Annotated in this window: 50 protein-coding genes (1 of these 50 running past the window's edge); 31 read left to right on the forward strand and 19 right to left on the reverse strand. The window is 66.7% G+C overall.

Features of this window, described 5'->3' with window-relative positions; translation table 11 throughout:
* The first annotated feature begins 273 nt into the window (after positions 1 to 273).
* The 3 genes from V3B41_RS06025 (at position 274) to V3B41_RS06035 (ending at position 2,632) form a co-directional block, all read left to right on the forward strand.
* Positions 274 to 1,137 (forward strand): pirin family protein, encoded by an 864-nt coding sequence (locus V3B41_RS06025; RefSeq protein WP_049427674.1) that lies wholly within the window; start codon positions 274 to 276, stop codon positions 1,135 to 1,137.
* A 120-nt stretch (positions 1,138 to 1,257) separates the two neighbouring features.
* Complete coding sequence (aqpZ, locus tag V3B41_RS06030) at positions 1,258 to 1,977, forward strand: aquaporin Z (protein WP_006462519.1); 720 nt, start codon at positions 1,258 to 1,260, stop codon at positions 1,975 to 1,977.
* A 196-nt stretch (positions 1,978 to 2,173) separates the two neighbouring features.
* Positions 2,174 to 2,632 carry a hypothetical protein gene (locus tag V3B41_RS06035; protein WP_049427671.1) on the forward strand — a complete coding sequence of 153 codons (459 nt, stop codon included), beginning with the start codon at positions 2,174 to 2,176 and terminating at the stop codon, positions 2,630 to 2,632.
* 119 nt (positions 2,633 to 2,751) lie between these two features.
* Here V3B41_RS06035 and V3B41_RS06040 read toward each other — a convergent pair whose 3' ends face one another.
* Complete coding sequence (locus V3B41_RS06040) at positions 2,752 to 3,603, reverse strand: pirin family protein (protein ID WP_329860453.1); 852 nt, start codon at positions 3,601 to 3,603, stop codon at positions 2,752 to 2,754.
* Positions 3,604 to 3,818: 215 nt separating this feature from the next.
* On the opposite strand from V3B41_RS06040, the gene V3B41_RS06045 reads away from it, so the two are divergent.
* Together V3B41_RS06045 and V3B41_RS06050 are read left to right on the forward strand one after the other, a co-directional pair.
* On the forward strand, positions 3,819 to 5,900 hold the full coding sequence (locus V3B41_RS06045; protein ID WP_197632960.1) for a carbon starvation CstA family protein: 2,082 nt from the start codon (positions 3,819 to 3,821) through the stop codon (positions 5,898 to 5,900).
* A complete protein-coding gene (locus V3B41_RS06050) occupies positions 5,900 to 6,124 on the forward strand; it encodes a CstA-like transporter-associated (seleno)protein (RefSeq protein ID WP_005410613.1) in 225 nt (74 codons plus the stop codon). Before V3B41_RS06045 ends, V3B41_RS06050 begins: the two co-directional genes overlap by 1 nt.
* A gap of 636 nt (positions 6,125 to 6,760) precedes the next feature.
* Here the strand turns inward: V3B41_RS06050 and V3B41_RS06055 are convergent.
* Both V3B41_RS06055 and V3B41_RS06060 read right to left on the reverse strand, forming a co-directional pair.
* The gene (locus V3B41_RS06055) at positions 6,761 to 7,891 is read right to left on the reverse strand and encodes a DUF3103 family protein (protein ID WP_197632962.1); all 1,131 of its coding nucleotides are present in this window, start codon (positions 7,889 to 7,891) and stop codon (positions 6,761 to 6,763) included.
* Positions 7,892 to 8,075: 184 nt separating this feature from the next.
* Positions 8,076 to 9,326: a DUF819 family protein gene (locus tag V3B41_RS06060; protein ID WP_049429970.1), complete on the reverse strand. Its 1,251-nt coding sequence runs from the start codon at positions 9,324 to 9,326 to the stop codon at positions 8,076 to 8,078.
* Positions 9,327 to 9,453: 127 nt separating this feature from the next.
* Between V3B41_RS06060 and V3B41_RS06065 the strand changes: the two genes are divergently transcribed.
* A complete protein-coding gene (locus V3B41_RS06065) occupies positions 9,454 to 9,843 on the forward strand; it encodes a VOC family protein (protein WP_197632989.1) in 390 nt (129 codons plus the stop codon).
* Positions 9,844 to 9,929: 86 nt separating this feature from the next.
* Here the strand turns inward: V3B41_RS06065 and V3B41_RS06070 are convergent, their stop codons facing one another.
* On the reverse strand, positions 9,930 to 11,216 hold the full coding sequence (locus tag V3B41_RS06070) for a HAMP domain-containing sensor histidine kinase (RefSeq protein ID WP_049429972.1): 1,287 nt from the start codon (positions 11,214 to 11,216) through the stop codon (positions 9,930 to 9,932).
* Positions 11,203 to 11,916: a response regulator transcription factor gene (locus V3B41_RS06075; RefSeq protein WP_329860458.1), complete on the reverse strand. Its 714-nt coding sequence runs from the start codon at positions 11,914 to 11,916 to the stop codon at positions 11,203 to 11,205. Before V3B41_RS06075 ends, V3B41_RS06070 begins: the two co-directional genes overlap by 14 nt.
* A gap of 131 nt (positions 11,917 to 12,047) precedes the next feature.
* Here V3B41_RS06075 and V3B41_RS06080 point away from each other — a divergent pair, with 131 nt between their 5' ends.
* From V3B41_RS06080 to V3B41_RS06090, 3 genes are all read left to right on the forward strand, one after another.
* On the forward strand, positions 12,048 to 13,751 hold the full coding sequence (locus tag V3B41_RS06080; protein WP_329860460.1) for a glycosyltransferase family 39 protein: 1,704 nt from the start codon (positions 12,048 to 12,050) through the stop codon (positions 13,749 to 13,751).
* A 111-nt stretch (positions 13,752 to 13,862) separates the two neighbouring features.
* Complete coding sequence (locus tag V3B41_RS06085) at positions 13,863 to 14,615, forward strand: phosphatase PAP2 family protein (protein WP_049429975.1); 753 nt, start codon at positions 13,863 to 13,865, stop codon at positions 14,613 to 14,615.
* Positions 14,612 to 16,261: a phosphoethanolamine--lipid A transferase gene (locus V3B41_RS06090; RefSeq protein ID WP_197632966.1), complete on the forward strand. Its 1,650-nt coding sequence runs from the start codon at positions 14,612 to 14,614 to the stop codon at positions 16,259 to 16,261. Before V3B41_RS06085 ends, V3B41_RS06090 begins: the two co-directional genes overlap by 4 nt.
* 559 nt (positions 16,262 to 16,820) lie before the next feature.
* Here the strand turns inward: V3B41_RS06090 and V3B41_RS06095 are convergent.
* The 4 genes from V3B41_RS06095 to V3B41_RS06110 form a co-directional block, all read right to left on the reverse strand.
* Positions 16,821 to 17,192, reverse strand: coding sequence for a DUF423 domain-containing protein (locus tag V3B41_RS06095; protein WP_019659313.1), 372 nt, complete (start codon positions 17,190 to 17,192; stop codon positions 16,821 to 16,823).
* Between the two features lie 104 nt (positions 17,193 to 17,296).
* Positions 17,297 to 18,370, reverse strand: a complete 1,074-nt coding sequence (locus V3B41_RS06100; protein WP_049429977.1) for an SRPBCC family protein — start codon at positions 18,368 to 18,370, stop codon at positions 17,297 to 17,299.
* 234 nt (positions 18,371 to 18,604) lie between these two features.
* Positions 18,605 to 19,246, reverse strand: a complete 642-nt coding sequence (locus tag V3B41_RS06105; RefSeq protein ID WP_005408537.1) for a response regulator transcription factor — start codon at positions 19,244 to 19,246, stop codon at positions 18,605 to 18,607.
* Positions 19,246 to 20,442 (reverse strand): sensor histidine kinase, encoded by a 1,197-nt coding sequence (locus V3B41_RS06110; protein WP_197619893.1) that lies wholly within the window; start codon positions 20,440 to 20,442, stop codon positions 19,246 to 19,248. Before V3B41_RS06110 ends, V3B41_RS06105 begins: the two co-directional genes overlap by 1 nt.
* A 151-nt stretch (positions 20,443 to 20,593) precedes the next feature.
* Here V3B41_RS06110 and V3B41_RS06115 point away from each other — a divergent pair, with 151 nt between their 5' ends.
* From V3B41_RS06115 to V3B41_RS06135, 5 genes are read left to right on the forward strand one after another with little or no spacing between them, the layout of a single operon-like run.
* The gene (locus V3B41_RS06115) at positions 20,594 to 21,190 is read left to right on the forward strand and encodes a GNAT family N-acetyltransferase (protein WP_049429979.1); all 597 of its coding nucleotides are present in this window, start codon (positions 20,594 to 20,596) and stop codon (positions 21,188 to 21,190) included.
* A complete protein-coding gene (gene minC, locus V3B41_RS06120) occupies positions 21,136 to 21,978 on the forward strand; it encodes a septum site-determining protein MinC (RefSeq protein WP_106549416.1) in 843 nt (280 codons plus the stop codon). Before V3B41_RS06115 ends, minC begins: the two co-directional genes overlap by 55 nt.
* Before the next feature lie 37 nt (positions 21,979 to 22,015).
* Positions 22,016 to 22,825 carry a septum site-determining protein MinD gene (gene minD, locus V3B41_RS06125; RefSeq protein ID WP_057496225.1) on the forward strand — a complete coding sequence of 270 codons (810 nt, stop codon included), beginning with the start codon at positions 22,016 to 22,018 and terminating at the stop codon, positions 22,823 to 22,825.
* 2 nt (positions 22,826 to 22,827) lie between these two features.
* The gene (gene minE / locus V3B41_RS06130) at positions 22,828 to 23,088 is read left to right on the forward strand and encodes a cell division topological specificity factor MinE (RefSeq protein WP_005408532.1); all 261 of its coding nucleotides are present in this window, start codon (positions 22,828 to 22,830) and stop codon (positions 23,086 to 23,088) included.
* Positions 23,089 to 23,134: 46 nt separating this feature from the next.
* Positions 23,135 to 23,617, forward strand: coding sequence for a hypothetical protein (locus V3B41_RS06135; RefSeq protein ID WP_197632968.1), 483 nt, complete (start codon positions 23,135 to 23,137; stop codon positions 23,615 to 23,617).
* Between the two features lie 143 nt (positions 23,618 to 23,760).
* On the opposite strand, the gene V3B41_RS06140 is transcribed toward V3B41_RS06135, so the two are convergent.
* The 3 genes from V3B41_RS06140 to V3B41_RS06150 form a co-directional block, all read right to left on the reverse strand.
* Entirely contained in the window at positions 23,761 to 25,005 is a 1,245-nt protein-coding gene (locus V3B41_RS06140; RefSeq protein WP_197632970.1) for a DUF819 family protein, read from the reverse strand.
* 127 nt (positions 25,006 to 25,132) lie between these two features.
* Positions 25,133 to 27,211 (reverse strand): S9 family peptidase, encoded by a 2,079-nt coding sequence (locus V3B41_RS06145; protein WP_329860468.1) that lies wholly within the window; start codon positions 27,209 to 27,211, stop codon positions 25,133 to 25,135.
* Between the two features lie 232 nt (positions 27,212 to 27,443).
* Positions 27,444 to 29,408 (reverse strand): oligopeptide transporter, OPT family, encoded by a 1,965-nt coding sequence (locus tag V3B41_RS06150; RefSeq protein WP_100443783.1) that lies wholly within the window; start codon positions 29,406 to 29,408, stop codon positions 27,444 to 27,446.
* Positions 29,409 to 29,736: 328 nt separating this feature from the next.
* Here V3B41_RS06150 and V3B41_RS06155 point away from each other — a divergent pair, with 328 nt between their 5' ends.
* The 3 genes from V3B41_RS06155 (at position 29,737) to V3B41_RS06165 (ending at position 33,324) form a co-directional block, all read left to right on the forward strand.
* Positions 29,737 to 30,252 (forward strand): hypothetical protein, encoded by a 516-nt coding sequence (locus tag V3B41_RS06155; RefSeq protein WP_329860471.1) that lies wholly within the window; start codon positions 29,737 to 29,739, stop codon positions 30,250 to 30,252.
* A gap of 56 nt (positions 30,253 to 30,308) precedes the next feature.
* Complete coding sequence (locus tag V3B41_RS06160) at positions 30,309 to 31,460, forward strand: heparan-alpha-glucosaminide N-acetyltransferase domain-containing protein (RefSeq protein WP_329860473.1); 1,152 nt, start codon at positions 30,309 to 30,311, stop codon at positions 31,458 to 31,460.
* A gap of 109 nt (positions 31,461 to 31,569) precedes the next feature.
* Positions 31,570 to 33,324: an oligopeptide:H+ symporter gene (locus tag V3B41_RS06165; RefSeq protein WP_197619890.1), complete on the forward strand. Its 1,755-nt coding sequence runs from the start codon at positions 31,570 to 31,572 to the stop codon at positions 33,322 to 33,324.
* Positions 33,325 to 33,375: 51 nt separating this feature from the next.
* Here the strand turns inward: V3B41_RS06165 and V3B41_RS06170 are convergent, their stop codons facing one another.
* Entirely contained in the window at positions 33,376 to 35,343 is a 1,968-nt protein-coding gene (locus V3B41_RS06170; protein WP_295548931.1) for a S9 family peptidase, read from the reverse strand.
* A 166-nt stretch (positions 35,344 to 35,509) separates the two neighbouring features.
* Positions 35,510 to 36,145, reverse strand: coding sequence for a LysE family transporter (locus V3B41_RS06175; RefSeq protein ID WP_005408523.1), 636 nt, complete (start codon positions 36,143 to 36,145; stop codon positions 35,510 to 35,512).
* Between the two features lie 137 nt (positions 36,146 to 36,282).
* On the opposite strand from V3B41_RS06175, the gene V3B41_RS06180 reads away from it, so the two are divergent.
* From V3B41_RS06180 to V3B41_RS06240, 13 genes are all read left to right on the forward strand, one after another.
* Positions 36,283 to 37,188, forward strand: a complete 906-nt coding sequence (locus V3B41_RS06180; RefSeq protein WP_005412604.1) for a LysR family transcriptional regulator ArgP — start codon at positions 36,283 to 36,285, stop codon at positions 37,186 to 37,188.
* Positions 37,189 to 37,359: 171 nt separating this feature from the next.
* On the forward strand, positions 37,360 to 37,806 hold the full coding sequence (locus V3B41_RS06185; protein WP_049429988.1) for a GNAT family N-acetyltransferase: 447 nt from the start codon (positions 37,360 to 37,362) through the stop codon (positions 37,804 to 37,806).
* A gap of 194 nt (positions 37,807 to 38,000) precedes the next feature.
* Entirely contained in the window at positions 38,001 to 39,701 is a 1,701-nt protein-coding gene (mqo, locus tag V3B41_RS06190) for a malate dehydrogenase (quinone) (protein WP_197619888.1), read from the forward strand.
* A 325-nt stretch (positions 39,702 to 40,026) separates the two neighbouring features.
* Positions 40,027 to 42,219 carry a TonB-dependent siderophore receptor gene (locus V3B41_RS06195; RefSeq protein WP_329860479.1) on the forward strand — a complete coding sequence of 731 codons (2,193 nt, stop codon included), beginning with the start codon at positions 40,027 to 40,029 and terminating at the stop codon, positions 42,217 to 42,219.
* Positions 42,220 to 42,460: 241 nt separating this feature from the next.
* Positions 42,461 to 44,104, forward strand: coding sequence for a malonate decarboxylase subunit alpha (gene mdcA, locus V3B41_RS06200; protein WP_197632979.1), 1,644 nt, complete (start codon positions 42,461 to 42,463; stop codon positions 44,102 to 44,104).
* Between the two features lie 10 nt (positions 44,105 to 44,114).
* Positions 44,115 to 44,435 (forward strand): malonate decarboxylase acyl carrier protein, encoded by a 321-nt coding sequence (gene mdcC, locus V3B41_RS06205; RefSeq protein WP_049429992.1) that lies wholly within the window; start codon positions 44,115 to 44,117, stop codon positions 44,433 to 44,435.
* Positions 44,432 to 45,340 carry a biotin-independent malonate decarboxylase subunit beta gene (locus V3B41_RS06210; RefSeq protein WP_197619885.1) on the forward strand — a complete coding sequence of 303 codons (909 nt, stop codon included), beginning with the start codon at positions 44,432 to 44,434 and terminating at the stop codon, positions 45,338 to 45,340. Before mdcC ends, V3B41_RS06210 begins: the two co-directional genes overlap by 4 nt.
* On the forward strand, positions 45,337 to 46,047 hold the full coding sequence (gene mdcE, locus V3B41_RS06215; RefSeq protein ID WP_329860483.1) for a biotin-independent malonate decarboxylase subunit gamma: 711 nt from the start codon (positions 45,337 to 45,339) through the stop codon (positions 46,045 to 46,047). Before V3B41_RS06210 ends, mdcE begins: the two co-directional genes overlap by 4 nt.
* Complete coding sequence (gene mdcG / locus V3B41_RS06220; protein ID WP_049430052.1) at positions 46,040 to 46,681, forward strand: malonate decarboxylase holo-[acyl-carrier-protein] synthase; 642 nt, start codon at positions 46,040 to 46,042, stop codon at positions 46,679 to 46,681. Before mdcE ends, mdcG begins: the two co-directional genes overlap by 8 nt.
* The gene (mdcB, locus tag V3B41_RS06225; protein WP_197619884.1) at positions 46,678 to 47,535 is read left to right on the forward strand and encodes a triphosphoribosyl-dephospho-CoA synthase MdcB; all 858 of its coding nucleotides are present in this window, start codon (positions 46,678 to 46,680) and stop codon (positions 47,533 to 47,535) included. The genes mdcG and mdcB overlap by 4 nt, the downstream gene beginning before the upstream one ends.
* Entirely contained in the window at positions 47,532 to 48,452 is a 921-nt protein-coding gene (gene mdcH / locus V3B41_RS06230) for a malonate decarboxylase subunit epsilon (RefSeq protein ID WP_049429996.1), read from the forward strand. The genes mdcB and mdcH overlap by 4 nt, the downstream gene beginning before the upstream one ends.
* A 104-nt stretch (positions 48,453 to 48,556) precedes the next feature.
* Complete coding sequence (locus V3B41_RS06235) at positions 48,557 to 49,924, forward strand: SLC13 family permease (protein ID WP_329860488.1); 1,368 nt, start codon at positions 48,557 to 48,559, stop codon at positions 49,922 to 49,924.
* A gap of 56 nt (positions 49,925 to 49,980) precedes the next feature.
* Positions 49,981 to 50,700 (forward strand): GntR family transcriptional regulator, encoded by a 720-nt coding sequence (locus V3B41_RS06240; protein WP_049429998.1) that lies wholly within the window; start codon positions 49,981 to 49,983, stop codon positions 50,698 to 50,700.
* Between the two features lie 97 nt (positions 50,701 to 50,797).
* On the opposite strand, the gene V3B41_RS06245 is transcribed toward V3B41_RS06240, so the two are convergent.
* The gene (locus V3B41_RS06245) at positions 50,798 to 51,118 is read right to left on the reverse strand and encodes a hypothetical protein (RefSeq protein ID WP_049429999.1); all 321 of its coding nucleotides are present in this window, start codon (positions 51,116 to 51,118) and stop codon (positions 50,798 to 50,800) included.
* 152 nt (positions 51,119 to 51,270) lie between these two features.
* Between V3B41_RS06245 and V3B41_RS06250 the strand changes: the two genes are divergently transcribed.
* Positions 51,271 to 52,218, forward strand: coding sequence for a nucleoside hydrolase (locus V3B41_RS06250; protein ID WP_049430000.1), 948 nt, complete (start codon positions 51,271 to 51,273; stop codon positions 52,216 to 52,218).
* 4 nt (positions 52,219 to 52,222) lie between these two features.
* Here V3B41_RS06250 and V3B41_RS06255 read toward each other — a convergent pair whose 3' ends face one another.
* The 4 genes from V3B41_RS06255 to V3B41_RS06270 all read right to left on the reverse strand — a co-directional run.
* Positions 52,223 to 53,482: an MFS transporter gene (locus V3B41_RS06255; RefSeq protein WP_049430001.1), complete on the reverse strand. Its 1,260-nt coding sequence runs from the start codon at positions 53,480 to 53,482 to the stop codon at positions 52,223 to 52,225.
* Positions 53,483 to 53,560: 78 nt separating this feature from the next.
* Positions 53,561 to 54,574: a hypothetical protein gene (locus tag V3B41_RS06260; RefSeq protein WP_329860492.1), complete on the reverse strand. Its 1,014-nt coding sequence runs from the start codon at positions 54,572 to 54,574 to the stop codon at positions 53,561 to 53,563.
* A gap of 105 nt (positions 54,575 to 54,679) precedes the next feature.
* On the reverse strand, positions 54,680 to 55,993 hold the full coding sequence (locus V3B41_RS06265) for a HAMP domain-containing sensor histidine kinase (RefSeq protein ID WP_049430003.1): 1,314 nt from the start codon (positions 55,991 to 55,993) through the stop codon (positions 54,680 to 54,682).
* Positions 55,990 to 56,165, reverse strand: the final stretch of a protein-coding gene (locus V3B41_RS06270; RefSeq protein WP_049430004.1) for a response regulator transcription factor. 565 nt of this gene lie beyond the right edge of the window; 176 of the gene's 741 nt are visible here — the last part of the coding sequence; the start codon falls outside the window, past its right edge — the gene reads right to left on this strand; its stop codon occupies positions 55,990 to 55,992. Before V3B41_RS06270 ends, V3B41_RS06265 begins: the two co-directional genes overlap by 4 nt.

The following is a 56,165-nucleotide window of genomic DNA, read 5'->3' on the forward strand; positions in this document are numbered from 1 at the left end:
GGTGGGTGGCGCAGGGGCGTGAGCCGCATGGATGCGGCGATCGAGCTTACATGGACGTACTTGCAGCGTCCCCTGCGCCACCCACCCGCCCGGCCAAGCGCGGCTTCTGCTTCTGCTTCTGCTTCTGCTTTTGCTTCTGCCTTCAGCGACCAAGCAGCCAGCCACGAGGGGCTGCGCCGTTGGCTGGAACAACCTGTTACCCATACGGGGAATGCCCCCGTCACAGCTCCATGCGATGCTGATCGCCTGATCCCTGCCAGCGAGAACGCCCGCATGACCACCATCATCGCCCCGCGCGTGCACGACATCGGCGGCCTCGAAGTCCGTCGCGCCGTTCCCACCCTGCAGGCCCGCAGCATCGGCTCGTTCGTGTTCGTCGACCAGATGGGCCCGGCACTCATGCACCCCGGCACCGCCATCGACGTGCGCCCCCATCCGCATATCGGCCTGGCCACCGTGACCTACCTGTGGTCGGGTGCGATCGGACACCGCGATACGCTCGGCTCGGACCAGGTGATCCGTCCCGGTGACGTCAACTGGATGACCGCCGGCCGCGGCATCGCTCATTCCGAGCGCACGCCGCAACCGGACCGCGACCATGACAACCCGATCCACGGCATGCAGACCTGGGTGGCGCTGCCGAAGTCGCACGAGGAAATCGAACCGGCGTTCTACCACCACGCGGCGGCCACCCTGCCCGAGCAGCGCCGCAACGGTGCCTGGCTGCGCGTGATCGCCGGCCGCGCCTATGGCGAGGAATCGCCGGTGAAGGTGTTCGCCGACACCCTCAACGTGGCGATCGATCTCGACCCGGATGCGGAGATCGACATCGACGACGGCCATCGCGAACGCGCGTTGTACATCCTCGAGGGCGAGGCGCAGCTGGATGGCGTGGACATCCCCGCACAGCACCTGGTGATTCCGGAAGCCGGCGCACGTGGCCGCCTGCGCGCGAAGACGCCGGTGAAGGCCATGCTGTTCGGCGGCGAGCCGCTGGATGGCCCGCGTCATCTGTGGTGGAACTTCGTATCCAGCTCGAAGGAGCGTATCGAGCAGGCCAAGCACGATTGGGAGGCCGGCCGCTTCGGCACCATTCCGGGCGACGACAAGGAATTCATCCCGCTGCCGCAGTACTGAACATCGCGTGTTGCACACATCCGAGGGTGTATCCCTGCACCCGGCGTTGACGCTACAGTCACCCGCTGATCACTGAAATGTGACATAAATCACACTTTCACCGTCAAAGGAGTGCAACACATGAGCATGGGTAAACGCTTGTCCGCCGAATTCCTCGGCACGTTCTGGCTGGTTCTGGGTGGCTGCGGCAGTGCGGTGCTGGCCGCCAAGTTCGGCGGTGATGGCAATCCGCTGGGTATCGGGTTCCTCGGCGTCGCCCTGGCCTTCGGCCTGACCGTGGTGACCGGCGCCTATGCGTTCGGCCATATCTCCGGCGCGCACTTCAATCCGGCGGTCAGCGTCGGCCTGTGGGCCGGCGGCCGCTTCCCGACCAAGGACCTCGTGCCGTACATCATCGCCCAGGTGGCTGGCGGCCTGCTGGCCGGCTTCATCCTGCTGCAGATCGCCTCCGGGGCCAGCGGCTTCGCCATCGATGGCAGCCAGGCCGGTGCGTTCGCCAGCAATGGTTATGGCGCGCTGTCGCCCGGCGGTTACAGCGTGGCCGCGGCCTTCCTGTGCGAAGTGGTGCTGACCGCCGTGTTCCTGATCGTGATCATGGGCTCCACCCATGGCAAGGCACCGGCTGGCTTCGCGCCGCTGGCGATCGGCCTGTCGCTGACCCTGATCCACCTGATCAGCATCCCGGTCACCAACACCTCGGTGAACCCGGCCCGCTCCACCGCCGTGGCCTTCTTCGCCGGCAGCGGTGCGGTCAGCCAGCTGTGGCTGTTCTGGGTCGCTCCGCTGCTGGGCGGCGCGATCGGCGGCATCATCTACAAGTGGATCGGCAACGACCGCTGAGGCCTGTGCGGACCATTGCGGCCGATCTTCGGCCGCAATGGTTACGCTTGTAACCGCAATTTGTGCGATCGCTCACGTTCCGTTAAGGTTGAGTTGACCGTCCGTGCACATGCCGGCCGGGGTGGCATCCGGGGATGGGATGCCAAGGCTGCCGGTCCATCCGGCGGAGCCAACGACACACCACCTTGGGGGATGCATGAAGTTCGCGCCTGTAGTGTTGTCGAGCCTGCTGTTCGCTGCGGCCCAGGCCGCCGCGCAGGCTCCTACCGAATGTCCTTCATTGCCGGCCAGCAGCGGCCTGCAGTGGCAACAGCAGGCACAGGCCGATTTCCTGGTCTGCCGCGCCAGCACCGGCGATGGCCGCGAGGTATTGAGCCTGATGCTCAGTACGCGCGATCCCAACCTTCCATTGAACCGCTCGCTGCGCCAGGAAAAGGGCAGTTTCGGCGGTGAATCGCTGTACTGGTACCAGCCCGACCTGGGAGGCCAGCAGCCGCCCGGCTATGCCGAGCGCCGCATCAGCGTGGTCAAGCTCGACAAAGGACGTTACGCGCAGATTTCGCTGTATCCGGACAGCGCGCAGGAACTGGGCTCGCTGCAGCAGCTGGCGCAGGGCATGAGCCTGACCCCGTCGGCCGTGGCTGCCGGGAACTGACGATGGCGGGGATGACTGCCTGGCAGCATCCCCGCAGGATCCGACGCGCGGGACGTCCGCCGGGCATGGCCCGGCGGCGTTACCGGCTTCTTTCGCCGGGCCATGCCCGGCGCAATCCCTCAGAACTTGCCTTCCTGGAAATCGACGAAGGCCTGCATCAGTTCCTGCCGCGTGTTCATCACGAACGGGCCATGGCGCATCACCGGTTCGCGCAGCGGACGACCGGCCACGAGGATCAGCCGCGCACCCTCGCTGCCTGCCGACAGATGCAGCTGCTCGCCACCGCCCAGCACCGCCAGTTCCTGTCGGGCGACGTCGCGCGCCGCATCCTGCTCACCCACCGTCACCGCACCTTCGAACACATACGCAAACGCGTTGTGCCCTTCCGGCAAGGCATAGGTCCAGGCGCGATCCGGCGCCAGCGTGATGTCCAGGTACAGCGGATCGGTGGCCGGCTGCACGATCGGGCCCTGCGTGCCATCCACGGTGCCGGCAATGACCTTTACGTCCACGCCCGCTTCCGGATGCACCACCGGAATCCGCTCAGGGGCGAATTCCTGGTACTTCGGATCCGTCATCTTCTCCTTCGCCGGCAGGTTCACCCACAGCTGGAAGCCGCGCATCTGCCCGCTTTCCTGCTCGGGCATTTCCGAATGCACCAGGCCGCGGCCTGCGGTCATCCACTGCACGCTGCCCGGGGTCAGCAGGCCCTCGTTGCCGTGGTTGTCGCGATGCCGCATGCGCCCGTCGAGCATGTAGGTGACGGTCTCGAAACCACGATGCGGATGCTCCGGGAAGCCGGCGATGTAGTCCTCGGCACGGTCCGTGCCGAATTCGTCGAGCAGCAGGAACGGATCCAGGTCCGGCAGCGTGGGGCCACCGATGACGCGGGTCAGGCGCACGCCGGCACCGTCGGAGGTGGGCATGCCACGGATGGTCCGCAGCACGCGGACCGGTTCGGGAAAGCTCATGGCGACTCCTGTTGGATGGATGCCACTGAAGATGGACGCCACACGGCTGCGCGCCAATGGACGGCGCCGCAACCGATTGTTCCATCCCTGATGTTCGCTGCACGTCAGCACAACAAGCGTACGACCAAAGTACTACCGCCGATTCGTCCTGTGCCAATTGACCCTGCCGAGGGCACGCGGGACTCTTTGACTGTCTTTCCGGGAGAGAGCACCTCATGAAAGGGTTTTCCAAAATAGGCTGGGCGGCCCTCGCCCTGCTCGGCGCCTTCTGTCTGGGCACCGTGGCCCTGCGCCGCGGCGAACACATCAATGCGTTGTGGATCGTCGTCGCCGCGGTTTCGCTGTACCTGGTGGCCTACCGCTTCTACAGCCTGTTCATCGCCAACAAGGTGATGCAGCTGGACCCGACCCGGGCCACCCCGGCGGTGATCAACAACGATGGCCTGGACTACGTGCCGACCAACAAGCACGTGCTGTTCGGCCACCATTTCGCCGCCATTGCCGGTGCCGGCCCGCTGGTCGGCCCGGTGCTGGCCGCGCAGATGGGCTACCTGCCCGGCCTGCTGTGGCTGGTGGTGGGCGTGGTGCTGGCCGGCGCGGTGCAGGACTTCATGGTCCTGTTCCTGTCCAGCCGCCGCAACGGTCGTTCGCTGGGTGATCTGGTGCGCGAGGAAATGGGCCAGGTGCCTGGAACGATCGCGTTGTTCGGCGCGTTCCTGATCATGATCATCATCCTGGCAGTGCTGGCGATGGTGGTGGTCAAGGCACTGGCCGAAAGCCCGTGGGGCATGTTCACGGTGATCGCGACGATGCCCATCGCGATCCTGATGGGCGTGTACATGCGCTACATCCGCCCCGGCAAGATCGGCGAGATCTCGGTGGTCGGCCTGATCCTGCTGCTGGCCGCGATCTGGTACGGCGGCAAGGTCGCCGCCGATCCTGTGTGGGGCCCTGCGTTCACCTTCACCGGCACCCAGATCACCTGGATGCTGATCGGCTACGGCTTCGTCGCCTCGGTGCTGCCGGTGTGGCTGCTGCTGGCACCGCGCGACTACCTGTCGACCTTCCTCAAGATCGGCACCATCATCGCGCTGGCCATCGGCATCCTGGTGGTGATGCCGGAACTGAAGATGCCGGCGCTGACCCAGTTCGCCGCCAGCGGTGATGGCCCGGTGTGGAAGGGCGGCATGTTCCCGTTCCTGTTCATCACCATTGCCTGCGGTGCGGTGTCCGGCTTCCACGCGCTGATCTCCTCGGGCACCACGCCGAAGCTGCTGGCCAATGAAGCACACATGCGCTACATCGGCTACGGCGGCATGCTGATGGAATCGTTCGTGGCGGTGATGGCACTGGTCGCGGCCTCGATCATCGATCCGGGCATCTACTTCGCGATGAACAGCCCGGCGGCAGTGATCGGTGCCGATGCTGCATCGGCGGCGCACTACATCACCAACACCTGGGGCTTCACCATCACCCCCGAACAGCTGACCGCGACTGCGGCGGCGATTGGTGAACCGACCATCCTGCATCGCGCAGGGGGCGCACCGACACTGGCGGTGGGCATCGCGCAGATCCTGCACGAAGCGATTCCCAGTGGCAGCGACGCGATGATGGCGTTCTGGTACCACTTCGCGATCCTGTTCGAAGCGTTGTTCATCCTCACTGCAGTCGACGCTGGCACCCGTGCCGGTCGCTTCATGCTGCAGGACCTGCTGGGCAACTTCGTGCCGGCGCTGAAGAAGACCGAGTCGTGGACCGCCAACATCATCGGTACCGCCGGCTGCGTGGCGCTGTGGGGCTACCTGCTCTACACCGGCGTGGTCGATCCGTTCGGTGGCATCCAGACGCTGTGGCCGCTGTTCGGCATCTCCAACCAGATGCTGGCCGGTATCGCGCTGATGCTGGGCACGGTGGTGCTGTTCAAGATGAAGCGTGACCGCTATGCGTGGGTGACGGCGGTGCCAGCGATCTGGCTGCTGATCTGCACCACCTACGCCGGCTTCATCAAGATCTTCGACAGCAACCCGGCACAGGGCTTCCTGGCGCAGGCACACAAGTTCCAGGCCGCCCTCGCCAGCGACACCATCACCGCACCGGCCAAGTCGGTGGCGCAGATGAAGCAGATCGTGGTCAACGCTTACGTCAACACCGGCCTGACCGCGCTGTTCCTGATGGTGGTGGGCGCAGTGCTGGTGTATTCAATCAAGACCATCCTGGCGGCACGCCGCAACCCGCAGCGCAGCGACCGCGAGACCCCGTACGTGGCGCTGAAGCCGCATGAAATGGTGGACCTGTGATGAGCACGCAACTGGTTCCCGCCGGCCAGTACCAGGCGCACCGCCGCATCTGGCGGCGCCTGGTGCAGACCGCACGGCTGTGCTGTGGCATTCCTGATTACGACAACTACGTCCGGCACATGCTGGAGAAGCATCCGGACCAGGAGCCGATGGACTACAAGACGTTCTTCCGCGAGCGCCAGGAAGCGCGCTACGGCGGACGCAACGGCGGTCGCTGCTGTTGAGGTTCTGGGTGGGTGCCGGGCTTGCAGCCCGGCGCCCGCAGAGGCCGGAGCAACTGCAACTGCGGGAGCGTCTGCTCTGGCTTTCTGTGGGTTTGGCGGGGCGGTGTGGGCTTGCAGGACACGCCGTAAACCCCCAGGCCGGCCCAGCCACTGGCGGCTGTGCGTTCGGGCGCTTGCGAAGCAGTGCTTCGCAAGCAAAGCGCCCTCACCCATGGGGGCTCGATGGCGCCATCCATGCCGCCAACGGTCCTGCAAGCCCACACCGCCCCACCTTCGACAGATTGCCGGTGACGGCGACACACATGCGGGGTCAGATCCATTTTCCGAAGGAAAACGGATCTGACCCCATTCTGTTTATCGATATCTGACAGAAAAATCGTGTCGACCAAGGTCGACACCTATCCAAAGCCACGCGTGCCAGCAGTCGCCGTTACCCACAGCCGCGTGAACCTGTCGAAGGCGGGGTGGGTCCGGTTGCGGGGGCGTGAGCGCCATGGATGGCGCGACCGAGCCTACATGGACGTATTTACGGCGTCCCCCGCAGCCGGACCCACCCCGCCATCCCACGGAATGCCCGCTGTAGCCGTTGCTGTTGCCGTTGCACTGAGCGGGTGCAGGGCTGCAAGCCCTGCTGGCCTACTCCACCAGTGTGATCGGCGTCAGCGTGACCCTGGCGTTGTTCGCCGCGCCCATGCGATCGGTGTACGCCTGGCCACGCTGTACCAGGTAGAAGCTGTCCACGTAATCGATGTCGTTGGAGAACCACGACGTTGGCATCGCCTTCAGAATCGCACCTGCGATATCGGCGATCACCGAATACTCCGGCGCAAACGCGCCCAGTGCCGCCTTCACACCGTTGCTCAGCGCCACCAACAGGTCCTGGTAGTTGGTGTCGCCGTCATCCTCGAACAGCTGGACATTGGCCGCGTTGAAGCGGTAGTTGCCCCACAGGATCAGCGCCTGCCGGGGGGTGTAGTCGGTCTTGTCATAGTCCAGGTAGGGCATGTCGACCGTAGCCATTTCCGGCTCGGCCTTGCCGACCTGCAGCCCGGACACCACTGCGAACACCTCGGCCGCGCCCAATGCCCACGGCTCCTGGTCATCGGCCAGGCGGATGCGGTCGAGACGGGTGATATCCAGCGACGCGCGCGCGCCATCGGCCGACAGCTGGATGCGCTCGGGTGACTGCAGGCCCCGTGCGCGCAACCCGGCGTTGACCAGCGCCATGCCCTCCTGCACCGAACGGCGGGTATCGATATCGACGATCAGCACCGGAAATGACGGCGCACGCTTCGCATCCAGCACATGCGCGCGGCCCTGCGCGTCGTAGGCGGTCAAGGTGGTCCAGTCCCGGTCATTGCCGCGCGGCAGGCTGGCCACCCACAGCTGTTGCGGAGCGGTGTCCGCCAGCGACTGGCCCTCAGGAACATAGGCGCGCAGCTGCAGCAGGCCCTCACCCTGCTCCGACAATCCCTTGGCCTGGCGCAACCGTTGATCGTTGCTGGCCAAGGCGGCACTGGCCCGGGTACGAACATCCGGGTCAAAGCGCTCCATCACCGCATCCAGGGCCACGGCATGCTCGGGCGATGCCACCAGCGTGCCGCGCACGATCTCGGCAAAGCCCGGTTGCGTGATCAGCGAAGCCACCTCGCGCGCGCTCGCCTCGGTCACGGCCTGAACCTGGGCGCCACGCGCAGTTGCAGCACCTTGTGCAGTTGCCCCCGCACTGGCCAGCAGCAGCGCCAGTACTGCAACCCCGCGAATCATCTGTCGTTGCGTCATTCCAGCCCCCGGCAACGTCGCTGCGGATGAGCGACAGGTGCTGCCTACGCTACGACGCTGACACCATGCGTGCCGGTATGTACTGCACAGTTCCACCTGCGGCCGGCAAAAAAAGAGCCGAGCATGGGCTCGGCTCCATACGGGAATGCGATCCCACGGAGGCCCGGACTCAGCCGTTGGCCATCCACTTCAGGATCAAGCCAGTGACATAGGCCAGCCCGGTGCCGGTGGCATAGCCCACCGTGCCGAGCAGCACGCCCACCGGCGCCAGCGTCGGGTGGAACGCCGCCGCCACCACCGGTGCCGACGCCGCCGCACCGATGTTGCCCTGCGAACCGATGGCAAAGAAGAACAACGGCGCGCGCAGCAGCTTGGCCACCACCCACAGCACCAGCACGTGCGTGGCCATCCAGATCGCGCCGAGCAGGAACAGCCACGGCCGATCCAGCAGCGACAGCAGGTTCATCTGCATGCCGATGCAGGCGATCAGGAAGTACAGGAACACTGTGCCCAGCCGCGACGCACCGGCCGCTTCCAGCCGCCGCGCGCGGGTGAAGCTCAGGCCCAGGCCCATCGCGGTGGACAGCAGGATCACCCACACGAACTGGCTGTCCAGGCTGAACTGACTGGCCCAGCTGACGTTGGCCTTGAACCAGCCGGACAGCGGCGCAGCGATGGCGTGGGCCAGGCCGACACCGCCCAGTGCCACGCCGACGATCACCATCAGGTCGGTCATGCTCGGAATGCGTGCGTTCTGCGCCTCGTAGGCACTGATGCGCGCCTTCATCTCGTCGATGGCACGGGTATCGGCACCGTTGCGGGTGTCGATCTGCTGTGCGCGGTTGGCCAGGAACAACAGGATGGCCATCCAGAGGCTGGCGCAGGCCACGTCGACCACCGCGAACTGGCCGAAGGTGGTGGCATCGGTGCCGAACACCTCGCGCATGGCGACCATGTTGGCGCCGCCACCGATCCAGCTGCCTGCCAATGCGGCCATGCCGGCCCAGGTATCACCGGCCACGGTTTCCGGGTGGATCAGCTTCATCAGCTGGAACGAGACGATGGCGCCGAGCATGATGCCGGCGGTACCGGCGCAGAACACGAGCAGCAGCTTCGGCCCGAGCTTGATGACCCCTTTCAGGTCGATCGACAGGGTCAGCAGCACCAGCGCGGCCGGCAGCAGCACGTCGCGTGCAACCGGGTTGTACAGCGAGGTGTTGTGGCCATCGATGACACCGGCGGTGTTGTAGATGGCGGGGATGAAGTAGCACAGCAGCAGCGCCGGCACCCAGGCGAAGATCTTCTTCAGCAGAGGGGTCGGGCCACTGGCAGCCCAGAAGATCAGGGCCAGGGTGGCGGCAATCAGGCCCAGGCCAACGATGTCGTTGCTGATCAGGGCAGTAGCGGGTTCGGTCGGCATGGGATCCTCTGTCGATCGAAAGAGCGGGAAAAAAAAGCGCCGCATAAAGCGGCGCATCCGCAGATTAACATTGTCTTCACGCCGGGTCATGCTGCAGTGCCGGCTGCCCTTTGCCGGAACCTCTCCCATGCAGCTCGGCGCCTTCTCCGTCAGCCTCTCGGTCCGGGACCTGTCGGCCTCCCGCACCTTCTACGAAGCACTGGGCTTCTCGGTGACCGGCGGCGAGCCGGCGCAGAACTGGCTGGTGATGCGCAACAACGGCATTGTCATCGGCCTGTTCCAGGGCATGTTCGAAGGCAACCTGCTCACCTTCAACCCGGGCTGGGACCAGCACAAGCAGGAACTGCCCCACTTCCAGGACGTGCGCGAGCTGCAGGCGGAGCTGGATGCGAAGGGCATCGAACTGGCGGTGCGCACCGACCCTGATGGGCAGGGCACCGGCTATCTGCAGCTGGCCGATCCTGATGGCAATGTGATCCTGATCGACCAGCACGTGGCGCGGCCAAACGGGCGTTGATGCGGACAGCCATTGCGTGGGTAGGCGTCGACCTTGGTCGATGGACGGCATGCCAACCGAGGTTGGCATCCCGCAGGACGGCCGGTTCAGGCCGGACGTGAGGCGCTGAAATCGAGCGTGGCGCGCGTTCCGCGCGGGTCACAGGGATGCAGCTGCAGGGTCCAGCCCAGGTGTTCACACAGTCGTGCGATCAGATCCAGGCCGATGCCGCCGCCACGGTCCGCGCGTTCACCACGGGCCATGCGCGCGTGGATCGCCGCAATCTCCTCCGGGCTCATGCCATGCCCCGGATCCTGCAGGGTCAACACCGCCGACGAACTCAGCCGCAGTTCGATATGGCCGCGCCCACTGTTCTCGATGGCATTGCGCAGCAGGTTGCCGATCGCCGCCTGCACAACGGCCAGCGGCGCGACGATGTCCACCGGCGCAGCCTGGATGCCGATGCTCAGGTCCTTGTCGCCGAGCAGGTGACGATGGTCGTCAACGATTTCCGGCAACAGCTGGTCCAGCGCGATGCGCTCGGCGCGCGCGGCCAGGCGCGCCGGATCACGGGCCAGCACCAGCAACAGTTCGATCAGCTGCTCCACGCTCTGCGCGGTGCGCAGCACGCGCTGCATCTGCTGACGTGCACGCTCGGGCAGCCCCGGCTGCTCCAGCGCCAGCTCGGCAGCGCCGGTCATCACCGCGATCGGCGTGCGCAGTTCATGGCTGGCGGTGCTGATGAAGACCCGCTCGCGTTCGACGAACTGCTCGTTGCGGTCCAGATAGTCGTTCAGCGCATCGGCGATGGTGTGCAGCTCCGAGCTGCCACGCGGATCGACCTCGATGCGCTGGCCCTGAACGCCCGGCCGCAGCGCGGCGATGTGCTGCGCCAGCAGGCTCAACGGACGCACCATGCGCTCCATACCGAACGACGCCATCAGCACGGTGACGAAGATCATGATCACCCCGGCCAGCATCACCCAGCGCGTGGCGAACTGTTCCAGGTCATGGAAGTCGGAGATGTCCAGAACCAGCGCGACCCGGCCCATCGACTCGGTTTCGCGCACCATCACCGCCGTCTCACGCCCCTTGACCATCACGCCGTCATGCAGCCCCGGATGCAATGTGCGCAGGCCCTGGGGCAGGTTGACCGCATCGAAGCGGTACAGGCTGAGCGTGTCCGAATCCTGCCAGCGGTAATGCGGCTCGTGCTCGACGTGCTCGACGATGCTGTCCAGTTCGGAATTGAGCAGTGCGCGCCAGGCGGCATGCTCGGCATGTTCATGCACATAGTTGCCGACGCTGAACACCGCGATCGACAGCAGCGCCAGATAGCCCAGCAACCACCACACCACGCGCCGGTACAGCGGCCCCGGCTTACGCGCCTTCATCGCCATCCTTGCTCGCATCGCTGGCGGTGGTCACCGCCAGCCGGTAGCCCACCCGCGGCAGGGTATGGATCAGTTTCTCGGCGAACGGACCATCGACGCTGCGGCGCAGTTCGTAGACATGGGAACGCAGCAGATCGCCATCCGGCGGTTCGTCGCCCCACAGGGCGAATTCCAGCTGCTGGCGGGTGACCGCGCCCGGACTGGCGCGCATCAACACCTCCAGCAGCTTGCGGCAGGCCGGGTACAGGTGCAGCACCTGGTTGCCGCGCTGGGCTTCCAAGGTGGCCAGATCCAGCACCAGGTCGCCCACCTGCAGGCGCTTGCGGGGGTTGCGGCCCTGCGCCCGCAGCAGCAGCGCTTCCAGCCGCACCTCCAGCTCCGGCAGCGCGAACGGCTTGGTCAGGTAGTCGTCGGCGCCGGCACGGAAGCCGGCAATCTTGTCCGGCAGCTCGTCACGCGCGGTCAGCATGATCACCGGCACTTCCGATGCATGTTCGGCGCGCAGCCGGCGCAGCACCTCCGGGCCCTCCATGCGCGGCAGCATCCAGTCCAGGATGACCGCGTCATACGGATGGCTTCCGGCCAGGTGCAGTCCGGTGATGCCATCGGGCGCCACGTCGAGCACATGCCCGCGCGACTCGAAATAGTCGAACAGGTTCGCCACCAGCTGGCGGTTGTCCTCGATCACCAACAGACGCATGCACGAAACATCCACGGAAGTTCGTACCATGGTAGCGCCGCACATGTCGGAATGCGGTCGCCCCGGCGCCGCTCTGACGCTTTTCCCACCCCCGCCACCTCAGAATGGCCGTTTTGCTCCCGGAGCCTGCCGTGCCCGTAGCCCTGCCCCGCCGTTGGCACCTGCCCCTGTTGTGGTTGCTGATCATTGCTGCGCTGGCAGCGGGGATCGGCCTTCGGCAACCGCAGCCGCCGGACGAGCCGCGCTTCGTGCTGGCGGCGAGGACCATGGTCGAGAGCGGGCAATGGCTGCTGCCGCACCGTGGCGTGGAGCTGTATGCGGAGAAGCCGCCGGTCTTCATGTGGCTGCAGGCCGCCGCCTACGAGATCGTCGGCAGCTGGCAGTGGTCGTTCCTGCTGCCGTCGTTGCTGGGCGCCCTGCTCAGCCTGTGGCTGGTGTCGGACCTGGCACGGCGGCTGTGGTCGCCACGGCATTCCATCTACGCCCTGGCGGCGCTGTTCTGCACCCTGCAGTTCGGGCTGATGGCCAAGCGCGCGCAGATCGACATGGTGCTGGTTGGCATGACCACCGTGGCCCTGTGGGGCCTGATGCGCCACCTGTGCGAACGCCGCAATCTGCCCGCCCTGTGGCTGGCCGGCTTTGCCGCCGGCGTGGGTACCGTGACCAAGGGCGTGGGCTTCCTGCCGCTGCTGATGGTGCTGCCCTGGTTTGGCTGGTGGCTGTACCAGCGTCGCCGGGGGTACACGGTGGAAGGCCCGCATCCGGCCACCCTGCTGTGGCTGATCCCGGCCTTCCTGCTGGGGGTAGGGGTGTGGCTGGCGCCGCTGGGCTGGGCCCTGCTGCACACGCCCACGGCCGAACTGCAGGCCTACGCGCATGAGCTGTTGTTCAAGCAGACCGGTACCCGTTACGCCAATGCCTGGCACCACCGGCAGCCCGCCTGGTACTACCTGCAGGTGATCCTGACCCTGTGGCTGCCGGGCAGCCTGCTGCTGCCGATGCTGTTCAAGCCCTGGTGGCGCCGTATCCGCCGAGGCGACCGCCGCCAGTGGCTGCTGCTGGGCTGGGCCGTGCTGGTGCTGGTGTTCTTCAGCGCCAGCCCAGGCAAGCGTGAGGTGTACCTGCTGCCGATGCTGCCGGCCATGGCGCTGGCCGTGGCACCGCTGCTGCCCGGCCTGTTGCGCCGCCTGTGCGTGCGCCGCTATCTGTTCGGCTACAGCGTGGTGCTGATGCTGGCCACCGGCACGCTGGGCGTGATGCTGATGACCGAACACCCGTGGGCGGTGGCCCAGCTGGAACGCCGGGCGATGCCCGACACCCTGCTGCCCGTGCTGGGGGATGGCCTGCTCACCTTTGCCATTGCCCTGGCCACGCTGATCGTGTGGCTGCGGGTACGCCGCGCGGCGACGCTGGTGCTGCTGACCCACGGCATGCTGTGGATGCTCTACGGCCTGGTGCTGATCCCGGCGCTGGACCCCTACGCCTCGGCGTCGGCGCTGATGCGCCGGGTCGGCGCGCGGATCGGACCAGACGCCGAACTGGCGCTGGTGGCCTGGCGCGAACAGAACCTGCTGCAGGCCGACCGCCCGGTACGCGAGTTCGGCTTCAAGCGCCCCTGGGCCGAGCAATGGCATGACGCCGGCCCGTGGCTGGCCGAGGCGCCAGACAAGCGCTGGCTGCTGGTGCTGGACGACGCGATGAGCCCCTGCGTGGATCCGGCCAAGGTGATCGACATCGGTGTTGCCAACAGGAACCGTTGGCAACTGCTTCCCGGTACCGCTTGGAACCCGGAATGCCACGCCGAGCGGACAGGATCGACCGCCGAAGAAGACTGAACGTTGACACGTGCAGGACGAACATTAACCCGGCACGAACGAGCGTCCGACCCTTCTCCGACATCCAGGTGACGAGCATGACCGCGGATTCCCGAACCGCCCCTTCCCAGCATGCCCGTCCGTCCACTTGATTCGGTAGCGCCGCTTGCGACATCGCCACTGGCGTCTCGATTTGCCGTAATTCACCTCTGGCTGCCTGTCGCAATCGGTCTGCCCTTGTTTACGCTGCTGATGGGCTTCGGCGGCGATCAATGGGTGGCCGATCATCTGTTCCGCCTTGAAGGCGGCCATTGGGCGTTGCAGGACGCCTGGATCACCCGCAGCGTCGTGCACAAGGCCGGCAAATGGCTGAGCACGGCAGCGGCGCTGGTCGTGATCCTGCTGTGCTTCCACCACTGGCGCAAAGGACGTGATCGCACCCTGCAATGGGCGCTGCTTTATGTCGTGATTGCCATGGCTCTGGGCACCGGCGTGATCTCCCTGCTGAAGTCGCTGGTACCGATGGAATGCCCGTGGGACCTGCTCCGCTACGGCGGCCACCAGCCTTTCATCGGGCTTTTCACGGCGCGCCCCGCAGGCATGGCCGCGCAGGCCTGCTTCCCGGCGGGGCATGCCAGCGCAGGCTACGCGTGGCTCTGCCTGTATTTCTTCGCGTTGCTGTGGCGCCCCTCCTGGCGCTGGGCCGGGCTGTGGATCGGCCTCGGCACCGGCCTGGTATTCGGCATCAGCCAGCAGCTGCGGGGCGCCCATTTCCTTTCGCATGACGTTGCCACTGCGTTGATATGTTGGCTGCTTTCGCTGGGCCTGTATGTTCTGATCCGCCGTCAGCTGGACCGTCCCAACCGCCAGGAGGCAAACGCATGAGTGCATCGGTCCAACGCCCCGCCCGCCTCCCCGCCCTTGCGGGTCTTCGCCACTGGCGGCCGCAGCTTTCCACCGAAGCACTGATCGCGCTGACCAGCCTGTTCTTCGCGGTGGCCGGCAACGGCCTGTTCTGGCACAGCGCAATGGCCAGCCATCCGGGCAGCCTGCGCTACGGGCTTTCGCTGCTGCTGTTGCTGCTGGGTGCACACGGCGTACTGCTGGGCATCCTGGTCTGGCGCTGGAATGCCAAGGTGGTGATCAGCCTGTTGCTGCTGGTGACAGCGTTCGCTGCGCACTACATGAGCCGCTACCACATCTACCTGGATGCGGACATGCTGCGCAACGTACTGGCGACCGACCCCAAGGAAAGCCGCGAGTTGATGACCGTGTCGCTGCTGTGGCCGGTGCTGTTGCTGGCAGTGCTGCCGATGGTGGTGCTGTGGCGTGTGCAGCTGCGCCGGCGCAGCTGGGGCCGCAGCCTGCTCTGGCGCGTCGGCTTCCTGGTGGTGGCGGCAGTGACCGCCGTGGGCGGTGCGTTGATCTCGTTCCAGGATGTCTCGGCACTGATGCGCAACCAGCGCGAAGTGCGTTACCTCGCCACCCCGGCCAACGTGCTGCTGGGCCTGCCGCGTGCACTGCGTGGCGACAACCCGGTGCAGCGCGCGCCGAAGCTGCCGATCGGCACCGATGCCAAGGCTACGCCGCGCGGTGCGGCCAGCAAGCCTCGCCTGCTGGTGATCGTCATGGGCGAGACCGTGCGCGCGCAGAACTGGGGCCTCAACGGTGGCCGCAACACCACCCCGGAACTTGCCCAGGCGCCGGTGATCAACTTCCCCGACATGCACTCCTGCGGCACCAGCACCGAAGTGTCGCTGCCGTGCCTGTTCTCGCCGTGGGGGCGCCACGACTACGACGAAAAGAAAATACGCGCGCACCAGTCGCTGCTGCACGTACTGAACCGTGCAGGCATCGCACCGCTGTGGCGTGACAACCAGTCCGGCTGCAAGGGTGTGTGCGAAGGCCTGGAGTTCCAGTCGCTGTCCGATGCGACCACACCGGGGCTGTGTGCCGATGGCCGCTGCATGGACGAGATCCTGCTGCAGGACCTGGCCACCCAGGTGCGGGCCAAACCCGGCGACCGGGTGGTGGTGCTGCATCAGCTTGGCAACCACGGCCCCGCGTATTTCGAGCGCTACCCGGCCGCCTTCGCCCGCTTCAAGCCAACCTGCGACACCCGTGACATCGGCCGCTGCTCGCGCGAAGAGATCACCAACAGCTACGACAATGCCGTGCTGTACACCGATCATTTCCTGAGCAAGACCATCGGCACGCTGCAGGGCATGGAGGATTACGACACGGCGATGATCTACCTGTCCGACCATGGCGAATCGCTGGGCGAGAAGGGCCTGTTCCTGCACGGCGTGCCGTATGCGATCGCCCCGGCCGAGCAGACCCGCGTTCCGATGACGATGTGGTTCTCGCCGGGCTTCGCCAGCAGCCGCGGGCTGGACCTGCAGTGCGTGCGCAAGCGGTCGGCGGCCTATACCGACCATGACAATTTGTTCCCGTCGGTGCTGGGCCTGATGCAGGTGAAGACCTCGCTGTACGAGCGCGACCGCGACCTGTTCGCCAACTGCGAGAGTTGAGGCTTGTTTGGCAGGGCTTGCAGCCCTGCACCTGCAGAGGCAACGGCCGACGCAACGACAACAGCAACAGCGTGCATTCCGTGGGATGGCGGGGGGGGGCCGGTGGCAGGGGACGCCGTAAATACGTCCTTGTAGGCCCGGGCGCGCCATCCGTGGCGCTTACGCACCTGCGCAACCCACCCGCCCGGCCACGGAGAGTTTCCGAGCGCGTCCGCCCCGGGATGGAACAACAGAACAAAGGCAAGAGCGGGTCGCTTCACTCCGAGACCCTGCAACGGATCAGCGCGCGGCTGTTGGGTCCGCCTTCAAGCGAGCCGAGCACCGCAGGTCCGGCGAGGGCGAAGAGGTGCCTGCGATTCTCTAGCGCCGAGCCATGCTCGGCTGCTCTCCGCACCGTCCCTCGACGGGCACAGGAGCACAGGGGACCGGTGCGCAGCACCGGCTCGCGGCCGGCGGCGCGTTTCCTTTGGTTGCTTTTCTTTTCGCGCGAAAGGAAAAGTAACGCCCGTGAACCCTCACGATCGCATTGTCATGGATCGAAGCAAAGGCCCTGCTACCGTTACCGCCTCAACGCATTGATCGCCAGCAACACCCATCCGGCCATCATGCTGGTGCCACCGATCGGTGCCATCCGCGTCGGCCACTGCCACAGCGCGCCACCCACCAGGCTGCCGGAGAACAGCAGCACGCCCAGCAGCAGCACGTACAGCGCCAGATGCGCGATCGCGCCCTGCGCGCGCGGCCCGAGCGCCACCAGCACCGCACCATGTGCGAACGCGTACAGCGCCGCCATGTTCAGATGCTGCTGCGCCAGCGGGTCGGCCACACCGTGCGATGCGTAGGCGGACAGGCCGATCGAGGCGGCCGCCAGCAGCGCGCCGAGACAGGCCAGCAGGGAAGGCTTACGTGCGCGACGTTCCAGGTTGAACATGAGGGCTCCTTGCGCAGCGCCCCTTGCCGGGCGCCAGATGAAAAAAAACGCGCCGCAGTGAGCGGCGCGTTTTCGTGTCCAACATTACATGGGTCAGCCGAGGCTTACTTGACGGCCCAGTAGATGTCGTAGGTACCTTCCGGGGTGAACGACTTGTCGATGCCGTCCTTCCAGGATTCATACGGACGGTCGATCACTTCGTTGCCCGCCGTCACAGCCCAGGCGCGCAGGCCGTTGCGGGCCACGTCCAGACCCGCCATGTGGCCGGTGTAGGCCGCATGTGCCGAGCGGTGCGGAGCGACGTGCACGTACTTGACCGGAGCGCCACCGTCGATCTTGACGGTCAGGGCTTCAGCAGCAGCGCCTTCGGCACCCTTCTTCTTCACCGGCTGGGCGATGTCGAAGGCGTACTTCTCCTGACCGAAGTCGGTGGTGATGATGCGGAACGGACCGGCGGCTTCAAGGCCATTGGCCTCCATCACGCGCTTGATCCATTCCTGGTTGTCCTTGATGGACTTGGTGATCGTGTCCTGACCGCGATCCACGTTACCGGCGTTGACGACCAGCAGGTCCTCGGCCGGCACATCGACGATGGCCAGATCGGTCAGCGGCGCTTCCGGGGTGCGGTAGTCGACGTTCGGCACGCTGGCGAGCATGTTGGCCATGCGCGACAGACCCATCTTGATGTCGTCGCCGATCTGGCGGCTGACATACAGGCCGGCGTAACGGCCGAACAGGTCGAAGCCGTACTTCACCGAGTAGTCCTGGGTGATCTTGACGTTACGGCCGCCCTTGCCGGTCGGCTCCAGGGTGAAGGTGGTGACCTTGTCGTGACCCTTGGTGCCGTCTTCGATGGCGATCGCAACGCGCTTGTTCTCTTCGGCGTCGGTGATCTTCCAGGAACCGGTGCCCAGATCCTTGGAGGTGAAGTCGAGGGTGGCGCCCTTGCCGGAGGCCGGGCCGGACAGCTTCAGTTCAACGGCGGGATCGCGCAGTACCAGCGGGTTCCAGTCCTTGAAGCGGCGCAGGCTGCTGACCGTGTCGTACACGATCGTCATCTTGCGGTTGGTCTCGATGCTTTCGGTGATGTGACGCTCGCCCGGCAGACATACGCCAATGATGACGAACAGGCCAGCCACGATCCCCAAGGCGATCAGGAACTCGATAATACGGGTCATTCAGAGAGTCTCCGGGGCCGATCCCACGGCCGGGTTGATTGAAGCGAAGCGCCAATCCTAGCAGGCTTCGCGGGCATTGTTTATCGGGATTGGCGCACCGGTTTCCCTGCCGGCTGCGTATTTGTATGGACAAAGAATTCGAAGGGTAACGCATACCGCTACCCGGCAAGTAGGGGGCAACCTTGGCCGGAACCCCCAGCTACCACCCAAGTCTTTGTACCGAAACGGTTTTCCTCAGACCAGCTGGAGTTCGAACGCCTTCAGTACCGCGCGCGTACGGTCGCGCACACCCAGCTTGGAGAGGATGTTGGACACGTGGTTCTTGATGGTTCCCTCCGCTACGCCCAGCGAGTTGGCGATCTCCTTGTTGGAGAAACCGCTGGCCATCAGCCGCAGGATCTCGGTCTCGCGGTCGGTCAGCGGGTCCGGGCGGTCCAGGCTGACGAACTCGTTGCGCATGTGCTCCAGGCCCGACAACAGGCGCTGGGTGACCGCCGGCTGCACCAGCGAACCGCCTTCGGCCACGGTACGGATGGCACCAACCAGCTGTGCCAGGGTCACATCCTTGAGCAGGTAGCCCTTGGCACCGGCCTTGAGGCCGGCCAGCACCAGCTGATCGTCGTCGAAGGTGGTGAGGATGATGGTCGGCGGCAGCTGTTCCTGCCGCGACAGCACCTGCAGCGCTTCCAGTCCGGACATCACCGGCATGCGCATGTCCATCAGGACCACGTCAGGGCGCACCTGCGGGATCAGCTCCACCGCCTGCCGGCCATCGCCGGCCTCGGCCACCACCTCGATGCCATCGTCGAGTGCCAGCAGGGAGCGGATTCCCTGCCGCACCAGGGTTTGGTCATCAACCAGGCAGACGCGAATCATCAACGTACTCCTTCAGGAACCTTGGTAAGGGCGGCCACCAGCACCGTTGCCGGCACCGTCGCCCGCAGGCGGAAGCCTTCGCCGGGACGGGTCTCGATCTGCAGCTGGCCGCCACATTGTTGCAGGCGCTCGCGCATGCCGCGCAAGCCATTGCCCACGTTGACCATGTCCGCGCCGACACCGTCGTCGCGGGCCTCCACCACCACACGGTCCGGGGCTTCACGGTACACCTTGATCCACAGGTGGCGGGCACCGGCGTGGCGCACCGCGTTGGTGATGATCTCCTGGGTGCAGCGCAGCAGCACGTGGGCCCGCTGCGGGTCCTCCACGTTCAGCGGATCCTCGATGTCCAGCTGGATGTCCAGCGAAGGCACGTTCTCGGTCAGCGGGCGCAGCGCCGCGGCCAGATCGATCGCGCCGGTCTCGCGCAGCTGGCTGACCACCTCGCGCACGTTGCCCAGCAGCAGTTTGGCCAGGGCGTGGGAGCGCTTCACATGCTCCAGCGCCTGCCCTTCGGCCAGGTGCCCGGCCACTTCCAGGTTCAGGGTCAGCGCGGTCAGTTGATGGCCCAGCAGGTCATGCAGCTCGCGCGAGATACGGGTGCGCTCGTTGACGCGGGCACTCTCGGCCAGCAGGGCGCGGGTGGCACGCAGCTCTGAATTGAGCCGACGCTGTTCGTCGCGGGCCTCGGTCTGCTGCCGCGCCACCAGGCTGGTCACGAAGATGAACATGGAGAAGCCGCCGTACAGCAGCGACTGCATCACCGCTTCGAACAGCGGGAAGCGCAGCAGCATGTAATAGACCGGAGCGACCGCCAACTGGCTGACCAGCAGCCACAGCACCCCCAGCCGTACCGACAACATCCACGGAATGACCCCGGCGGCCACCATCATCAGGATGCTGCCCAGGCCCGAACCGCTGAGGAAGCTGACCCCCAGCGCCGAGGCTGTCAGCAACAACAGCAGGCCGCGGTCCAGCCAGCTGGTGTGGCTGTCGCTGCGCAGGATGCGGGTCAACCAGTAGTAGGCCGTACCGAAGGACAGGTAGGCGACGAACAGCAGGATCGCCCAGCCGCCCATGTCGCTGCGGCTGTGCAGGTTCTCGAACTGCGAGTACGCCAGGGGCAGGCCGACCATGACCCAGGTGAACAGGCCGGCCAGGCGGAGGACGCGGGTATGGCTGAGGACTCCCAACATGCCAGCACTCTACGGGGCCGGCCTGCGTCACGCACTCCCACGGAAGTCATGCCTCCGCGGTCGCCTGTTCATGCCGCAGCCCACCCCGGGCATGCAATAATCGTGCGCAGGGTCCCTTGATGGACCAACCGCGTTACCCCACGGAGTCACAATGTCGATTGTCATCCGCGACGTGCGCGAGCACGAGCTCGATTCCGTCCTGGCTTTGAACAACAACGCTGGCCTGGCCATCCTTCCCCTGGATGCGGCCCGCCTGCGCCTGTTCTATGAAACCGCTGAGTATTTCCGCGTCGCCGAGCGCGACGGCAACCTGGCCGGCTTCCTGATCGGCTTCGGCAGCGACAGCCAGCACGACAGCAGCAACTTCGCCTGGTTCAAGCAGCATCTGGACACCCCGTTCTTCTACATCGACCGCATCGTGGTCGCCAGCCGCCGCCGCGGCGGTGGCGTCGGCCGTGCGTTCTATGCCGACGCGCAGAGCTTTGCCGAGCTGCGCTACCCGCAGATGACCTGCGAAGTCTTCCTCGACCATGGCGCCGATGCCGCCCTGCTCTTCCACGGCAGCTTCGGCTTCCGCGAGCTGGGCCAGAACACCATGGCCCAGGTCGATGTGCGTGCCAGCATGCTGGCCAAGGAACTGTGCAGCTACCCGTGGGTCCAGGAGACCTACGGCGGCAAGCTGCCGGATGTGGCATGGACACGCGCCCGGCAGCTGCCGGCGCAGGCACAGCGGCCGACGGGGACCTGAGCGTGGCGGTGAATTTCGATTACGAACAGGCCGGTGAACTGAAGATCGGCCAGGTGGGCATCGCCAACCTGCGCATCCGTACCCTTGATGTCGAACGCCTCGTGCAGGAAATGCGCGAGCGCGTGACCCGCGCGCCGAAGCTGTTCGGCCGCGCGGCGGTGATCCTCGATTTCGGCGGCCTGAGCCAGGTGCCGGACGTGGCCACCGCGCAGGCGCTGGTCGATGGCCTGCGCAGCGCCGGCGTGCTGCCGGTGGCGCTGGCCTATGGCACCAGCGCGGTCGACCTGCTCTCGCAGCAGCTCGGCCTGCCGCTGCTGGCCAAGTTCCGCGCCCAGTACGAGCGTGCCGAGGCCGAACCGGCCCCGCCGCCCGCGCCGGAACCGCGCCGCGCCGTTCGTGCCGAGCCGAAGCCGGCCCCGGCCGCACCGGTGGCCAAGGTCGCCGATGCAGCCGCACCGCAACCGGGCCGCATGCAGCTGGGCAACGTGCGTTCGGGCCAGCAGCTGTACGCGGAGAACTGCGACCTGACCGTGATGGCCACCGTCGGCGCCGGCGCCGAGGTCATCGCCGATGGCAGCATCCATATCTACGGCACCCTGCGCGGCCGCGCGCTGGCAGGGGCCCAGGGCAACACCGCGGCACGCATCTTCTGCCGTGATTTCCATGCGGAACTGGTGGCCATTGCAGGCCACTACAAGGTACTGGACGATGTACCGGACAACCTGCGCGGCAAGGCCGTGCAGGTGTGGCTGGAACAGGACCAGATCAAGATCGCTGCGCTGGACTGACGCAGCCCCAAACTAATGCAGAACCAGGAGAAGTCCTTTGGCTGAAATCATCGTAGTCACCTCCGGCAAGGGCGGCGTGGGCAAGACCACTTCCAGCGCAAGCCTGGCCTGTGGCCTGGCGCGGCGCGGCAAGAAGGTGGCGGTGATCGACTTCGACGTCGGCCTGCGCAACCTCGACCTGATCATGGGCTGCGAACGCCGCGTGGTGTACGACTTCGTCAACGTCGTGCACGGCGAAGCCACCCTCAAGCAGGCCCTGATCAAGGACAAGCGCTTCGACAACCTGTACGTGCTGGCCGCCTCGCAGACCCGCGACAAGGATGCACTGACCCAGGAAGGCGTGGGCAAGGTACTGAAGGACCTGGCCGCCGATGGCTTCGACTACATCATCTGCGACTCGCCGGCCGGCATCGAGAAGGGTGCGTTCCTGGCGATGTATTTCGCCGACCGCGCCGTGGTGGTGGTGAACCCGGAAGTGTCCTCGGTGCGCGACTCCGACCGCATCATCGGCCTGCTGGACTCGAAGACCCACAAGGCCGAATCCGGGCAGAACGTGCCCGCGTTCCTGCTGCTGACCCGCTACACCCCGCTGCGCGTGGAAACCGGCGAGATGCTCAGCATCGCCGACGTCGAGGAAGTCCTTGGCCTGAAGGCCATCGGCGTGATTCCGGAATCGGGCGACGTGCTCAACGCGTCCAACAAGGGCGAACCGGTGATCCTGGATGTCGAATCCGCTGCCGGCCAGGCCTATGACGACGCCGTCGCGCGCATCCTCGGCGAAGATCGCCCGATGCGCTTCACCAACGTCGAGAAGAAGGGCTTCTTCAGCAAGCTGTTCGGAGGGTAAGCATGGGCCTGTTCGATTTCCTCAAAGCGAAGAAGACCACCGCCGAAACCGCAAAGAACCGCCTGCAGATCATCATCGCGCAGGAACGCAGCCACCGCGGTGGCCCGGACTACCTGCCGCTGCTGCAGCGCGAGCTGCTGGAAGTGATCAAGAAGTACGTGAACATCGACGTCGATGCAGTGAAGGTCGACCTGGTGAAGGATGGCCAGCACGATGTGCTGGACATCTCCGTGGCGCTGCCTGAAGGCCCGGACAAACCCTGATGCCCCGCCCCGCCCGTGCCTGCATGGGCGGGGCTGCGTGACCTGCATGACCGATACGACGACCGCCGAGGACATCACCTGCGTGGGCGACATCGCCTTCGCCGACGCGCAGTGCCTGCTCGCCGCGCATGGCCTGCTGCTGCACCACGTGGCGGCCGGCGAACCGATTCCCGGCAGCTACTGGGGCGAGCCCGAGGCGGGCATCATCGCCAGCAATGTCTATGTGCGCGATGACACCCCCGTGCACTCGATGCTGCACGAAGCCTGCCACCTGATCGTATTGCCGCCGGAGCGGCGCGCGCAGGTGCACACCGACGCCACCGACTCGGTGGCCGAGGAAGATGCCACCTGCTACCTGCAGATCGTGCTGGCCGGGCGGTTGCCGGGTGTCGGCAGTGCGCGGCTGATGGCCGACATGGATGCCTGGGGGTATACGTATCGGCTGGGGTCTACGAAGGCGTGGTTCGAGCAGGATGCCGAAGACGCCAGAGCCTGGTTGATCGAACGCGGGTTGCTGCAGGCGGCGTAACCGCCGCTGGTGGGTGCGGACCGTGGTCCGCACCATCCACGCATGGCGTGGATCTACTGTAGAGCCGAGCCCATGCTCGGCTGCTTTTGCATTCGTGCAGGTGACGACGAAGAGCAGCCGAGCATGGGCTCGGCTCTACAGGATCAACCCTGCCCGGCCAGCGCGCGCAGGGTGATGCCGACGATGTAGGCCAGATAGGTGCCGGTGGCGTAGCCCATCGTGCCCAGCAGCACGCCCACCGGCGCCAGCGCCGGATGGAACGCCGCGGCCACCACCGGTGCCGAGGCTGGCCCACCGATATTCGATTGCGAGCCGATGGCGAAGTAGAAGAACGGCACTTTCAGCAGCTTGCCCAGGCACCACAGCAGCACGATGTGCACGCTGATCCAGATGATGCCCAGCAGGAACAGCCACGGACGGTCCAGCAGCGCCAGCAGATCCATCTGCATGCCGATGCAGGCGATCAGGAAGTACAGCAGCAGCGAGCCCAGGCGCGATGCGCCCGCGCCTTCGAGATTGCGTGCACGGGTGAAACTGAGGCTGAGGCCCAACGTGGTCGACAGCACCACCACCCACACGAACGGCGCATCCAGGCTGAACTGCGCAGCCCAGCTGACATTGGCCTTGAACCACGCCGCCAGCGGCGCGCCAATGGCGTGGGCCAGCCCGACACCGCCAAAGGCCACCGCCACGATCAACATCAGGTCGGTGAGGCTGGGAATGCGTTCATGCTCAGCCTGGAAGCGCGCGATGCGCTCCTTCAGCTCATCGATGGCCGAGGTATCTGCGCCGCTGCGTGCATCGATCTTCGCGGCACGCCCGGCCAGGAAGATCAGAGCGGCCATCCACACGTAGCCGACACCCACGTCGACCACCGCGAACTGGCCGAACGTGGTGGCGTTGACGTCGAACACTTCGCGCATCGCCAGCATGTTGGCGCCGCCACCGATCCAGCTGCCCGCCAACGCGGCCATGCCGGCCCAGGTGTCACCGGCCACGGTTTCCGGATGTACGGCGCGCATCAGCAGGAAGGCCACTACCGCGCCGAGCATGATGCTGGCCGAAGCGCCCAGGTACATCAGCACCAGCTTCGGGCCGAGCCGCAGGATGCCCTTGATGTCCACCGCCAGGGTGAGCAGGATCAGCGCCGCCGGCAGCAGGATGTCGCGCGCGATCGGGTTGTAGAGCCTGGTGTTCTGCCCGTCGATCAGGCCGACGGTGTTGTAGATGCCGGGAATCAGGTAGCACAGCAGCAGCGCCGGCACGAAGGTGTAGAAGCGCTTCCACAGGCCCTGCTCACGGGAGGCGGTCCAGAACACGGCGCCGAGCGTGGCGGCGATCAAACCAAAGACGACGATGTCGTTCTGGATCAGAGCAGTCGAAGGCATGCATGCGCTCATGTAGAGCCGAGCCATGCTCGGCTGCTGTTGGCGGGAAAGGAGGCACAGAGCAGCCGAGCATGGCTCGGCTCTACAACAAGCAGAGCGCCGCCCCGGGGGGCGGCGCTGGACCGGCTTATTCGCCGATGTGCTGCTTCAGCCAGGCATTGACGGTGTCGTGCCACAGGATGCTGTTGTTCGGCTTCAGCACCCAGTGGTTCTCATCCGGGAAGTACAGGAACTTCGATTCGATGCCCTGGCGCTGGGCAGCGGTGAACGCAGCCAGGCCCTGCTCGACCGGAATGCGGAAGTCCTGCTGGCCGTGGATCACCAGGATCGGCTTCTTCCAGTCGGCCACGTGGTTGACCGGGTTGAACTTCTCATAGTTCGCGGCCTTCTGGTACGGCGTACCGCCCTGCTCCCACTCGGTGAACCACAGTTCTTCGGTGGCGTAACCCATCATGCGCTGGTCGAACACGCCGTCATGGTTGACCAGGCACTTGAACGGGCTGTTCCAGTTGCCGGCGATCCAGTTGACCATGAAGCCGCCGTAGCTGGCGCCCAGCGCACAGGCCTTTTCACCGTTGAGGAAGGAATACTTCTTCAGCGCCGCGTCCCAGCCCTTCTGCAGGTCTTCCAGCGGGCGGTCGCCCCAGTGCTGGCTGATCGCATCGGTGAAGGCCTGGCCGTAGCCAGTGGAACCGTGGAAGTCGATCATCACCACCGCGTAGCCCTGGCCCGCGTAGGTCTGCGGGTTCCAGCGATAGCTCCAGCCGTTGCCGAAACTGCCCTGCGGACCGCCGTGGATCAGGAATGCGACCGGGTAGGACTTGCCTTCCTGGTAGTTGTGCGGCTTGACCACGTAGCCGTGCACGGTGTCGTTGTTCCAGCCCTTGAACTCGAACTGCTCGTAGTCGCCGAAGGACACGTCCTTCAGTACGTCGCCAGCGGCTGGGGTCAGCGCGCGCAGCTCGCCGATCGGCTGGCCCGCGGCCGGGAGCAGGCCGACCAGCACCTGGTCGTTGCTCTTCAGGCTGTTGCGGGTGATGGCCACGCTGGTGCCGGCCACGTCGACCGAGGTCACGCTGCCGTCGCCGATCAGCCTGGTGGCCTTGCCGCTGGCCACGTCGATCTGGAACAGCGGGTGCTCGCCAAGGTCATCGGCGGTGGTGTAGATGCTGGCGCCGTCGGCGGACAGGGCGATGCCACCGGCCGAACGATCCCACTGCGGGGCGATCTCGCGGGTCTTGCCGCTGGCCAGGTCCATCGCCATCAGGCCGAAGCGGTCGGCCTCGAAGCCCGGGCGCTTCATCGCACGGTAGAACAGGGTCTTGCCGTCCGCACTGAACACCGGGCCGGCATCCCAGGCGGGATTGGACGCGGTCAGGTTGACCGGCACCTGCTTGCCGGCAGCGTCGAAGCGGTACAGATCGAAATTGGTCGACCACGGTTCCTGCTTGCCGGCCACGCGGATGCTGGCCACCACGCTGGCGCCATCCGGCGACCAAGCGAAATCGTCATTGCCACCGAACGGCTTGGACGGCGCATCACCATCGATGGTGGCGCTCAGCGCCGAAGCGCCCTTGACCGGACCGGCCTTGGCGACCGGCAGCGGCGCCACGAACAGGGTGTTGCGGCGGCCGTCGTTCCAGGTATCCCAGTGGCGCACGAACAGCGAATCGAAGACCTTGCCGCTGGCCTTGGCGCCGGCCACATCCTTCAGCTTCTTCTCGGTGCAGGCCAGGTCCGAGGCGCAGGCCTGGAACACGCCGGCGCTGAACAGCACGCGGTCGTCCTGTGGCGACACGTGGTAGCTGTCCACGTCGACCGCGAAATCGGTCAGCTGGCGCGGGGTGCCACCGCTGAGCGGCTGGGCGTACAGCTGCTGGCTGCCGTTCTTCGCGCTGAGGAAGTACACGGTCTGGCCATCAGCAGACAGCGAGGCGGAATTGACGTTCCAGCCGGCCGGGGTGATCTGCTTCGGCGGTGCCGCGTCGCGGGTACGCAGGTTGCGCGCGAACAGCGCGGTGGAGGCCTTCAGGTTGGCGTCCACGCTGCGCTTGGCGAACACCACGATGCCACCGTCCGCGGTCAGCACCGGCGCGGAGACGCGGTCCATCGCCACCATGTCGCGGACTTCCAGGCCACGGGCAGCGGCAACGCTGGGAAGGGCGGCCAGCAGGCTCAGTGGCAGCAGGGCATGACGCAGTTTCATCGGAGTCTCCGCAGGACGGCAAAAAACCGATGTTAGGCCCGTGCGGCCGGGACTGCCAAGGCCATCGGTCATGGCTGCGGGCGGGCAGCCGCCAGAAACAGCAAACCCCGCCGGGGCGGGGTTTGCGGGGACACCGGGGTCGGATCCGATTCCGGCGGAATCGGCTCTGACCCCAGACGCTGTCAGCGCGGGGTCAGAGCCCTTCCTGCGGGAAGGGATCCGACCGCATTGCTTACGCGACTGCGCGCTTGCCGGTGCGGTAGATCAGCCAGCCGACCAGGAACAGCACGGCCAGGCCGATCCACTGTGCGCCCGGCAGGTGGAACGGCACGGCCAGCACGTCGGCGCGGCTGCTGACCACGATCGGAATCGCGATGGCGATGCCCATCAGCGCCTCGCCGGTGATCAGGCCGGCGGCGAACAGCACGCCTGGCTTGTGCACGCGGTCGCGGCCTTCCTCGTCATCGGCACGCACCTTGTGGAAGCGCTCGACCAGGTAGGCGATCAGGCCACCAAGGAAGATCGGCACCATCAGCTCCAGCGGCAGGTAGATACCGATGGCGGCGGCCAGCACCGGCACGCGGAAGCGGGCGTTGCGCGCCTTCAGCCAGCTGTCGAAGGCGATGATGGCGGCGCCGACCACGGCACCGATGCCGATGAAGGTCCACGGCAGTTCGCCACCGAACAGGCCCTTGGCCACCGAGGCCATCAGGTTGGCCTGCGGCGCAGCCAGCGCGTTCGGATGCAGCTCGGACTTCACGCCGATGCCGTAGGCGGTGGCCAGCAGGTTCAGCACCGGGGCCATGATCAGCGCGCACGAGAACGCACCGATGCCCAGCATCAGCTGCTGCTTCCACGGGGTGGCACCGACGATGTAGCCGGCCTTGAGGTCCTGCAGGTTGTCACCGCCGACCGCGGCGGCGCAGCACACCACCGCACCGATCATGATCGCGGCCACCGCACCCAGCGGCGCACCGCCGGCACCGACCGGCTTCAGGCCATCGGCACCGAGCAGCACGACCAGCACGGCCGAGGCGAACAGGATGGTGGAGATGGTGATGCCCGAAACCGGGTTGTTGGACGAACCGATCAGGCCGGCCAGGTAGGCCGAGACCGACACGAACAGGAAGCCGGCGACGATCATGATGAGGGTCATCGGGATCGACACGTGCCACTGGCCGACGATGGCCTGGTACAGGGCCAGCAGCGGCAGCACGAAGGCCACCAGGGCGACCAGCATCCACTTCATCGGCAGGTCGCGCTCGGTGTGCGCCAGCACCGGGCCACCGCTCTTGCGGGCAGCGGCGAAGCCACTCTTGACGCCGTTCAGCAGCGACTTGCGCAGCGAGATCAGGGTCCAGATGCCACCGATCAGCATGGCGCCAACGCCCAGGTAACGCATCTTCGCGCCCCAGATGGCGAACGCGGCTTCGGTGGAGGACGCTGCGGCAACCGACGCGGCCAATGCCGGATCGGTGTTCATGAAGAACGCCTGGTAGATCGGGATGGCGATGTGCCAGGTCAGGATCGAGCCGGACACCACCACGATGCCGACGTTGAGGCCGACGATGTAGCCCACGCCCAGCAGCGCCGGCGACAGGTTGGTGCCGATGAAGGCGGTGACCTTGGAGCTGCCGACATAGGCCGAGGTGGCCCAGGCGTCCGGGATCAGGCGCATGCCGCTTTCCGCGGCCAGCTTCACGAACGCACCGATCACCGCCGACAGGCCGAGGATCTTCAGGCCCGGGCCCGGGTTCTCACCGGCCTTGAGCACTTCGGCCGCGGCCTTGCCTTCCGGGAACGGCAGCGGGTCTTCGACGATCATCGAACGGCGCAGAGGCACCGAGAACAGCACGCCCAGCAGGCCGCCCAGGCCGGCGATGCCCAGCACCCACCAGTACTTGAAGTCCGGCCAGTAGCCCATGATCACCAGCGCCGGAATCGTAAAGATCACACCCGCGGCGATCGACGAGCCGGCCGAGGCACCGGTCTGCACGATGTTGTTTTCAAGGATGGAGCCACCGCCCAGCAGGCGCAGCACGCCCATGGAAATCACCGCGGCGGGAATGGCGGTGGCGATGGTCAGGCCTGCGAACAGACCGAGGTAGGCGTTTGCGGCCGACAGCACCACCGCCAGCACGATGGCCAGGGCCACTGCGCGGAAGGTGAGCTGCTTGGGCGCAGCGTCGTGGTTCATGGAAGCCCCTGCTGGCAAAAAATCCCTTGCACGCTAGCGTTCAGGGGGCGGCAAGTCCAGTGCGGTTGGTACCGGCTGGCAAGCCCTCGCCCAGCACTGCGCCCCAGCAGGCCCTTGGCCCCTTCAGATGTGTCGTGTTTGACCAAGTTGTGCACAGTGCACCGGTTCCTCGGAGCGGGGGCCCTTGACCCCAATCCCCCGACGCCCCCCCGGCCCACCGGGCGATGCGTGCCTGGCGATGGGGTTTGCGGCTCAGCGCCTGCTTGAGTCGATTCCCGTAATCCAACACCGTGCACTGCCACCAACACATCGTCAGCAAGGAGACCGCATGGCAGACGCACCATTGATCACGATGATGCGAGGTCTCCTCGTTGCAGCGGGCGCGATGCTGTGCCTGCTGCTGGGTATAGGCAACGTCAACGCCTACAGCGGGTTTGGCACCGCGGTGATCGAGGATCGGGAAGGAATACCTTGTTTCGGCCTGCCGCCGCGGCCACTGGAATGGGTCCGATCGCCCCGTATCCTGCAAGCGGTGATGGTGTATCACCACGACACGGTGAAGGCATGGTCGTTCATGTACGACCTGACTCCCGCAGAGCCTTTGGCGCCGGGCCAGTGCATCGTCTACGGCGATCTGCCAGCCTCGGCCACGCTGCGCACTTCTCCACAGCCATTGATTCCTGCAACCTTGTATGAGGTCTACCTCAACGCTCCCACCAATGGCCCAATCAGGGGCTACACGGCGAAGTTCTGCCTGAAAGCTGCGCCTGACGGATCGACTCGGGTGATCCCCATCAGGTACGACAAGCGGACGGGTTGGAGCGCAGCTGTCTGCCAACCCTGACGGACTACGCGGCAGAACGTTATGTTATATCCTGTCACGCCGGTCGAGCATCTCACGTGGCCTCTTCCCCCTCCCTCCGCCTGGCCTCCATCGACCAGCTGCGCGGCACCGTGATGCTGTTGATGTTGCTCGACCACGTGCGCGAGACCTTCTTCCTGCAGCATCAGGTGAGCGACCCGATGGACGCAGCGACCGTCTCCCCTGCGCTGTTCGCCTGCCGTCTGCTGGCCCACCTGTGCGCGCCCGTGTTCGTCCTGTTGACCGGGCTTTCGGCCTGGCTGTACGGCCAGCGCCAGGCGGATCCGCGCCGGGCCACGGCCGCATTCCTGCTCAAGCGCGGGCTGTTCCTGGTTGTGCTGGAACTGACCCTGGTGAACTTCGCCTGGACCTTCCAGCTGCCGCCGGAAACGCTGTACCTGCAGGTGATCTGGGCCATCGGCCTGAGCATGATCGCGCTGGCCGGGCTGCTGTGGCTGCCCCGGCCGGCCCTGCTGATGCTGGCAGTCGCGGTGGTGGCCGGGCACAACCTGTTCGACGGCGTACGGGTGCAAGGCAATGGCCTGCTGGCGGTGCTGTGGAAAGTGCTGCACCAGCGCGACTGGATCGAGGCTGGCGCGCTGCGCCTGCGCACCTCCTATCCGGTACTGCCGTGGATCGGGGTGATCGCACTGGGTTATCTGATGGGGTCCTGGTTCGCCCGCGAGCGCGCACCGGAGCAGCGCCGGCGCTGGCTGCTGTGGGCAGGCGTCGGCGTGCTGGCCCTGTTCGCATTGCTGCGGTTCGCCAACCAGTATGGGGATGCCCCCTGGCAGTACCAGACCACCACAATGCTGCGCACCTGGCTGAGCATCTTCAACATCACCAAGTACCCGCCGTCATTGCAGTTCCTGCTGCTCACCCTGGGCGTGGGACTGTTGCTGCTGCGCCTGTACGAATGGCCGCCCCTGGCGCGTGCGCTGCGCCCGCTGGCCGATATCGGTGCCGCGCCGATGTTCTTCTACCTGCTGCACCTGTACGTGCTGAAGGGGTTGTACCTGGCCGCGTTGGCGATCTGGGGGCCGACGCACGGTGACCTGTACGCACTGGATTCGGTGGCCGGCCTGCTGCTGGTGACCTGTGCGCTGGCGGTGGTGCTGTACCCGCCGACGCGGGCGTTCGCGGGGTTCAAGGCGCGAAGGCGCGATCTGCCGTGGTTGCGATACCTGTAGGCAGCGGCAGCCAGGAGAACGCCAGCCATGCACGGCGTGGATCCACCAGCGGCTGCCCGCCCAGGCCCAGAGGCCTATAATCGCGCCCTTTCCGCAGTCCCCGCCGTCGATGACCGTTGCCGCTACCGCCTCCGACGACTTCCTGGGCCATCCCAAGGGCGTCTACGTCTGCTTCTTCACCGAAATGTGGGAGCGCTTCTCCTTCTACGGGATGAAGGCGCTGCTGCTGCTTTACCTCACCAAATACCACCTGTTCGGCGACAAGGCCGGCCTGGATCTCCTGGGCGCCTACGGTGGCCTGGTGTACTGCATCCCGGTATTCGGCGGCATGCTGGCCGACCGCTGGCTGGGCATGCGCCGGGCGGTGCTGTTCGGCGGCATCCTGCTGGTGCTCGGCCACCTCGGCATGGCCTTCGAGGGCCACGCGGCGTACCGGGTCAACGGTGAGGTGGTGCGCGACACCTCGGCGCTGGCGGTGACCTACCTGTCGCTGGCACTGATCATCATGGGCGTGGGCTTCCTGAAGCCGAACATCTCCACCATCGTCGGCAAGCTCTACGCCAAGGACGATCCGCGCCGCGATTCGGGTTTCTCGTTGTTCTACGCCGGCATCAACCTGGGCGCGCTGTTCTCGTCGTTGGTGTGCGGCTTCCTCGGCGAAGCCTACGGCTGGAAATACGGTTTCGGCGCCGCCGGCATCGGCATGCTGGCCGGCCTGGCGATGTTCCTGTGGGGACAGAAATACCTGCAGGGCCACGCCGAACCGCCACAGCCGGCCGCGCTGAAGCAGAAGGTGCTGGGCCTGCCGCGCGAATGGCTCATTTATCTGTGCGCGGTGCTCGGTGTGCTGCCGGTGGCGTGGCTGATGTGGGCGGCTGGCAATGGCGCGTTCGCGCTCGGCGGTGAAATCAGCCTGGCGCTGATGCTGATGCTGGTGGTGCTGGGCGGCGTGCTTGTCTGGTTCGCCTGGTTCACCGGCGCGAAGTGCACGCCGGTGCAGCGCCAGCAGATGATCGCGCTGATGGTACTGATCTTCATGGCGCTGGTGTTCTTCACGATGTACGAGCAGTCCTACGGCTCGTGGGTGACCTTCACCGACCGCCTGCTGACCAAGGACATCGTGCCCTCGCTGGTGATCACCGGCGGCACGCCGCTGCCGTGGTCGATCATCTCGCTGCTGCTGGCACCGCTCGGTTTCGTGGTCAGCGCGCGGTTGTCCGAGCGCCGTCCGGGGTCGTCGGCGCCGCGCACCTTCTTTGCCGCCATCGTCGTACTGATGCTGGTGCTGCTGGTGCGCGACTGTCTGGTGATTCCGCAGACCGCCGGCTCGCTCACCTATCTCGGCGGCCTGTTCCTGGTGCTGCTGGCACCGGCCTTCGCTGCACTGTGGACCTGGATGGACCGCCGCGGCTGGGAGCCGGGCAAGCCGGTGAAGTCGGCCTGGGGCCTGGTGATCGGCGCGCTTTCATTCGTCCCGCTGGCACTGGCCGCACAGCAGGTCGGCGCCACCGGCGAGATGGCCAGCGTGTGGTGGCTGGTGCTGGCCTACTTCCTGCTGGCCAGCGGTGAGATGTGCCTGTCGCCGGTTGGCCTGTCCGCGGTGACCCAGCTTGCGGTGCCGCGGGTGATGAGCCTGATGATGGGCACCTGGTTCCTGGCCACCGCGTTCTCGGAAACGCTGGCCGCATTGTTCGGCAAGCTGGCTGCGATCGAGGTACCGGAAGGCGAATCGCTGGACATGGTGGCCGCGGCTGGTGCCTACGCGCACCTGTTCTGGCTGCTGATGTGGGTCGGCCTCGGCTGCGCGCTGGCGGCTTTCATCGCCGCGCCGTTGCTGAAGAAGATGATGCACGGGGTGAAGTAACCCCACGCACAGGACCCGCGGCGGCGGATGAACCATCGGCCGCCCTTTGCGTCATGGCGCCTTGCCCTTGCTGTCCGCAGCCGCAGTCGTGGCGGTCTTGCCACCCAGGCTGCGTGACAGGAACGCCAGCAGCTTGCCGTAGTACTCGCTGCGATGGGCTTCGGTATAGAAGCCGTGCCCTTCGGTCTTGTAGTACAGGCTTTCCACCGGCGTACCGGCACGCTTGAGCGCCGCTTCCATGCGCTCGGTATGCTGGATCGGGGCGCGCTTGTCTTGACCACCGGCCGCCAGGAACACTGGAACCTTGATCTGACCGGCCAGGTTGACCGGCGAGACCGCGCCCAACGTGGCTGGATCACCCAGCCACTCGCGCAGGTAGCTCATCCCGGAGTTCCGGCCCTGGATATCGCCGCCGGTGAACATCAGCGGCAGGTCGTAGACGCCCACATAGCCCGCCGCGCACCGGTACAGCCCTGGCTCGCGGGCAGCACCCATCATCGCCGAGTAGGCCCCGTAGCTGGCACCGTAGATGCAGATGCGCCGGGGATCGGCAATGCCTTCGCTGATTGCCCATCGCGTCGCGTCGGTCACGTCGTCCTGCATCGCGCCACCCCACTGTTTCAGTGCTGCCCGGCTGTGGGCACGGCCATAGTTGCCCGAGCCGCGGAAATTGATCTGCAGCACGGCGTAGCCGGCAGCGGCCAGCAACTGGTTCTCGTGATCGAAACTGCCGTTGTCGAATATCCCGATCGGCCCACCATGCGGCACCACCACCATCGGCAGGTCACGGCCGGTACTGCCATGCGGGACTGTCAGGAATCCATGGAGCTCCAACCCATCGCGCGCCTTCAGCAGGACCGGCCGCACCGACGCAGTGGTCTCCGGGTCAATCCATTCGCTGCGCGCCATCAGGAAGCGCGCCTGGTTGCGGTCGCGGTCGTACAGGTAGAACTCGCCCGGATTGGAACCGGACCCGGTTTCCACCAGCAGGCGGCGACCGTCGCGGGTACTGGAAGTGATGAACACTGCACGGCCGGGGAAGGCTGCTTCCAGGCTGCGGTACAGGCGCGCCTCGTCCGAGCTTTCGTCGAAGAACCGGGTATGCGGTGTGTTTCCCTGGAACAGTGCGCCGACCGGCACGGTGCTGCCCGGGCGGCGGATCAGTCGCGCTGGATCGACGACCTCGTCGCGCAGCACGACCTTGCGCTCCTGCGTGGCCGGGTTCCAGCTGACGATGGCATCGGGGCCGCTGGCCTGCTCACTGAGCAGGTAGGCCAACTGGCCGTCGGCGGAAAAGCCCAGCGCCGCCTCGGCGCGGCCGCTGCGTTTCTCATCATTGACCAGCACCCAGTCACCACCGTTGCGGTGGTAGAGCCGATGGACATTATCGGTACCGGCGCCCTGGACGAAACGCACGTCGCCTCGGGCATCCACCACATAGGAGGCACCCGGCATCGGCGCGCGGGCCAGCAGCCGCTGCTTGCCGCTTGCCAGTTCCAGCTGGGCCGCATAGCCATTGGCATCCAGCCGCGATCCGCCTACCGCGATGACCACGTGGGCATCATCGCCGGGCAGGGCGTCACTGAGGAACGCCGCAGCCGACGTCCGGTACTTGGGCCGCACGCGCAGGCCAAGATCGCGGTAGCCCACCAGTAGTTCCGGTCGCCCGGTGCGCGCATCGAGTGTCAGCAGTTCGCCGGTGGCCCAGGGCGCATCGCGGGTGCCGAACTTCTGCGCCAGACCGAACATCACCTGATCGTTGTTGACCCAGTGCATGTTGAAGACATGCGAATTGAGGGGTGGGCGCAGGTTGCCCACCGGCGTGTTGTCGTCCGTACGAAGGATGATCACAGCGGTGAAGCCGTCCGCAGGCACGGTCGCGGCCAGATAGTCGCCCCCGGGAGACAGCACGACATCGCCGAACTTGTCCGCCCGCACATAGGCGCCCAGATCGATCGCAGCAGCGGTTCCACACCACAATCCCGCCACGATGAGGGCGGCCAGCCAGCGCTTGTGCATCCTTCTCTCCCCTGCCTGGACCCCTTGTCCCGGCTGGCCGATTCTAGGCAGGCCGGTGCCCGGCCCGCCAGTGGCGCACAAAAAACGACGGCACCGTTGCCGGTGCCGTCGTTACCACTACCTTGGAGAGAGAGTCAGGACGTGGGTTCGGGGGGCGTGCGCCAGGTCAATGGACCCCGCGCACCGCCAACGTGAGGGCCAGGATGCTGAGGATCACCGCGATGGTGCCGTCGAGCACGCGCCAGGTGCTGGGCTTGGTGAACAGCGGCGCCAGCAGGCGCGCGCCCAGGCCCTGCGCGGTCAGCCACAGGCAGCTGGCGGTGACCACGCCGGCAGCGAAGGCCATGCGGGCATTGCCGAAGTTCTCGGCGATCGAACCGATCACCATCATGTCCAGCCAGAAGTGCGGGTTGATCAGCGAGAAACCGACCGCGGCCATCAGCACCGCGCGGCGGCTGCCGTCGTCGCTGTCGGCCTCGCCCATGCCGCCGCCACCGGCGATCGCACGGCGCGCCGACTTCATCGCGTACCAGGCCAGGAACGCCACACCGGTCCACAGCACGGCAGTGGTCAGCCACGGCAGCGCCGAGGTGAGCGTGCGCAGGCCGGCCACGCTGGCGAAGATGAAGATCGCATCGATGGCCGCACAGGTGGCGACCACCGGCACGATGTGCTTGCGCAGGATGCCCTGGCGCAGGATGAAGGCGCTCTGGGCCCCGACCACGGCGAACAGGCCGATGCCGGTAGCTGCACCAGAGAACCAGGCACCGAGGCCGGTGCTGGCGGAGATGACCGAGAACATGGGATTCACTGCCTTTACTTGCTTGGGGGACGGTGCCTCGCGAAGGCGGACAGCACCGGAACGAGCGCCATTGTCGCGCCGCAACATGAAAAAGACGAGCTAAACTTTCTAAACCAACATTAGCGGAGCTTAATTCGATGCGTATCGATCATGCCCAGCTGCGCGCCCTGGCCGCGGTGATCCGCGAAGGCAGCTTCGACCGCGCCGCGCAGTCGCTGAATGTCACGCCCTCGGCCATCTCGCAGCGGGTCAAAGCGCTGGAAGATCGGATCGGCCGGCTGCTGGTCAAGCGCGGCACCCCGGCCACCGCCACCGCGGAGGGGCAGCTGCTGGTGCAGCTGGCCGAGCAGACCGCCCTGCTCGAGCATGATGCACTGCACCGGATGGGCCTGGCCGACGAGGATCTGCCACAGGCCAGCATCCCGGTGGCGGTGAACCACGACAGCCTGGAAACCTGGTTCCCGCAGGCGGCCTACCAGTTCGCGCAGACCACCGGCACCACCCTGGACCTGCGCGTGGAGGACCAGGACCACACCGTCGAACTGCTGCGCCAGGGCACGGTGCTGGGCGCGGTGACGACGCTGGACGAGCCGGTGCAGGGTTGCCAGATCCACGCGCTGGGCAGCATCCGCTACGCAGCGACCTGTACGCCCGAGTTCCGCGAGCGCCACTTCGCCAAGGGCGTGACCGCGCAGGCGTTGGCACAGGCCCCGGTGCTGGTGTTCAACCGCAAGGACGACATGCAGTCGCGCTTTGCCCGGCGCATGGCCGGCGACGATCTGCCCAGCACCGCGCCGACCTGGTGGATCCCGTCCACCCGCGCTTTCGTGCAGGCCAACCTGGGCGGCATGGGTTGGACCATGAACCCCCTGCCGCTGGTCAAGCGGCACCTGGATGCTGGACGCCTGGTCTATGTGCGCCAGCGCGCGTGGGAAGACGTACCGCTGTACTGGCAGCACTGGAAAGGCGACGTGCAGACCATGGCGCTGCTGACCCGCGCGGTGCTGGACGCGTCCTCCGCGCTGATCCGGCGCAAGCGCTGAGAAAAAGGGGACGGAGGGGATTAATTCGTCTTTGCCCTGTATGACGTTTGGGCCTTAAACGACTTAATCCCCTCCGTCCCCTTTTTCTCCATCCAATCTCCATGCGCCCTACACACCAGGTCCATGCGTGATGCGGATACTGGCCGGCCGATCACTGCAAGGAAGCCCTGCATGCCTGTATTCGTCCGCGATGCGCGCCCTGAAGACGCTGCCGCCTGCATCGACCTGCGTGGGCGTACCCGCGAAAACGCCTTCAGTGCCTTGCAGCTGGCGGAGCTGGGCATCACCGCGCAGACATGGGCCGAAGGCATCTCCGGTGGCGATTTCATCGGCCGCATCGCCTGGGACGGCGAGCGCATGGCCGGCTACTGCTTCGCCGACCGCGACAGCGGTGAAGTGCTGGTGCTGGCCCTGCTGCCGGATTACGAAGGCCGTGGCATCGGCCGCCAGCTGCTGCAGGAGGTGGTCAGCCTGACCCGCGACGCCGGCCACCGGCGCCTGTTCCTGGCCTGCTCGGCCGACCCGCGATCGCGCTCGCACGGCTTCTATCGGCGCCTGGGCTGGCGCCCGACCGGAGACATCGACGAGGCCGGTGACGAGATTCTTGAGTTGGTTTGATTGACGGCGCCGCCAGGCATCGCCCGGCGCTACCGGGTGAGGATGGCGCGAAGCGCCGGATGCTGCGTTGCATCAAAAAAGGACCGGAACCGGTTAGAATCGCGTCTGGATGCTGCAAGGCGTTGTTTCTTCACGCCCTTTCCCTGCTGCATGCGCATCCTGAACTCCTCCCCTCCGCCAACGATCCCGCCCCCATGAAGAAATTTGGCAAGGCTCTTCTCGCCCTGCTCGTGCTGCTGTTGCTGGCCGCCGCGCTGTTCCTGTACTGGCCGCTGACCCAGCGCTCGGTGCCCGCCGCCAGCAACGACAAGCCCGTCGACGTTGTGCTGGTCGGCGCCGGCATCATGAGCATCACCCTGGCCACCTACCTGCAGGAACTGCAGCCGGACTGGAACATCCAGGTCTACGAACGCCTCGACGGCGTCGCCGGTGAAAGCTCCGATGGCTGGAACAACGCCGGCACCGGCCACTCGGCGTTCGCCGAACTGAACTACACCCCGGAACTGCCCGACGGCAGCATCGAGACCAAGCGCGCGGTCGGCATCGCCGAATCGTTCGAGGTCTCGCGCCAGTTCTGGTCGCACCAGGTCAAGCAAGGCCGGCTGAGCCAGCCCAGCGACTTCATCAACCCGACCCCGCACATGAGCTTCGTCTGGGGCGATGACAACATCGCCTACCTGCACAAGCGCCAGCAGGCCCTGGTGAAGAATCCGCTGTTCTACGGCATGCAGTACTCGGAAGATCCGGCGCAGATCAAGCAGTGGGCCCCGCTGCTGATGGAAGGCCGTGACCCGAAGCAGAAGGTTGCCGCGACCTGGATGCCGCTCGGCACCGACGTCAACTTCGGTGTGATCACCCGCCAGCTGACCACCGGCCTGCAGCGCAGCCCGAACTTCAGCCTGCACCTGAACCATGAAGTGAGCGCGCTGCGGCAGAACGCCGACAAGAGCTGGAACGTAACGGTGAAGGACCTCAAGGCCGGCACCGAGTCCACGACCCACGCCCGCTTCGTGTTCATCGGTGCCGGTGGCGCCGCGCTGAAGCTGCTGCAGATGTCGGGCATCCCGGAATCGAAGGACTACGCCGGCTTCCCGGTCGGTGGCCAGTTCCTCGCCTTCCAGGGCCAGGACGTGACTTCGCGCCACGGCGTGAAGGCCTACGGCATGGCCGAAACCGGTTCGCCGCCGATGTCGGTGCCGCACCTGGATGCGCGCAAGCTGGATGGCAAGCCGGTGGTCCTGTTCGGGCCGTTCGCGCTGTACAGCACCAAGTTCCTCAAGCACGGCTCGTGGTGGGACCTGTACTCGTCGGTCACCCACAACAACGTCGGCCCGATGCTGGAAGTGGGCAAGGACAACCTGGACCTGGTGCAGTACCTGATGGGCCAGGCGCGCCTGAACGATGCCGACCGCCAGGCCGAGCTGGTCAAGTACTTCCCCAACGCCAAGCCGGGCGACTGGAAGCTGGTCACCGCCGGCCAGCGCGTGCAGATCATCAAGCGTGACCCGCTGAAGGGCGCGGTGCTGCAGTTCGGTACCGAGATCGTGACCGACAAGGACCACACCCTCGCCGCCCTGCTCGGCGCTTCGCCGGGTGCGTCGACCTCGCCGCCGATCATGCTGGACCTGATGGCCAAGGCCTTCCCGGACCAGATGAAGGCCGGCTGGGAGACCCGCCTGCGCGAGATCGTGCCGTCGTACGGGCGCAAGCTCAACGACAGCGCGGCGCTGGTGAACGAGATCCGCACACTGACCAGCCAGACCCTGCACCTGCCCTACCTTGAAGTACCGGTGGATGGCAACGCGGCAGCGCCTGCACCGGCCGCAGTTCCGGCCCCGGTTCCGACGCCGGCCAAGGAAAAGCGCAACGCCAATGAGGAACTGCAGGCACTGTAAGCCTGCGCGTTCCTTGAGATGCAGACGGACGGCCACCTTCGGGTGGCCGTTTGCGTTTGGGCGGGCCACCGCCTGTAGAGCCGAGCCCATGCTCGGCTCCGGCAAAAAGCAGCCGAGCATGGCTCGGCTCTACAGAAAGCGATGCCCCGCGCCGGGAACCCTGCGCACAATAACGCGAATTGTAATGTTGTTAAGAAGTATTTACATTTGCACCCTGCGCAGTGACCGCGCCCCTCCCAGATGGACCTGATGTGCCCGAAGCCGCCGCCCCGGGTGCTTGACGACTGTTGCCGCCCTTCCCCCGCTTCCGAGCTTCGAGCCCACCATGTTTCCGACCCTGCCCAACCGCCTGCCCCGCCGCGCGCTGCTGCCGGCTGCCCTGCTTTCGTCGCTGTCCCTGCTGGCCGCACCCAGTGCGTTCGCTGCGGCCGATGGCGCCGCCGATGCCAAGACCCTGGACCGGGTCAGCGTCCATGCCGAGCAGTCCGCTCCGCCATCCAGCACCACCCGCCTGCCGATCACGCTGCAGGAAACCCCGCAGTCGGCCACTGCGATCAGCCTGAAGCGCCTGCAGGACGAATCGCTGTTCAGCATCAACGACGTGATGCGCAACGTCACCGGCGTCAGCGTGTCCTTCTATGACACCCAGCGCCCGCTGTACTACGCACGCGGCTTCGCCATCACTGACTTCCAGGTCGACGGCATCCCGACCTACAGCGGTTCGACCAACCAGGAATACGACACCGCCTTCTACGACCGCATCGAAGTGATCCGCGGCGCCAACGGCCTGCTCAGTGGCGCCGGCGTGCCGTCGGCCACGGTGAACCTGCTGCGCAAGCGCCCGGGCAAGGAGTTCGATGCCTCGTTCGCGGTCAGCGCCGGCAGCTGGGACTATCGGCGCATGGAGGCGGACGTGACCGCACCGCTGACCGATGACGGCCGTTTCCGCAGCCGCGTGGTCGCCGCCTATACCGATCGTGGCCTGTATTACGACCGCTACGACGAGAACAAGATGGCCGGCATGGCGGTGCTGGAGGGCGACGTCACCGACAGCACGACGATCACCCTCGGTTACCAGAGCCAGGACAACAACCCGACCGGCTCGACCTGGGGCACCGTGCCGTTCTTCGACAACCAGGGCAACTTCGCCCACCTGCCGCGTTCGACCAACCTGTCGCCGAAGTGGAGCTACTGGAAGCGCGAGAGCAACACCGCGTTCGCCAACCTCGAACAGCGCTTCGGTGACAACTGGCTGCTGAAGATCAACACCGCCTACACCCGTGGCAACGTACAGAACGTGCGCCTGTACGGCACCGGCAACCCGGACCCGGTGACCGGCTCGGGCATCTTCCTGCGCGCGGCCGCCGGTGATTCCAAGGACACCCGCCGTAATGTCGATGCCTACCTGGCCGGCAGTTTCGATCTGTTCGGCCGTGATCACGACGTGACCCTCGGCGCACAGTGGTCGGACCTGGAAGGCACCACCAACACCCTGGCGCTGAACTACCCGACCGACTGGGCGCGCTGTGGCAGCGAACGCTGCTACTACATCCCCAATGTGTACAGCTGGAACGGCAACATCTCCGAAGTGACCTACCGTCGCACCGGCGCACGTCGCGTCGCCAAGACCACGCAGAGTGGCGTCTACCTGGCCACCCGCCTGCGCCTGGCCGATCCGCTGTCGCTGATTGCCGGTGCGCGGCTGAGCCGCTGGGAAACCCTCAGCCGCTCCTACAACGCGGCAGGCGCATATACCGGCACCAGCGGCGCCTACAAGGTGAGCGATGAAGTCACTCCGTACGTGGGCCTGGTCTACGACATCACCCCCAACGTGTCGGCCTACGCCAGCTACACCGAGATCTTCAATCCGCAGAACTACAAGGACCGCAACGAGAACCTGCTGGCACCGGTACAGGGCTCGAACCTGGAGGCGGGCATCAAGACGCAGTGGTTCGATGGCCGCCTGACCGCCAATGCCGCCGTGTTCGAAGCCAAGCAGGACAACTACGCGGTGCGTGACATGGGCGTGCCGGAAGGCTCGCTGAGCGATGGCACCTCGGCCTACATCGGCGTCAACGGCACCAAGGCGCGCGGCTGGGAGATGGACGTCAACGGCGAGATCCTGCCGGGCTGGACGGTCAACGCCGGCTACACCCACGTCAAAGTGACCCGCGCCGCCACCGATCTGCTGTACGCCAACCCGCCCAAGGATCTGCTGCAGCTCAACACGCAGCTGCAGCTGCGCGGCGCGCTGGAACGGCTGAGCATCGGTGGCGGCGTGCAGTGGCAGAGCAAGGTACAGGGCTACAACATCGCCTACCCGCTGGGCGGCACGGTCACGGTCAACCAGCCGGCGTACTCGCTGGTGCAGTTCAACGCCAACTACCGCATCAGCGACAACTGGACGGCGACGCTGAGCGTGCGCAATGCGCTGGACAAGACCTACTGGGCCAACCTGGACTACAACAACTTCGGCGAGCCGCGATTCGTGTCGGCCAGCCTGCGCTGGACGTTCTGAGGCAGCTGCGAGGCGGCCGGACTACCGGCCGCAGATCCGCGCTGCCGCCGGTAGGTGTCGACCTTGGTCGACACGGTAGATGCGCCCCGGGGTCGGATCCCTTTCCGCAGAAAAGGGCTCTGACCCCAGGCAACACGAAAGGGCCCGCCTCCGCGCGGGCCCTTCCTTTTGCTGCACTGCGAGTTGCACCCCACGTCGTAATTATGCCGTAATTATTACAACGCCAATCGGACGCCGGTCGATGAACCCGAGCTGGGATACGTTGGAACGCAGCCGCCAGGCGCGCCTGGAACGTGCCGTGCCGTGGGCGCGCGGGCACCAGGTCGCGGCCGACGACGTGCGCGAACTGCTGCACGCGCTGCTGGAGCCGGGTGACAAGGTCTGTCTGGAGGGCAACAACCAGAAGCAGGCCGACTTCCTGGCCCAGGTGCTGGCCGGCCTCGACCCGGCACGGGTGCACGACCTGCACATGGTGCAGTCGGTGCTGTCGCTGCCCTCGCACCTGGATGTGTTCGAGCGCGGCGTCGCCTCCAGGCTCGATTTCTCCTTCTCCGGTCCGCAGTCGGTGCGGCTGGCCAACCTGGTGGCCGAAGGGCGCATCCAGATCGGCGCCATCCACACCTACCTGGAGCTGTTCGGCCGGTACTTCATCGACCTGACCCCGCGCGTGGCCCTGGTGGCGGCGCAGGCCGCCGACCGCCACGGCAACCTCTACACCGGCCCGAACACCGAGGACACCCCGGTGATCGTCGAAGCCACTGCGTTCCGGGGCGGCATCGTCATCGCCCAGGTCAACGAGATCGTCGACACCCTGCCCCGCGTCGATATACCCGCCGACTGGGTCAACTTCGTGGTGCAGGCACCGAAGCCGAACCATATCGAGCCGTTGTTCACCCGCGATCCGGCGCAGATTTCCGAGATCCAGGTGTTGATGGCGATGATGGCGATCAAGGGCATCTACGCCGAGTACGGCGTGAACCGCCTGAACCATGGCATCGGCTTCGACACCGCCGCGATCGAACTGCTGCTGCCCACCTACGCCGAGTCACTCGGCCTGAAGGGAAAAATCTGCCAGCACTGGGCACTGAACCCGCATCCGGCGCTGATTCCGGCCATTGAATCCGGGTTCGTGAAGTCGGTGCACTCGTTCGGTTCGGAACTGGGCATGGAGAAGTACATCGCTGCCCGTGGCGATGTGTTCTTCACCGGCGCCGATGGCTCGATGCGTTCCAACCGCGCGTTCTCGCAGACTGCCGGCCTGTACGCCTGCGACATGTTCATCGGCTCCACCCTGCAGATCGACCTGCAGGGCAACAGCTCCACCGCCACCCGCGACCGCATCGCCGGCTTTGGCGGCGCGCCGAACATGGGCTCGGATGCACGCGGTCGCCGCCACGCCAGCGATGCCTGGACCAAGGCCGGCCAGCAGGCCGCCCGCCCTGGCGAAATGCCGCGCGGGCGCAAGCTGGTGGTGCAGATGGTGGAAACCTTCCGCGAGCACATGGCACCGGCCTTCGTTGAACGTCTTGACGCCTGGGAACTGGCCGAGCGCGCACAGATGCCGCTGCCGCCGGTAATGATCTACGGCGACGACGTCAGCCACGTACTGACCGAGGAAGGCATCGCCAACCTGCTGCTGTGCCGCACGCCGGAAGAACGCGAACAGGCGATCCGCGGCGTATCCGGCTACACCGCCGTCGGCCTTGGCCGCGACCGCGCGATGGTGGAAAACCTGCGCGACCGTGGCGTGATCCGCCGCCCGGAAGATCTGGGCATTTCGCCGCGCGATGCCAGCCGCGACCTGCTGGCCGCGCGCTCGGTGAAGGACCTGGTGCGCTGGTCCGGCGGCCTGTACGACCCGCCCAAGCGCTTCCGCAACTGGTAAGGGAAAGAGCATGGAAACCCTCGACTATCGATTCGACGGCCGCACCGCTGTGCACTTCCCGCGCGATGCGGTGCTGGTGGGCGTGCTGGCCTCGGGCAACCTGGAAATCCTGCTGGAACCGGATGATCTGGACGGCGCAATGACCGTGCGCATCATCACCGCCGCGCAGGGCTTCGGCACCATCTGGCAGGCGGTGATCGCCGATTTCGCCCAGCGCCATCCGCTGCGCGACGTGCGCGTATCCATCAACGATGCCGGTGCGACCCCGGCGGTAGTCAGCCTGCGCCTGGACCAGGCCGTGGAAACCCTGCTGGCCGGGGGCACGCCATGAGCCACGTACAGCGCCACAGCTATTACGAAGCCGATGCGCGCGAGCGCATCGCCGGACTGGTCGACGCCGGTTCGTTCCGCGAATTCCTTGGCCCGGCGCGGAGGACGATGAGCCCGCACCTGGCCCAGCTGGACCAGCCGGCCGCGTTCGACGATGGCGTCGTGGTGGGCGAAGCCACGCTGCGCGGCAAGCGCGTACTGCTGGCCGCGCAGCAGGGGCAGTTCATGGGCGGTGGCGTGGGCGAAGTACACGGTGCCAAGCTGACCGGATTGCTGCGTCGCGCGGCGGAAACCCGCCCCGATGGCGTGCTGCTGCTACTCGATACCGGTGGCGTGCGCCTGCATGAAGCCAATGCCGGGCTGATCGCGATCTCCGAAATCATGCGTGCGACCTTTGGCGCACGCGCGGCCGGCGTACCGGTCGTCGCGCTGATCGGCAGCGGCAACGGCGCATTCGGCGGCATGGGCATCGTCGCCCGCTGCTGCACCACGGTGATCATGTCCGAGGAAGGCCGGCTGTCGCTGTCCGGGCCGGAAGTGATCGAGACCGTACGCGGCGTGGAGGAATTCGACTCGCGTGACCGCGCGCTGGTCTGGCGCGTGACCGGTGGCAAGCACCGCTATCTGATCGACCAGGCGCAGGTGCTGGTACCCGACGCCATCGAAGCCTTCGCACAGGCCGCAGGCGATGCGCTGCAGCCCGATGCCGCCAGCACCGATACCGAGGCTGCACTGGCCGCGCTGCAGGAACGCCATGCGGCATTGAAAGCCCGCGTGCAGGCCTGGGGCGATTGCCGTGATGGGCTGGAAATCTGGGCCTGGCAGGGCATCGCCGAGCCCGAACGACTGCCTCTACTGGACACCGACGCCTTCCTTGCCGCCACCGCCGACCGGAGGCTGCCATGAGCGCACCGCTGCAGTCCCTGCTCGATGCACTCTTCCCGCGCGGCCACCACATCGACATCCACGACTCGGTACTGACCGGCACGGCCACCACCGAGGATGGCGAGGTGACCGTGATCGGCACCACCGACCGCATCGAGGTCGGCGTCGACCACGCGCTGGCGCTGGCCGGGACCGTGCTGGCCAGCACCGCCACCCACCCGCAACGGCCGATCGTGATGCTGGTCGACACCGCCGGCCAGCGCCTGGCCCGTCGCGATGAACTGCTGGGCATCAATGGCTACTTCGCGCACCTGGCTCAAACCCTCGACCTGGCCCGCCGCCGTGGCGCGCGCCTGGTCACCCTGGTGTACGGCGAATCGGTAAGCGGCGGATTCCTGTCCTTCGGCCTGATGGCCGACCACATCCATGCCCTGCCCGATGCACAGGTACGCGTGATGGACATGCGTGCGATGGCGCGAGTGACCAAGCAGCCGCTGGAAAAACTGCAGGCGCTCAGCCAGAGCTCACCGGTGTTCGCACCGGGTGTGGCCAACTACGTGGCGATGGGTGCGGTGGAATCGCTGTGGGATGGCGATCGTGCGCAGCACCTGCTGCAGGCGCTGCGCACACCCAGCGACGGCGATGCGCGCGCCGCGCTGGCTGCACAGCGCGGTGGTCGTGCACTGGCGGCGGATGTTGCCGATGCGGTGGCCCGCGGCGATGCCTGAGCAGCCCGCCCGCCACACCCTGGCCTGGTTGTCGGCCCACGCCGACTGGCGCGCCGACGTGGCTGCGCAGGAACCCCGCCTGGCGGCGTGGTTCGCGCAGGGCCTGCCTGCAATGGTGGCGCGCCGCGCCGCGGATGACCCCGACCCGCGCCTGCGCCTGGGGGTGCCGCTGCCGCCGAGCGAGGGCAAGCTGCGGCTGGCGCTGCGCGTGGCTCCGCACGAGGCACGTCGACTGCAGCCACCGCCCGCGCTGGACGAGGTCGTTGCCAGCGGCGTACCCGACGACTGGCGAAGCGCACTGCAGGCGATGCAGCGGCTGGCACCGGCACGCGTGTTCGGTGCATTCGCCTGGCAGCATCTGAGCGGTTTGCCGTATGTGCATCCGCGCTCGGACATCGATCTGTTGTGGCAGATAAGGGCCGCAGGCCAGGCCGATGCCCTGGTCGAGCGCCTGCAGGACTGGGAACGCACGCACGCGCGCCGCGTCGATGGCGAGCTGTGCCTGGCCGACGGTGGCGCGGTGAACTGGCGCGAGTACGCCGGATGCAGCCGCGAGGTACTGGTCAAGCGTGTGGATGGTGCTGCGCTGGAAGCCCGCGATCGCTTGTTCATCGCCAACGGGGTGGCCGCATGAACGCCGTCGTCCACGCCGAGCGGCCCTGTCGCCCCCGCGTGGACAGCGCGCGACTGGGCCGCCTGGCCATCGCCAGCCTGCACGCCGAACTGGCCTGCACACCCAAGCCTGGGCTGGTCACCCCCTTTGATACCGGCAGCCATGACGACATGGACGCCGGCACCTTCCTGCGCAGCCTGTTTGCCCTGCGCCACTACTTCACCGCGATCGCCCATGCTGGCGTCGACGATGCGCCCTTCGCGGTCCTGCGCATGCATGGGCTGGCCGCCGAGGCCGCGATGCTGCGGGCCACCGGCGGCATCAATACCCATCGTGGTGCAATCTTCAGCCTGGGCCTGCTGGTCGCTGCATCGGCACGCTACCGCCAACTGCACGGCCATGCGGGTTCGGCTGCACAGGTGTGCCTGGCCGTGCCGCACTGGGCAGCCGACTTCGCCAGCGCGCCACTGGATGCCAGCAGCCCGGGCCAGCGGGCACGTATGCGCCACCGCGTGCCGGGCGTACGCGAGCAGGCGGCGGCCGGCTACCCGGTGCTGCGCGAGCTGGCGATGCCCACGCTGCGTCATGCACTGGAGGAAGGCCTGACGCACGATGCGGCGCTATGCCAGACCCTGATGCAGCTGGTCGCGCAGATCGATGACCTCAACCTGCTGCACCGTGGCGGCGCCGAAGGCCTGCACTGGGCCCAGCAGGAGGCACGTGGCTTTCTGGAAAGCGGCGGTGCCTTCGCAGTCGGTTGGCAGGCACGCCTTCACGGCATCGGTGAGCGCTTCGTCGCACGCCGCCTGAGCCCCGGTGGCAGTGCTGATCTGCTGGCCTGCAGCTGGTTCCTGCTGCAACAGGAGGGCGTATGAGCCTTGCCCTGCTCTGCCCCGGACAAGGCGCGCAGCACGCCGCGATGTTCGAGCGCGTGCGCGAGCTGCCTGCCGCGAGCAACGTACTTGAGGCTGCCAGCACACTGCTTGGACGCGACGTGTTCGCGGCGGCCGCTGACGAATCGCGCTTCGACAATGCACTCGCGCAGCCCCTGCTGTGTGCAGCCAGCCTCGCGCACTGGCTGGGACTTCGCGAGGCGGTGCCAGCACCGGTGCTGGTGGCCGGCTACAGCATCGGTGAACTGGCCGCGCATGCGATCGCCAGCAGCGTTGATGCCGCCACCTGCCTGGCCCTCGCAGCTCGGCGCGCGCAGTTGATGGATAGCGCCAGTCCCGCCGATGCAGGCCTGCAGGCGGTGCTCGGCCTGGACCGCCGCAGCCTGCAGGCACTCTGCGATGCGCAGGGCGCATACGTGGCCATCGCCAACGGCCAGGATCATTTCATCGTCGGCGGCAGGCCCGCCTCGCTGCAGGGCCTTGCCGATGCAGCGCGTGCACAGGGGGCGGACATCCGCCCGCTGCCGGTGCACGTTCCGGCGCACACACCGCTGCTGGCAGCGGCGGTCGCACCGTTCGCTGCGGCCCTTGATGCCTCCGCGCTGCAGGCCCCGCGCCTGCCGCTGCTGGCCGGTATCGATGCACGACCGGTACGTGATCGCGCCGCAGCGGTGCACACCCTGTCGGCACAGCTGGCCCAGACCATCGAATGGGCGCAGGTGATGCGCCAGGCCTTCGAGCGCGGCGCGCGGGTGTTCCTGCAGCTGGGCCCGGGCAACGCATTGGCGCGCATGGTCGCGTCCGACTATCCGTGCTGTGAAGTGCGCGCGGTGGAAGAGTTCCAGAGCCTGGACGGCGCCGCGGCATGGGTCCGCAGCGCGCTGGAACGGCTGCAGTAACGGGTTCGAGCAGTACGTATCACGCAACACGCAGTACGTCGCCTTACCCCGGGATGGCGGGTCTCCATCCGCGCTGTAAGTGAGTCACGTGTCTGGGAGGGCGCATGAGTCCACAAATCGCAACGATCATCGGCCTGGTGATCATGTTCATCGTCGCCACCGCGATGCCGATCAACATGGGTGCTGTCGCCTTCGCGCTGGCCTTCATCATCGGCGGGCTGTGGGTCGACATGGGGGGCAAGGAGGTCCTGGCCGGATTCCCCGGCGATCTGTTCCTGACCCTGGTCGGTATCACCTACCTGTTCGCCATCGCGCAGAAGAACGGCACCATCGACCTGCTGGTGCACTGGGCGGTGAAAGCGGTACGTGGCCATATCGTGGCCATTCCGTGGGTGATGTTCGTCATCACCGCGGTCCTCACTGCCTTCGGCGCACTCGGTCCCGCCGCGGTGGCGATCATCGGGCCGGTCGCGCTGCGCTTTGCCAAGCAATACAACATCAACCCGCTGATGATGGGCCTGCTGGTGATCCACGGTGCGCAGGCCGGCGGCTTCTCGCCGATCAGCGTGTACGGCAGCATCACCAACGGCGTGGTGCAGAAAGCCGGGCTGGAAGTGACTGAGATGGCGGTGTTCCTGACCAGCCTGGGCTTCAACTTCATGATGGCCACGATCTGCTTCTTCGCGTTCGGCGGTATTGCCCTGCTGCGGCGTGGCTCGATCACCGCGGCCGGAACGATCGGCACTGCCGAACTGGCAATGGTCGGCGGCCCGCAGGCATCGTCACGCCAGTTCGCCATCGAAGGCCACGGCGCGCTGGTTGCCGCTGGCGGGGGCACCCTGTCCAATGATCCGGCGGCGCTGGATGCAGTGAACCTGACCCGCGAGCGGCTGTTCACCTTGATCGGCCTGCTGGGCCTGGGCGTTGCTGCGCTGATCTACAACCTCAACGTTGGCCTGGTCTCGATCACCGTGGCGGTGGCGCTGGCGCTGCTGTCACCGCAGAGCCAGAAGGGCGCGGTCGATGGCATCAGCTGGTCCACCGTGCTGCTGATCTGCGGCGTGGTGACCTACATCGGCGTGCTGGAACATGCCGGCGCGGTGGATTTCATCGGCAACGGCGTGTCCGACATCGGAATCCCGCTGCTCGGTGCGCTGCTGGTCTGCTACGTCGGCGGCATCGTCTCTGCATTCGCTTCATCGGCCGCAGTACTGGGCGCCACGATTCCGTTGGCGGTGCCGTTCCTGATGCAGGGCCACCTCAGCGCGGCCGGCGTGATCTGTGCACTGGCAGTGTCGTCCACCATCGTCGATGTCAGCCCGTTCTCGACCAATGGCGCCCTGGTGGTGGCATCGGCAGCGAAGGAAGAGCGCGAAACCCTGTTCCGTCGTTTCCTGGTCTACAGCGGGCTGGTGGTCGCGCTGGGGCCGCTGCTGGCCTGGCTGGTGTTCGTGGTACCGGGCTGGATGTAGCCGCTACCCGGTCGTGCCGGCCGCTGGCCGGCGCGACCTGGCGTTACACTCTGCGCATGGCCATTGCCCCTGCTCCACGGTCCCCGAAGAAGCGCGCCCCTTTGTATGAAGAGGTGGCCGAACACGTGCGCGAGCACATCTACGATTACCGGCTGCCGCCGGGCGAGTGGATTGACGAGCCCGCGCTGTGCGAGGAACTGGGCATCAGCCGCACGCCGCTGCGCGAAGCGCTGAAGCTGCTGGCCGCCGAAGGCCTGGTGCAGATCGATGCCGGTCGTGGCGCGCGGGTCACCCGGCTTACGCTGGAAGATCTCAACCAGCTGTTCCCGGTGATGGCGATGCTGGAAGGCCGCTGCGCGCATGAAGCGGTCAGGCATATCGATCATGCTGGGGTACAGCGGCTGGAAGACCTGCATTCGGCGATGGAAACGGCTGCGGCCGAGGGCAATATCGCCGAGTACTACCGCAACAACTACCTCATCCACGAAACCGTGCAGCACTATGCCGGCAACCCGTGGCTGATCCGCATCACCCACGACCTGCACCGCATCCTGAAGATGCACCGTGGCCGCCAGTTGCTGACCCCGGGCCGTACCGCGCAGTCGCTGGCCGAGCACCGCGAACTGATGGAATGCTTCCGCAAGCGCGATGCCGCCGCGGCCGAACGCACCATGGAGCGCCACCTGCTCAGCCAGGGCCAGGCGCTGGCCGCCTATGTGGCCGCGGGAGGCCTGTTGAACGTGCCAGCGCCGTTGCCGACCGAGGGCGGCGGCTGAGCAGGCTTCTGTAGAGCCGAGCCATGCTCGGCTGGCACCCGACGCGAGCGGTAGAAGCCGCCGAGCATGGTTCGGCGCTACAGCCGGGCGCCGGGCTTCAATCGCCGCAGCTGCCGCTGTCACTACTCCCCCCATCACTGCTGCAGTCGGAGCTGCCGTGGCTGTGATGGCTGTAGTTGTCACCGGAATACCCACCGGAGCTGTCGTAGCTTGCGCCCCCCTCCCCGCGGCTTCCCGAGCCATCGGCGGTGGCTACCGCCATGCACAGGATTGCGCCCACCAGCGGCAACAACCAGACCAGCAACAGCTGCACCGTCCGGCCGCCCGCCGAAAGCCCGTCGCGCCTGATGATGACCACGGTGGCTACCACGTTCAGGCCCAGCACCAGCAGGACCAGCAGAAGGGCAACGATCAGCATGCGGCAGTTCCGTGCCAGGACCTGGGGGCATTATGGCCCGCCGCGCCGGCATTGGCCCTGCCTGTCATGAAGATGGGACAATGTAGGGCGCGCCGGCCTGTCTCCGGGCCGCCGGCGCCCCCCGCACCACACGGAAGAAGAAGAACAACAACATGCTGAAAGTCATTTTCGATACCGACCCGGGCGTCGACGACGCCCTGGCCCTGCTGTACCTGCACAAGCACCCGCAGATCGACCTGATCGGCGTCACCACCACCTTCGGCAACGCCTCGGTGGAGTCGACCACGCACAACGCGCTGTACCTGAAGCAGGCCTGGGGCTTTGCCGCCCCGGTCGCACGCGGCGCCGCAGGCCCGCTGCAGCCGGAAGCCACCCCGGAAGCCTGGCCGGTGCACATCCACGGCCACAACGGCCTGGGCAACCACCCGGTGCCGGCCAGCCTGGACGTGGCCGCTGATGCGCGCTCCGCCGCGCAGCTGATCATCGACCTGGTCCGCGCCCATCCGGGCGAAGTGACCCTGGTCGCCGTGGGCCGCATGACCAACCTGGCCCTGGCCCTGCAGCAGGCGCCGGACATCGCCGGGCTTGTACGTGGCGTGGTGATCATGGGCGGCGCCTTCCACGTCAACGGCAACATCACCCCGGCCGCCGAGGCCAACATCTGGGGCGATGCCGAAGCGGCCGATGTGGTGTTCACCACCGATTGGCCGGTCACCGCGATCGGCCTGGACGTGACCACCCGCGTGGAAATGGACCGCGACGGCCTGGACAAGCTGGCCGCCCTCGGCGGTACCGACGCCGAGCTGGTGCGTGCGCTGTCGCAGGACTACGTGGACTTCTACCTGCAGGCTGGCCACAAGGGCATGGTCGTGCACGACTGCTGCGCCTGCATCGCGCTGACCCGCCCGGAGCTGTTCCAGTTCGAACGTGCCAGCGTGCGCGTGGCCACCGACGGCGTTGCCCGTGGCATGACCATTCCGAAGCCGGAAGGCATGGGCTTCGGCCCCAGCGTGTGGGATGGCCACGTGCTGCAGTCCGTCGCCATCGGCGTGGATGCGGCCGCGGTACTGGCCGACATCGAGCAGACCCTGAAGGTCTGATCGGCTAGCGTCTGGCCCTGCCCGGGACGGTCTCGGGCAGGGTCCACAGCACCGGCAGCACCAGCACCGCCACCAGCGCGATCATCGCGCCCGGCGCCGCCGCCCAGCCGCTGCGTTCCACCCACCATTGCGCCAGCCACGGTGTCGCGCCGCCGAACACCGCGGTGGCCATGGTCACGCCCAGTGCCAACCCGCTGACCCGGCCTTCGCCCGGGAACTGCTCGGCCGTGGCCGGGGCCGCGACCGCACTTACACCACCGGCCACGCAGGCCAGCAGCACCGCGGCCAGCGCGATGCCCCACACCGAAGCCTGCGCCATCCACGCAAACAGCGACAGCGGCAGCAGCGCCGCCAGCAACGTCAGGCCCAGCAGCATCGGCCGGCGCCCCACGCGGTCGGACAAGGCGCCGCACAGCGGGGTGATCGCAATCACCGCCACCGCCGCAATCGTCGACAACCAGAGCGCGTCGCCTTCGTCGTGGCCCTGCGCATGCAGGAATGCCGGCACGTAGGTGATGCCCACGTAGTAGGTGATCGAACCCAGCGCCGAGATCGCGAAGGTGCGCGCCACTGCTGCCGGATGGTTGCGCAGCACATGCCGCAACGGCGTGGCGGGAATGCTGCCCTCGCGCCGCTGGCGCTCGAACTCGGGCGATTCGTGCATGCCCGAGCGCGCGACCAGGATCACCAGCGCCAGCGCGGCACCGACGAAGAACGGAATGCGCCACCCCCAGCTGTCCAGCTGCGCGGCGGGCAGCAGCGCGACCGTGAGCGCGGAAATCGCCACCGCCAGCAGCGCGCCCACTTCACTGGCGGCCGATGCCAGCGAGGTCACCAGGCCTCGTCGCCGCACGGGTGCGCTTTCCAGCAGGTAGGCCACCACGCCGGTGTATTCGCCGCCCACCGAAAACGCCATCACGCAGCGCAGCACCAGCAGCAGCACGCCGGCGGTGGCGCCGGCGGTGGCGGCGGTCGGCAGCAGCGCGGTAGCCAGCATCGCCGCTGCCATCAACGCCATCGACGCCAGCAGCATCCAGCGCCGGCCGAGCCGATCGCCCAGATGGCCAAAACACAGCGCGCCCAGCGGGCGCATCAGGTAGGACACCGCAAAGCCGGCCAGTGTCACCAGCAGCGCCTGCTCGCCACCGCCGAAGAACACCCGCGACAGCACCGTGGCGAAGTACAGGTACAGGGTGAAGTCGTACCACTCCACTACCGTGGACAGGCCGGCCACCCACATCGAGCGCTGCCGCGCCGCGGTCATTGCGTGTTCGCCTTCAACAGCCTCGTTCCCGTGGGTGCAGGTGCCAGGCAGGGTGTCACGGCCGGGGTGAAATGCCGGTCATCGGCCATCCATCGGCTGCATGTACTGGGTTTCATGCCCGGTGAAGCGCTCACCGTCAAAGCCGAAGCAGAACCGCCCCTCCTCAAACGCGCGATAGACAAGCAACGCGCCATCCAGGCAGAACTGCTGCTGGTCCACGCCTGTGTCCAGGGTCCCATAGCGGGTAGCGTCTCCGCCCTTCCCCGCCGGCACGGTGAAAGCATCGATCGGCAATGGCGTGGCGCGTCCGGTACGGGTGTCGATCAGTACCACCGAGCGCTGGAAGAACTCGGGGCGATCATCGACCTGCACCAGCAGGTAGTGCTGGTTGAAGTTGGGTGTCTCGTTCCTGAGGGCTTCCTCGATGCGCGCCACGTGCTGCGCATCGCAGAAATCGACCGGGCTGTAGCGATAGCTGCACCCGTCGTGGTCGTAGGGCAGGTTCATGCCCGAATAGCTCACGCCTGCCTGGCTGCCCAGGTCGTCTCCCGGTTCCGGTGTGCTGCACAGCAGCCACGAGCGCTGTGCATCCTCGGGATCGGCCATCAGCTTCGGCTCCCGGCCCTGCTCGTAAGCCGTACCACCCGGAAAGTCCCGGCCGAAGCGCTGGTGAACGATCACGCGCGCGGTCTCCAACGGCAGGCCGATCTTCGCCCCGCGGAACGAAACGAGCGTCATCGTCGGCAGGATCACCTCCTCCACCGGCAATCCCTTCCATTGCCCACGCATGCAGAACGTGGCGATCTCGTTTTCCTCGTCCACCTTGCAGGGTTTCGGCGCGTTCGCGGCCAGCCAGGGATGGACCGGGCGATCGGCCTGAGGGTCGATATACCAGCCGTCCAGCGCACAGGTCGGCAGCGCATCCAGCAACGGAGAGAGGTCTGTTGCGGTGGCCGGGGCGGCAAGGGTTGTGCCCGCTACGGGTGCCTCGATTGGTGCATCCGGTGTGCGCTGGCAGGCCGCCAGCACGAGTAGACCTGCCAGCAGCGCGACGTGGCGCGGACGCCGGATTGAATGCTGCGTTCCCTGCATTGCGTGTTTCCTGATTTCGACACTCCCTGCAGATGATCGCCGATCCCGGAGCCGTGCAGGATTGCCATGGATCCGCGTTATGTGTGGATGCTCTGGTCCCGCCAGTTACCCCGGCAGCTGCAGCTCCGCCCGCAGGCCGCCACCCTCGCGGTTGTGCAACCGCAGCGAGCCGCCCAGCGACTGCGCCAGCTGCACCGCGATGGCCAGGCCCAAGCCAGTGCCGCCGGTATCGCGATTGCGTGAGCTTTCCAGCCGGTGGAACGGCGCCAGCACTGCCTGCAGCTGGTCCTCGGGAATGCCAGGGCCACGGTCGGAAATGCAGATCCACACTCTGCCGGCGTCATCACGGCCGGCCTCGATCTCGGCGGCACCGGCGTAGCGGAGTGCGTTGTCGACCAGATTGCCGACCACCCGTCGCAGCGGCTGCGGCCAGGTCTGCACGACCAGTCCAGCGGGCGCACCGCCACTGACCGGCTTGCCCATGTCCTCGTAGTCGCCGACCACACTGGCCAGGAATGCGCCCAGGTCCATCGCCACTGGCTCGCCACTGGCGACGTGGCTGCTGCGCGCATAGGCCACGCCCTCACGCACCAGTTGCCCCAGGTGGTCGAGGTCGGCCAGCAGCCGCTGCTGGGTGCTGTCTTCAGGCAGGGCCTCCACCCGCAGCTTCATGCGCGTGATGGGGGTCTGCAGGTCATGCGAGATCGCGGCCAGGATCTGCAGGCGCTCACTGACATGGCCACGAATGCGTGCCTGCAGTGCGTTGAGCGCGGCCGCCGCGCCGCCCACTTCCGCAGGGCCATCTTCAGGCAGTGCCGGCCCGTCCTTGCCCGGCTGCAGATGCTCCACCGCATGCGAGAGCTGCTGCAGCGGCCGCATGGCCAGGCGCACCGCCAGCCACGCGCACACCAGCAGCAGCGCCAGCTGCACCAGCAGCACGGCGGGCAACCAACGCGCCAGCGGCAGCCCCGACGGCGTGACTTCAATGGTCACGGGGGTGCCGTCGTGCAGGCGCAGTTCCACCTCGAACCGCTCCGGCAGGCGAGCCACCTGGCGCGCCTGCAACGGATAGCGGTGCTGCAGGCTGTCATCGATGACCGTGGTGACCTGGCGTGCGCGATCGGTCTGCAGCCCGGGTCCGGCCGCAACCGGGCGCAGCAGGTAACGGTAGGTGCGCCGCTCCAGCCGCGGCACCCAGGCCGCGCGCTGGTCTGCGGGCAGGTGTTCCAGCAACGCGACGCTCACGGCCACATCCTCGTCGAGGTTGCGCAGCATCATGCTGCGGGTGGACTGGTCGCGTTCGAAGAACAGCAGGCCGAACGACAGTGCGTGGGCCAGCGCCAGTCCGCCCAGCAGCACCAGCAGCAGCCGCGCCGACAGCGTGCGCGGCCAGCGTGGGCGGCGTGCGGTGATATTCATTCGTCCGGCCCCAGCAACTGCACCGGCACGCTGAACACGTAGCCTTCGCTGCGCACGGTCTTGATGTAGGTGGGCTCACGCGCGTCATCGCCCAGGCGCTGGCGCACGCGGCTGACCAGCAGATCGATGGAACGATCGAACAGTTCTGCATCACGGCCCTGGGTAAGGCTGA

Origin of the sequence: Stenotrophomonas sp. SMYL89 (assembly GCF_036319985.1) — a bacterium.
GTDB classification, from domain to species: Bacteria; Pseudomonadota; Gammaproteobacteria; order Xanthomonadales; family Xanthomonadaceae; genus Stenotrophomonas; species Stenotrophomonas maltophilia_Q.

What these genes read in the sequence shown, in the direction of transcription:
- V3B41_RS06025 (WP_049427674.1), top strand. Translation starts at nt 274, where the DNA reads ATGACCACCATCATCGCCCCGCGCGTGCACGACATCGGCGGCCTCGAA.
- aqpZ (WP_006462519.1), top strand. Translation starts at nt 1,258, where the DNA reads ATGAGCATGGGTAAACGCTTGTCCGCCGAATTCCTCGGCACGTTCTGG.
- V3B41_RS06035 (WP_049427671.1), top strand. Translation starts at nt 2,174, where the DNA reads ATGAAGTTCGCGCCTGTAGTGTTGTCGAGCCTGCTGTTCGCTGCGGCC.
- V3B41_RS06040 (WP_329860453.1), bottom strand. Translation starts at nt 3,603, where the DNA reads ATGAGCTTTCCCGAACCGGTCCGCGTGCTGCGGACCATCCGTGGCATG.
- V3B41_RS06045 (WP_197632960.1), top strand. Translation starts at nt 3,819, where the DNA reads ATGAAAGGGTTTTCCAAAATAGGCTGGGCGGCCCTCGCCCTGCTCGGC.
- V3B41_RS06050 (WP_005410613.1), top strand. Translation starts at nt 5,900, where the DNA reads ATGAGCACGCAACTGGTTCCCGCCGGCCAGTACCAGGCGCACCGCCGC.
- V3B41_RS06055 (WP_197632962.1), bottom strand. Translation starts at nt 7,891, where the DNA reads ATGATTCGCGGGGTTGCAGTACTGGCGCTGCTGCTGGCCAGTGCGGGG.
- V3B41_RS06060 (WP_049429970.1), bottom strand. Translation starts at nt 9,326, where the DNA reads ATGCCGACCGAACCCGCTACTGCCCTGATCAGCAACGACATCGTTGGC.
- V3B41_RS06065 (WP_197632989.1), top strand. Translation starts at nt 9,454, where the DNA reads ATGCAGCTCGGCGCCTTCTCCGTCAGCCTCTCGGTCCGGGACCTGTCG.
- V3B41_RS06070 (WP_049429972.1), bottom strand. Translation starts at nt 11,216, where the DNA reads ATGAAGGCGCGTAAGCCGGGGCCGCTGTACCGGCGCGTGGTGTGGTGG.
- V3B41_RS06075 (WP_329860458.1), bottom strand. Translation starts at nt 11,916, where the DNA reads ATGCGTCTGTTGGTGATCGAGGACAACCGCCAGCTGGTGGCGAACCTG.
- V3B41_RS06085 (WP_049429975.1), top strand. Translation starts at nt 13,863, where the DNA reads ATGCCCGTCCGTCCACTTGATTCGGTAGCGCCGCTTGCGACATCGCCA.
- V3B41_RS06090 (WP_197632966.1), top strand. Translation starts at nt 14,612, where the DNA reads ATGAGTGCATCGGTCCAACGCCCCGCCCGCCTCCCCGCCCTTGCGGGT.
- V3B41_RS06095 (WP_019659313.1), bottom strand. Translation starts at nt 17,192, where the DNA reads ATGTTCAACCTGGAACGTCGCGCACGTAAGCCTTCCCTGCTGGCCTGT.
- V3B41_RS06100 (WP_049429977.1), bottom strand. Translation starts at nt 18,370, where the DNA reads ATGACCCGTATTATCGAGTTCCTGATCGCCTTGGGGATCGTGGCTGGC.
- V3B41_RS06105 (WP_005408537.1), bottom strand. Translation starts at nt 19,246, where the DNA reads ATGATTCGCGTCTGCCTGGTTGATGACCAAACCCTGGTGCGGCAGGGA.
- V3B41_RS06110 (WP_197619893.1), bottom strand. Translation starts at nt 20,442, where the DNA reads ATGTTGGGAGTCCTCAGCCATACCCGCGTCCTCCGCCTGGCCGGCCTG.
- V3B41_RS06115 (WP_049429979.1), top strand. Translation starts at nt 20,594, where the DNA reads ATGTCGATTGTCATCCGCGACGTGCGCGAGCACGAGCTCGATTCCGTC.
- minC (WP_106549416.1), top strand. Translation starts at nt 21,136, where the DNA reads ATGGACACGCGCCCGGCAGCTGCCGGCGCAGGCACAGCGGCCGACGGG.
- minE (WP_005408532.1), top strand. Translation starts at nt 22,828, where the DNA reads ATGGGCCTGTTCGATTTCCTCAAAGCGAAGAAGACCACCGCCGAAACC.
- V3B41_RS06135 (WP_197632968.1), top strand. Translation starts at nt 23,135, where the DNA reads ATGACCGATACGACGACCGCCGAGGACATCACCTGCGTGGGCGACATC.
- V3B41_RS06140 (WP_197632970.1), bottom strand. Translation starts at nt 25,005, where the DNA reads ATGCCTTCGACTGCTCTGATCCAGAACGACATCGTCGTCTTTGGTTTG.
- V3B41_RS06145 (WP_329860468.1), bottom strand. Translation starts at nt 27,211, where the DNA reads ATGAAACTGCGTCATGCCCTGCTGCCACTGAGCCTGCTGGCCGCCCTT.
- V3B41_RS06150 (WP_100443783.1), bottom strand. Translation starts at nt 29,408, where the DNA reads ATGAACCACGACGCTGCGCCCAAGCAGCTCACCTTCCGCGCAGTGGCC.
- V3B41_RS06155 (WP_329860471.1), top strand. Translation starts at nt 29,737, where the DNA reads ATGGCAGACGCACCATTGATCACGATGATGCGAGGTCTCCTCGTTGCA.
- V3B41_RS06165 (WP_197619890.1), top strand. Translation starts at nt 31,570, where the DNA reads ATGACCGTTGCCGCTACCGCCTCCGACGACTTCCTGGGCCATCCCAAG.
- V3B41_RS06170 (WP_295548931.1), bottom strand. Translation starts at nt 35,343, where the DNA reads ATGCACAAGCGCTGGCTGGCCGCCCTCATCGTGGCGGGATTGTGGTGT.
- V3B41_RS06175 (WP_005408523.1), bottom strand. Translation starts at nt 36,145, where the DNA reads ATGTTCTCGGTCATCTCCGCCAGCACCGGCCTCGGTGCCTGGTTCTCT.
- V3B41_RS06180 (WP_005412604.1), top strand. Translation starts at nt 36,283, where the DNA reads ATGCGTATCGATCATGCCCAGCTGCGCGCCCTGGCCGCGGTGATCCGC.
- V3B41_RS06185 (WP_049429988.1), top strand. Translation starts at nt 37,360, where the DNA reads ATGCCTGTATTCGTCCGCGATGCGCGCCCTGAAGACGCTGCCGCCTGC.
- mqo (WP_197619888.1), top strand. Translation starts at nt 38,001, where the DNA reads ATGAAGAAATTTGGCAAGGCTCTTCTCGCCCTGCTCGTGCTGCTGTTG.
- V3B41_RS06195 (WP_329860479.1), top strand. Translation starts at nt 40,027, where the DNA reads ATGTTTCCGACCCTGCCCAACCGCCTGCCCCGCCGCGCGCTGCTGCCG.
- mdcA (WP_197632979.1), top strand. Translation starts at nt 42,461, where the DNA reads ATGAACCCGAGCTGGGATACGTTGGAACGCAGCCGCCAGGCGCGCCTG.
- mdcC (WP_049429992.1), top strand. Translation starts at nt 44,115, where the DNA reads ATGGAAACCCTCGACTATCGATTCGACGGCCGCACCGCTGTGCACTTC.
- V3B41_RS06210 (WP_197619885.1), top strand. Translation starts at nt 44,432, where the DNA reads ATGAGCCACGTACAGCGCCACAGCTATTACGAAGCCGATGCGCGCGAG.
- mdcE (WP_329860483.1), top strand. Translation starts at nt 45,337, where the DNA reads ATGAGCGCACCGCTGCAGTCCCTGCTCGATGCACTCTTCCCGCGCGGC.
- mdcG (WP_049430052.1), top strand. Translation starts at nt 46,040, where the DNA reads ATGCCTGAGCAGCCCGCCCGCCACACCCTGGCCTGGTTGTCGGCCCAC.
- mdcB (WP_197619884.1), top strand. Translation starts at nt 46,678, where the DNA reads ATGAACGCCGTCGTCCACGCCGAGCGGCCCTGTCGCCCCCGCGTGGAC.
- mdcH (WP_049429996.1), top strand. Translation starts at nt 47,532, where the DNA reads ATGAGCCTTGCCCTGCTCTGCCCCGGACAAGGCGCGCAGCACGCCGCG.
- V3B41_RS06235 (WP_329860488.1), top strand. Translation starts at nt 48,557, where the DNA reads ATGAGTCCACAAATCGCAACGATCATCGGCCTGGTGATCATGTTCATC.
- V3B41_RS06240 (WP_049429998.1), top strand. Translation starts at nt 49,981, where the DNA reads ATGGCCATTGCCCCTGCTCCACGGTCCCCGAAGAAGCGCGCCCCTTTG.
- V3B41_RS06245 (WP_049429999.1), bottom strand. Translation starts at nt 51,118, where the DNA reads ATGCTGATCGTTGCCCTTCTGCTGGTCCTGCTGGTGCTGGGCCTGAAC.
- V3B41_RS06250 (WP_049430000.1), top strand. Translation starts at nt 51,271, where the DNA reads ATGCTGAAAGTCATTTTCGATACCGACCCGGGCGTCGACGACGCCCTG.
- V3B41_RS06255 (WP_049430001.1), bottom strand. Translation starts at nt 53,482, where the DNA reads ATGACCGCGGCGCGGCAGCGCTCGATGTGGGTGGCCGGCCTGTCCACG.
- V3B41_RS06260 (WP_329860492.1), bottom strand. Translation starts at nt 54,574, where the DNA reads ATGCAGGGAACGCAGCATTCAATCCGGCGTCCGCGCCACGTCGCGCTG.
- V3B41_RS06265 (WP_049430003.1), bottom strand. Translation starts at nt 55,993, where the DNA reads ATGAATATCACCGCACGCCGCCCACGCTGGCCGCGCACGCTGTCGGCG.